This window comes from Enterococcus crotali, from assembly GCF_000633635.1.
In the GTDB taxonomy this organism is placed as follows: Bacteria; Bacillota; Bacilli; order Lactobacillales; family Enterococcaceae; genus Enterococcus_L; species Enterococcus_L crotali.
On the sequence record NZ_AYPQ01000001.1, the window covers coordinates 288,358 to 346,028 of the forward strand.

Annotated in this window: 56 protein-coding genes, 2 pseudogenes and 2 riboswitches (2 of these 60 only partly in view); of the genes and pseudogenes, 50 read left to right on the forward strand and 8 right to left on the reverse strand. The window is 36.4% G+C overall.

What is annotated here, in order from left to right; all coding sequences use genetic code 11:
• The 22 genes and pseudogenes from V192_RS0101380 to V192_RS0101495 all read left to right on the forward strand — a co-directional run.
• Positions 1-278 carry the 3' portion of a BMC domain-containing protein gene (locus V192_RS0101380; RefSeq protein WP_025868608.1) on the forward strand. 19 nt of this gene lie to the left of the window's left edge, so 278 of the gene's 297 nt are visible here — the last part of the coding sequence; the start codon falls outside the window, past its left edge; it ends in the stop codon at positions 276-278.
• A 17-nt stretch (positions 279-295) separates the two neighbouring features.
• Positions 296-616, forward strand: a complete 321-nt coding sequence (locus V192_RS0101385) for a BMC domain-containing protein (RefSeq protein ID WP_025868609.1) — start codon at positions 296-298, stop codon at positions 614-616.
• A gap of 3 nt (positions 617-619) precedes the next feature.
• Complete coding sequence (locus V192_RS0101390; protein WP_025868610.1) at positions 620-2,056, forward strand: aldehyde dehydrogenase family protein; 1,437 nt, start codon at positions 620-622, stop codon at positions 2,054-2,056.
• Positions 2,057-2,080: 24 nt separating this feature from the next.
• Positions 2,081-4,633, forward strand: a complete 2,553-nt coding sequence (gene cutC, locus V192_RS0101395; RefSeq protein ID WP_025868611.1) for a choline trimethylamine-lyase — start codon at positions 2,081-2,083, stop codon at positions 4,631-4,633.
• A gap of 18 nt (positions 4,634-4,651) precedes the next feature.
• Positions 4,652-5,602, forward strand: a complete 951-nt coding sequence (cutD, locus tag V192_RS0101400) for a choline TMA-lyase-activating enzyme (protein ID WP_025868612.1) — start codon at positions 4,652-4,654, stop codon at positions 5,600-5,602.
• Between the two features lie 15 nt (positions 5,603-5,617).
• Positions 5,618-5,962, forward strand: a complete 345-nt coding sequence (locus V192_RS0101405; RefSeq protein WP_025868613.1) for a BMC domain-containing protein — start codon at positions 5,618-5,620, stop codon at positions 5,960-5,962.
• Positions 5,959-6,393 carry a EutP/PduV family microcompartment system protein gene (locus V192_RS0101410; RefSeq protein WP_025868614.1) on the forward strand — a complete coding sequence of 145 codons (435 nt, stop codon included), beginning with the start codon at positions 5,959-5,961 and terminating at the stop codon, positions 6,391-6,393. The genes V192_RS0101405 and V192_RS0101410 overlap by 4 nt, the downstream gene beginning before the upstream one ends.
• A gap of 14 nt (positions 6,394-6,407) precedes the next feature.
• The gene (locus tag V192_RS0101415) at positions 6,408-7,550 is read left to right on the forward strand and encodes a 1-propanol dehydrogenase PduQ (RefSeq protein ID WP_025868615.1); all 1,143 of its coding nucleotides are present in this window, start codon (positions 6,408-6,410) and stop codon (positions 7,548-7,550) included.
• A 244-nt stretch (positions 7,551-7,794) separates the two neighbouring features.
• Positions 7,795-8,112, forward strand: coding sequence for a hypothetical protein (locus tag V192_RS0101425; protein ID WP_025868616.1), 318 nt, complete (start codon positions 7,795-7,797; stop codon positions 8,110-8,112).
• Positions 8,084-8,923, forward strand: coding sequence for an ethanolamine utilization protein EutJ (eutJ, locus tag V192_RS0101430; protein ID WP_025868617.1), 840 nt, complete (start codon positions 8,084-8,086; stop codon positions 8,921-8,923). The genes V192_RS0101425 and eutJ overlap by 29 nt, the downstream gene beginning before the upstream one ends.
• A 12-nt stretch (positions 8,924-8,935) precedes the next feature.
• Entirely contained in the window at positions 8,936-9,229 is a 294-nt protein-coding gene (locus V192_RS0101435; RefSeq protein ID WP_025868618.1) for a BMC domain-containing protein, read from the forward strand.
• Positions 9,223-9,486, forward strand: coding sequence for a EutN/CcmL family microcompartment protein (locus tag V192_RS0101440; RefSeq protein ID WP_025868619.1), 264 nt, complete (start codon positions 9,223-9,225; stop codon positions 9,484-9,486). The genes V192_RS0101435 and V192_RS0101440 overlap by 7 nt, the downstream gene beginning before the upstream one ends.
• A 15-nt stretch (positions 9,487-9,501) precedes the next feature.
• Positions 9,502-10,110, forward strand: a complete 609-nt coding sequence (locus V192_RS0101445) for a cupin domain-containing protein (RefSeq protein ID WP_025868620.1) — start codon at positions 9,502-9,504, stop codon at positions 10,108-10,110.
• 3 nt (positions 10,111-10,113) lie between these two features.
• The gene (locus V192_RS0101450; RefSeq protein ID WP_025868621.1) at positions 10,114-10,647 is read left to right on the forward strand and encodes a BMC domain-containing protein; all 534 of its coding nucleotides are present in this window, start codon (positions 10,114-10,116) and stop codon (positions 10,645-10,647) included.
• A 10-nt stretch (positions 10,648-10,657) separates the two neighbouring features.
• The gene (locus V192_RS0101455) at positions 10,658-12,181 is read left to right on the forward strand and encodes an acetaldehyde dehydrogenase (acetylating) (RefSeq protein WP_025868622.1); all 1,524 of its coding nucleotides are present in this window, start codon (positions 10,658-10,660) and stop codon (positions 12,179-12,181) included.
• Between the two features lie 16 nt (positions 12,182-12,197).
• The gene (locus V192_RS0101460) at positions 12,198-12,860 is read left to right on the forward strand and encodes a phosphate propanoyltransferase (RefSeq protein ID WP_025868623.1); all 663 of its coding nucleotides are present in this window, start codon (positions 12,198-12,200) and stop codon (positions 12,858-12,860) included.
• 20 nt (positions 12,861-12,880) lie between these two features.
• Positions 12,881-13,162, forward strand: coding sequence for an ethanolamine utilization microcompartment protein EutM (gene eutM / locus V192_RS0101465; protein WP_025868624.1), 282 nt, complete (start codon positions 12,881-12,883; stop codon positions 13,160-13,162).
• A gap of 530 nt (positions 13,163-13,692) precedes the next feature.
• Complete coding sequence (locus V192_RS0101470; protein ID WP_025868625.1) at positions 13,693-14,139, forward strand: MarR family winged helix-turn-helix transcriptional regulator; 447 nt, start codon at positions 13,693-13,695, stop codon at positions 14,137-14,139.
• Positions 14,139-16,520, forward strand: coding sequence for an ABC transporter ATP-binding protein (locus V192_RS0101475; protein ID WP_025868626.1), 2,382 nt, complete (start codon positions 14,139-14,141; stop codon positions 16,518-16,520). Before V192_RS0101470 ends, V192_RS0101475 begins: the two co-directional genes overlap by 1 nt.
• Before the next feature lie 15 nt (positions 16,521-16,535).
• The gene (locus V192_RS0101480; protein WP_025868627.1) at positions 16,536-18,377 is read left to right on the forward strand and encodes an ABC transporter ATP-binding protein; all 1,842 of its coding nucleotides are present in this window, start codon (positions 16,536-16,538) and stop codon (positions 18,375-18,377) included.
• 167 nt (positions 18,378-18,544) lie between these two features.
• Positions 18,545-18,712: riboswitch (M-box (ykoK) riboswitch) on the forward strand.
• A gap of 257 nt (positions 18,713-18,969) precedes the next feature.
• A pseudogene (locus tag V192_RS22800) lies at positions 18,970-20,549 on the forward strand (phosphatase PAP2/LCP family protein).
• A 93-nt stretch (positions 20,550-20,642) separates the two neighbouring features.
• A complete protein-coding gene (locus V192_RS0101495) occupies positions 20,643-21,614 on the forward strand; it encodes a diaminopimelate dehydrogenase (protein WP_025868628.1) in 972 nt (323 codons plus the stop codon).
• Positions 21,615-21,852: 238 nt separating this feature from the next.
• Here V192_RS0101495 and nrdI read toward each other — a convergent pair whose 3' ends face one another.
• The gene (nrdI, locus tag V192_RS0101500; protein WP_025868629.1) at positions 21,853-22,302 is read right to left on the reverse strand and encodes a class Ib ribonucleoside-diphosphate reductase assembly flavoprotein NrdI; all 450 of its coding nucleotides are present in this window, start codon (positions 22,300-22,302) and stop codon (positions 21,853-21,855) included.
• A 214-nt stretch (positions 22,303-22,516) separates the two neighbouring features.
• On the opposite strand from nrdI, the gene V192_RS0101505 reads away from it, so the two are divergent.
• The 8 genes and pseudogenes from V192_RS0101505 (at position 22,517) to V192_RS0101545 (ending at position 30,485) form a co-directional block, all read left to right on the forward strand.
• Entirely contained in the window at positions 22,517-22,978 is a 462-nt protein-coding gene (locus V192_RS0101505) for a hypothetical protein (protein WP_025868630.1), read from the forward strand.
• 284 nt (positions 22,979-23,262) lie between these two features.
• Positions 23,263-25,785: a sigma 54-interacting transcriptional regulator gene (locus tag V192_RS0101515; RefSeq protein WP_025868631.1), complete on the forward strand. Its 2,523-nt coding sequence runs from the start codon at positions 23,263-23,265 to the stop codon at positions 25,783-25,785.
• 155 nt (positions 25,786-25,940) lie between these two features.
• Entirely contained in the window at positions 25,941-26,867 is a 927-nt protein-coding gene (locus V192_RS0101520) for a sugar phosphate isomerase/epimerase family protein (RefSeq protein ID WP_025868632.1), read from the forward strand.
• Positions 26,868-26,904: 37 nt separating this feature from the next.
• The gene (locus V192_RS18960; protein WP_025868633.1) at positions 26,905-28,005 is read left to right on the forward strand and encodes a tyrosine-protein phosphatase; all 1,101 of its coding nucleotides are present in this window, start codon (positions 26,905-26,907) and stop codon (positions 28,003-28,005) included.
• Positions 28,006-28,019: 14 nt separating this feature from the next.
• Positions 28,020-28,457, forward strand: coding sequence for a PTS sugar transporter subunit IIA (locus tag V192_RS0101530; protein ID WP_025868634.1), 438 nt, complete (start codon positions 28,020-28,022; stop codon positions 28,455-28,457).
• Positions 28,438-28,907: pseudogene (locus tag V192_RS21080) on the forward strand (PTS sugar transporter subunit IIB). The gene V192_RS0101530 and the pseudogene V192_RS21080 overlap by 20 nt, the downstream one beginning before the upstream one ends.
• A gap of 1 nt (position 28,908) precedes the next feature.
• On the forward strand, positions 28,909-29,685 hold the full coding sequence (locus V192_RS0101540) for a PTS mannose/fructose/sorbose/N-acetylgalactosamine transporter subunit IIC (RefSeq protein ID WP_025868635.1): 777 nt from the start codon (positions 28,909-28,911) through the stop codon (positions 29,683-29,685).
• Positions 29,685-30,485, forward strand: a complete 801-nt coding sequence (locus tag V192_RS0101545; RefSeq protein WP_029948077.1) for a PTS system mannose/fructose/sorbose family transporter subunit IID — start codon at positions 29,685-29,687, stop codon at positions 30,483-30,485. Before V192_RS0101540 ends, V192_RS0101545 begins: the two co-directional genes overlap by 1 nt.
• A 90-nt stretch (positions 30,486-30,575) precedes the next feature.
• Here V192_RS0101545 and V192_RS0101550 read toward each other — a convergent pair whose 3' ends face one another.
• A complete protein-coding gene (locus tag V192_RS0101550) occupies positions 30,576-31,667 on the reverse strand; it encodes a hypothetical protein (RefSeq protein WP_025868637.1) in 1,092 nt (363 codons plus the stop codon).
• A gap of 295 nt (positions 31,668-31,962) precedes the next feature.
• Positions 31,963-32,061: riboswitch (TPP riboswitch) on the forward strand.
• A gap of 53 nt (positions 32,062-32,114) precedes the next feature.
• Between V192_RS0101550 and thiT the strand changes: the two genes are divergently transcribed.
• The 6 genes from thiT to V192_RS0101580 all read left to right on the forward strand — a co-directional run bounded on the left by thiT (position 32,115) and on the right by V192_RS0101580 (position 36,708).
• Positions 32,115-32,717, forward strand: coding sequence for an energy-coupled thiamine transporter ThiT (thiT, locus tag V192_RS0101555; RefSeq protein WP_025868638.1), 603 nt, complete (start codon positions 32,115-32,117; stop codon positions 32,715-32,717).
• Between the two features lie 143 nt (positions 32,718-32,860).
• Positions 32,861-33,403, forward strand: a complete 543-nt coding sequence (locus tag V192_RS0101560; RefSeq protein ID WP_025868639.1) for a sigma-70 family RNA polymerase sigma factor — start codon at positions 32,861-32,863, stop codon at positions 33,401-33,403.
• Positions 33,393-34,304 (forward strand): hypothetical protein, encoded by a 912-nt coding sequence (locus V192_RS0101565; protein WP_025868640.1) that lies wholly within the window; start codon positions 33,393-33,395, stop codon positions 34,302-34,304. Before V192_RS0101560 ends, V192_RS0101565 begins: the two co-directional genes overlap by 11 nt.
• Before the next feature lie 37 nt (positions 34,305-34,341).
• On the forward strand, positions 34,342-35,001 hold the full coding sequence (locus V192_RS0101570) for a hypothetical protein (protein WP_029948079.1): 660 nt from the start codon (positions 34,342-34,344) through the stop codon (positions 34,999-35,001).
• Between the two features lie 136 nt (positions 35,002-35,137).
• Positions 35,138-35,884, forward strand: a complete 747-nt coding sequence (locus V192_RS0101575; protein ID WP_025868642.1) for a hypothetical protein — start codon at positions 35,138-35,140, stop codon at positions 35,882-35,884.
• Between the two features lie 149 nt (positions 35,885-36,033).
• Entirely contained in the window at positions 36,034-36,708 is a 675-nt protein-coding gene (locus V192_RS0101580) for a hypothetical protein (protein ID WP_025868643.1), read from the forward strand.
• A gap of 167 nt (positions 36,709-36,875) precedes the next feature.
• On the opposite strand, the gene V192_RS0101585 is transcribed toward V192_RS0101580, so the two are convergent.
• Positions 36,876-37,577, reverse strand: a complete 702-nt coding sequence (locus V192_RS0101585) for a hypothetical protein (protein ID WP_025868644.1) — start codon at positions 37,575-37,577, stop codon at positions 36,876-36,878.
• Between the two features lie 334 nt (positions 37,578-37,911).
• Positions 37,912-38,310: a VOC family protein gene (locus V192_RS0101590; RefSeq protein WP_025868645.1), complete on the reverse strand. Its 399-nt coding sequence runs from the start codon at positions 38,308-38,310 to the stop codon at positions 37,912-37,914.
• A 191-nt stretch (positions 38,311-38,501) separates the two neighbouring features.
• Between V192_RS0101590 and V192_RS0101595 the strand changes: the two genes are divergently transcribed.
• Entirely contained in the window at positions 38,502-39,692 is a 1,191-nt protein-coding gene (locus tag V192_RS0101595; protein WP_025868646.1) for a glycoside hydrolase family 3 protein, read from the forward strand.
• An 88-nt stretch (positions 39,693-39,780) separates the two neighbouring features.
• Here V192_RS0101595 and V192_RS0101600 read toward each other — a convergent pair whose 3' ends face one another.
• From V192_RS0101600 to V192_RS0101615, 4 genes are all read right to left on the reverse strand, one after another.
• Complete coding sequence (locus tag V192_RS0101600) at positions 39,781-40,632, reverse strand: MurR/RpiR family transcriptional regulator (protein ID WP_025868647.1); 852 nt, start codon at positions 40,630-40,632, stop codon at positions 39,781-39,783.
• A gap of 107 nt (positions 40,633-40,739) precedes the next feature.
• Complete coding sequence (locus V192_RS0101605; protein ID WP_025868648.1) at positions 40,740-41,579, reverse strand: Cof-type HAD-IIB family hydrolase; 840 nt, start codon at positions 41,577-41,579, stop codon at positions 40,740-40,742.
• Between the two features lie 24 nt (positions 41,580-41,603).
• Complete coding sequence (locus tag V192_RS0101610) at positions 41,604-41,987, reverse strand: VOC family protein (protein WP_025868649.1); 384 nt, start codon at positions 41,985-41,987, stop codon at positions 41,604-41,606.
• 215 nt (positions 41,988-42,202) lie between these two features.
• Positions 42,203-42,820, reverse strand: a complete 618-nt coding sequence (locus V192_RS0101615) for a hypothetical protein (RefSeq protein WP_025868650.1) — start codon at positions 42,818-42,820, stop codon at positions 42,203-42,205.
• A 367-nt stretch (positions 42,821-43,187) separates the two neighbouring features.
• Between V192_RS0101615 and V192_RS0101620 the strand changes: the two genes are divergently transcribed.
• The 13 genes from V192_RS0101620 to V192_RS0101680 form a co-directional block, all read left to right on the forward strand.
• Entirely contained in the window at positions 43,188-44,684 is a 1,497-nt protein-coding gene (locus tag V192_RS0101620) for an Lsa family ABC-F type ribosomal protection protein (RefSeq protein WP_025868651.1), read from the forward strand.
• 215 nt (positions 44,685-44,899) lie between these two features.
• Positions 44,900-47,014, forward strand: a complete 2,115-nt coding sequence (locus V192_RS0101625) for a hypothetical protein (RefSeq protein WP_025868652.1) — start codon at positions 44,900-44,902, stop codon at positions 47,012-47,014.
• Positions 47,015-47,272: 258 nt separating this feature from the next.
• Positions 47,273-47,917 carry a pyroglutamyl-peptidase I gene (pcp, locus tag V192_RS0101630; RefSeq protein ID WP_025868653.1) on the forward strand — a complete coding sequence of 215 codons (645 nt, stop codon included), beginning with the start codon at positions 47,273-47,275 and terminating at the stop codon, positions 47,915-47,917.
• Positions 47,918-48,156: 239 nt separating this feature from the next.
• Positions 48,157-49,308, forward strand: coding sequence for a hypothetical protein (locus V192_RS0101635; protein WP_029948080.1), 1,152 nt, complete (start codon positions 48,157-48,159; stop codon positions 49,306-49,308).
• Positions 49,309-49,325: 17 nt separating this feature from the next.
• Complete coding sequence (locus tag V192_RS0101640) at positions 49,326-49,943, forward strand: MptD family putative ECF transporter S component (RefSeq protein WP_025868654.1); 618 nt, start codon at positions 49,326-49,328, stop codon at positions 49,941-49,943.
• Positions 49,918-50,616 (forward strand): energy-coupling factor transporter transmembrane component T, encoded by a 699-nt coding sequence (locus V192_RS0101645; protein WP_025868655.1) that lies wholly within the window; start codon positions 49,918-49,920, stop codon positions 50,614-50,616. The genes V192_RS0101640 and V192_RS0101645 overlap by 26 nt, the downstream gene beginning before the upstream one ends.
• Positions 50,613-52,040 carry an ABC transporter ATP-binding protein gene (locus V192_RS0101650; protein WP_025868656.1) on the forward strand — a complete coding sequence of 476 codons (1,428 nt, stop codon included), beginning with the start codon at positions 50,613-50,615 and terminating at the stop codon, positions 52,038-52,040. The genes V192_RS0101645 and V192_RS0101650 overlap by 4 nt, the downstream gene beginning before the upstream one ends.
• A gap of 12 nt (positions 52,041-52,052) precedes the next feature.
• Positions 52,053-52,388: an antibiotic biosynthesis monooxygenase gene (locus tag V192_RS0101655; RefSeq protein ID WP_025868657.1), complete on the forward strand. Its 336-nt coding sequence runs from the start codon at positions 52,053-52,055 to the stop codon at positions 52,386-52,388.
• Between the two features lie 404 nt (positions 52,389-52,792).
• The gene (locus V192_RS0101660) at positions 52,793-53,926 is read left to right on the forward strand and encodes a tyrosine-type recombinase/integrase (RefSeq protein WP_025868658.1); all 1,134 of its coding nucleotides are present in this window, start codon (positions 52,793-52,795) and stop codon (positions 53,924-53,926) included.
• A gap of 313 nt (positions 53,927-54,239) precedes the next feature.
• Positions 54,240-54,956, forward strand: coding sequence for a winged helix-turn-helix domain-containing protein (locus V192_RS0101665; protein ID WP_025868659.1), 717 nt, complete (start codon positions 54,240-54,242; stop codon positions 54,954-54,956).
• 107 nt (positions 54,957-55,063) lie between these two features.
• A complete protein-coding gene (locus tag V192_RS0101670) occupies positions 55,064-57,079 on the forward strand; it encodes a MucBP domain-containing protein (RefSeq protein WP_025868660.1) in 2,016 nt (671 codons plus the stop codon).
• A 143-nt stretch (positions 57,080-57,222) separates the two neighbouring features.
• Positions 57,223-57,483 (forward strand): hypothetical protein, encoded by a 261-nt coding sequence (locus V192_RS0101675; RefSeq protein ID WP_025868661.1) that lies wholly within the window; start codon positions 57,223-57,225, stop codon positions 57,481-57,483.
• 16 nt (positions 57,484-57,499) lie between these two features.
• A protein-coding gene (locus V192_RS0101680) for an LPXTG cell wall anchor domain-containing protein (protein WP_025868662.1) crosses the window boundary here: on the forward strand, positions 57,500-57,671 show its start. It continues 185 nt past the right edge of the window; 172 of the gene's 357 nt are visible here — the first part of the coding sequence; its start codon is at positions 57,500-57,502; its stop codon lies off the right edge, out of view.

Consider the following 57,671-nt stretch of genomic DNA (forward strand, 5'->3'; position numbering starts at 1 on the left):
AAGCTTTAGGTTTAGTAGAAACAATCGGACTAGTGCCAGCGTTAAAAGCTGCTGATGAAATGTTAAAAGCCGCAAATGTTGAACTGATTTCTTATGAAAACATTGGTTCAACTTTAGTAACGATCATGATCAAAGGAGACATTGCAGCTGTTGAAGCATCTGTTGCAGTTGGCGCTAAGGCCGCTGATGAGATTGGCACATTAACAGCACAAAATGTGATGCCTCGACCAATTTCTTATGTTGGTGATATTGTTTCTGTTCATGATATTGATAAGTAAGATAAGGAGGAAGTTGAGTGAAGACCTATGAAGCAATTGGTGCAATTGAAACATTTGGCTTAGTTTTTGTTTTAGAAGCTTGTGATGCAATGTGCAAAGCTGCAAATGTTGAGTTGGTTGGGTATGAAAATGTCGCATCAGGATATATTTCTGTGATTGTACAAGGAGATGTTGCAGCATGCCAGTCAGCAGTTGAAGCGGGTATTGCAGCTGTCGAGCAGCTAGGTGCAAAAGTTTACAGTTCAGTCGTGATTGCAAGTCCTCATGGCGATTTAAATAAAATGATTGATCGTTATCAATTAAGTAATCTTTTACCTGCTGAGGAGGGAGATGCATAATAGATGCAACATGTAGATAAAGATTTATTATCTATTCAAGAAGCACGGATTTTAATTGAAACGGCACGAGATGCACAACAACTAGTTAAAGAGTATGAGCAAAAAAATCTTGATAAAATTGTAAAACAACTGCTTAAAGAAATTGAAATAGAAATTAGTCGATTTTTAGCAACTGAAATCGAAGAAACCAAGATGGGATGCTATGAAGAGAAACAGTTATTGAGTATTCAGTTTTTGAAAGCGTTATCCGAAGAGCTTGATCAACAGCATTGTGTTGGAAATCTTGTAGAAGATTCAGCGGGGAATGTTTTACAGGTTGGAGTTCCGTTAGGGGTAATTCCAGTTTTATTGCCAGCAGAAAATGTAACATTGAATACTATTTATAGTTTGACGATCGGAATAAAATCGGGTAATGCGATACTGCTGATTCCACATCCTAATGCACAAAAAACAACGTATCAGGTGTTTCAAAAAATCAAAGAAATAAGCGAAATGAATGGCTTGCCTAAAGGATGTTTAGGATGTGTCAGCCACGTCACAGAAAACGGAGTAAAAGAGATATTAGCTAGTCAAGATATTTCAATGATTATAGCCATTGGTAAACAAAACTATATCAACGCAGCCAATTATCAACGGCCAATCATTTATGGTGGAGCAGGTGCAACACCCGTTTTTATTGAACGTTCAGCTGATTTGAAACAAGCTGTAGAAGCAATCATTTATAGCCGTTCCTATGATTGCGGATTATTACCAGCGACTGAACAGTATTTAATTGCAGAAGGAGTCGTAGCCTCCAAGGTCAAGGAACTGTTGCAACAACATGGCGCTCATTTCCTATCGAAAGATGAAGAATCAAATTTACTGGCACTTTTACAGCCAAAGAACAATCAAATAAATCCAACGTGTGTTGGAAAAGATGCGCTATGGTTAGCACAGGCTGCTCAGATAAATGTAGCGCCTACAACGAAAGTATTAGTTTCAGAGCAACAATATATGCATGATGAGGATCCTTTTGCCAATGAGATAAAGTGTCCAGTCTTAGCTTTTTATTTAGAGCCAGATTGGATACATGCTTGTGAAAAATCAATTCGTTTATTAAAAGAAAAAAATAATGGACATACATTGGCGATTCATTCGAAAAACAAGGCAGTTCTGAAAGAATTTGCGTTAAAAAAACCAGTCGGGCGCATGATTGTCAATGCACCAGCGAGCACTGCAAGTCTAGGCTTGGAATCGACTTTACCAGTCTCATTTATCCTTGGTGGTTTTACAACGGGCCGAGGAATTAGTGCTAAAAATATTACCGCAACAGATTTGACTTATATTCGAGAGATTGGGTATCCAGATGACTCGTCAATGAAAAACAAGACTCCTGAGTTGGAGCAAGACCTCGATACAGAAATGTTAAAAAAAATCTTAATAAAAATAATGGAAAACTAATTTGATGTAAAGTGAGGGAATAAAATGGACATTAAAGAATTTTCGGCTAAATTAGCCGAGGCCACTAAAGAGTTAAGTTCAGAAGAACGTACAGCATTAATGAAGATGTTTGCAACTGTTGCAGATGATACAAAAGATACAAAAGATACAAGTATCACAAGCGGCGGGTTCGCTTCAGATAACGAAACGACAATACCTACTGGCATTACGGCTCGTTTAGAAGCGTTAAAAGCAAACTACTTAAAACAAGTACCAACAATCACAACACATCGTGCACGAGTGATCACGAAATTAGCTAAAGAAAATCCAGGAATGCCTAAAGAAATTTTGCGAGGCCAATCATTTAAACGTTGTTGTGAAACAGCACCACTAGTTATTCAGGATAATGAATTGATCGTAGGCGCACCAAATGGAGCCCCGCGTGCTGGAGCTTTCTCACCAGATATCGCTTGGCGCTGGATGGAAGATGAAATTGAAACTATTTCAAATCGCCCACAAGATCCATTCTTTATCTCAGATGAAGACAAAAAAATCATGAGAGAAGAATTATTTCCTTTCTGGCAAGGAAAATCCATTGATGAATATTGTGAAGATCAATTCCGTGAAGCAGGTGTTTGGGAATTGTCAGGTGAGTCATTTGTTTCCGACTGTTCTTATCACCAATTAAATGGCGGTGGTGATTCTAATCCAGGATATGACGTTATCTTAATGAAAAAAGGGATGCTAGACATTCAAAAAGAAGCTAAAGAGCATTTGGAAAAACTTGATTATCAAAATCCTGATGACATTCAAAAAATTTATTTTTACAAATCATTGATCGATACAACGGAAGGTGTCATGATTTATGCACGTCGGATGTCTGAATATGCGGCACAATTAGCGCAAAAAGAAACAAATCCAAAACGCAAAGCCGAACTACAAAAGATTTCTGAGGTAAATGCAAAAGTACCGGCGAATAAACCAGAAACGTTTTGGGAAGCTATTCAAGCAGTTTGGACAATTGAATCATTGCTTGTTGTAGAGGAAAACCAAACAGGGATGTCCATCGGACGTGTCGATCAATATATGTATCCTTACTTCAAAAATGACTTGGATACAGGGAAAATGAACGAATTTGAAGCGTTTGAATTGGCAGGCTGTATGCTGATTAAAATGTCTGAAATGATGTGGATCACAAGCGAAGGCGGCTCTAAGTTCTTTGCGGGGTATCAGCCATTCGTAAACATGTGTGTTGGCGGAGTGACTCGTGAAGGGCACGATGCAACTAACGAATTAACCTATCTATTAATGGATGCCGTTCGTCATGTTAAAGTGTATCAACCATCATTAGCTTGTAGGATTCACAATCGTTCGCCACGTGAATATTTGAAAAAAATAGTGGATGTTGTTCGTGCAGGAATCGGGTTCCCCGCTTGTCACTTTGACGATACACATATCAAAATGATGTTAGCTAAAGGTGTATCGATTGAAGATGCGCGTGATTATTGTTTGATGGGGTGTGTTGAGCCGCAAAAATCAGGTCGCTTATACCAATGGACCTCAACAGCTTATACGCAATGGCCAATTTGTATCGAACTTGTCTTAAATCGAGGTGTTCCATTGTGGTACGGCAAGGAAGTTTGTCCGGATATGGGTGATATCTCTCAATTCAAAACCTATGAACAATTCGAAGAAGCTGTTAAAGGTCAAATCAAGTATGTGACGAAATGGTCATCCGTTGCGACAGTTATTACTCAAAGAGTTCATCGTGACTTAGCACCAAAACCTTTAATGTCATTGATGTATGAAGGCTGTATGGAAAATGGGAAAGATGTTTCTCAAGGTGGAGCTATGTATAATTTTGGACCTGGTGTTGTTTGGTCTGGTTTAGCTACTTATGCAGATTCAATGGCCGCAATCAAAAAACTAGTTTTCGATGATAAAAAATATACGTTAGAAGAGATGAACCGTGCCTTAAAAGCAGATTTTGTCGGCTATGACCAAATTCGTACCGATTGTTTAAATGCACCAAAATATGGGAATGATGATGACTATGCAGATTTAATTGCAGCAGAGTTAATTCACTTTACAGAAGCTGAACACCGTCAATATAAAACCTTATTCTCGGAATTGTGTCATGGCACATTATCAATTTCAAATAACACGCCATTAGGTCAAATGACCGGTGCTTCAGCAAATGGTCGTAAAGCGTGGATTCCGTTGTCAGATGGTATTAGCCCTTCACAAGGCGCAGACTTTAAAGGTCCAACGGCCATTGTCAAATCTATTTCAAAAATGGCAAATGACACGATGAACATGGGAATGGTGCATAACTTTAAGATTATGTCTGGTTTGTTAGATACACCTGAAGGAGAAGAAAGCTTAATTACCTTATTAAAAACGGCAAGTATTCTTGGAAATGGCGAGATGCAGTTCAATTATTTAGATAACGAAACGTTGTTGGAAGCTCAAAGACACCCAGAACAATACCGTGACTTGATTGTTCGAGTAGCAGGGTACAGTGCCTTCTTTGTTGAATTGTGTCAGGATGTTCAAGATGAGATCATTAGCCGGACAATGTTAACTAAGTTTTCATAGATAGTAGGAGATGAAAAAATGAATACTCAAAACATCACGACAATTGAGCGTCAAGCGATGGTTTTTAATGTACAAAAATATAGTTTATACGATGGCCCAGGTATTCGCACAATCGTTTTTTTTAAAGGATGTCCATTGCGATGTCAATGGTGTGCGAATCCAGAAGGGCTTGAGCGGAAATTTGAAGTCATGTATAAAGAAAGCGTCTGTAGTGATTGTCGCGCCTGTGTCGAGGTATGTCCGATGGGTATTCATTACATGGATGAAAATGATCAACATCAAGTACGACGCGATATTGCCTGCAATGGCTGTCGTGCGTGCTCGGATGTATGTCCGATGGCCGCATTAAATATTACTGGTGAGATTAAAACTATTTCTGAATTAATGGCAATCATTCATGAAGATGATGCTTTTTATGAGCAATCCGGCGGTGGTGTCACTTTTAGTGGCGGGGAATGTACCGCTCAACCAGAAGCAGCCTTAGCCTTATTACAAGCTTGTCGTGCAGATGGGATTCATACGGCGATTGAAACATGTGGGCATTCAAGAATGGATCGAATCATGCAAATAGCAGAATATGTCAACTTGTTTTTATTTGATTTAAAGCACATGGACCCTGTCAGACACAATGAATTGACAGGCATTAGTAATGAAAAAATACTAGCAAATCTAAAAGAAATTTTAAAGGCAGGTCATCAAGTTCAGATCCGGATGCCGATGTTAAAAATGATCAATGATAGCCAAAAAGAGATTCAACAAATCATTGACTTTTTATTACCATACAAAGATTATCCCAATTTTCTAGGCATTGATTTATTACCTTATCATAAATTAGGGGTAAATAAATACGGACAACTTGGAATGGAATATCCAGTTGCAGGAGATCCTTCATTATCTGAGACTGATTTAGATCGGATTGAAGGCTGGATTAAAGAATATGAGTTTCCAGTTCGAGTTGTCCGTCATTAGAAAGGGTGTTGTAGGATGGAAGAAAACGCGCCTAGACGAGTAATTGAAGAATCCGTTCCGGGAAAACAAGTGACACTGGCACATGTGATTGCTTCACCAATTTCAGAAGTCTATGAATCATTAGGCATCGAAGCAGAAGGCGCAATAGGAATATTGACCATCTCACCAGTTGAAACAGCGATCATTGCCGCCGATATTGCAGGTAAAAGTGCAGGGATAAGTGTTGGTTTTTTAGACAGGTTTACGGGCTCAGTATTGATCACTGGCGATGTACAAAGTGTGGAAGTTGCTTTAAATGCAGTGGTAAGCGTGTTGAAAGAAAAGTTGACTTATGATGTTGTCTCTGTGAGCAAAACATGAAGAAACGTATTTTGATTATAGGACCCAATATGCAGCATATTCATACAATTGCTGAGGCAATTGAAGAACCTAGTGAACCGATACGTAAGGTTGCGAATATCTTATATACCAGCAACACGATTATCGTTCCAAGCGCTTATTTAGAAAGTCCTTGGATGCACAAACATATTATTTCGATGCAGCAAAAAGCAAGTAAAGTTCTGTTTCTGGTTCCGATTCCCAGTAAAAAGAGAAGCTATCCGCCTAACTTTGCTCATGTGTTCCAAGTGCCAGTGATAGGTGTTGCACTCTATGAAACAAAAGAAACATCAACAATTGAACAAAGAGCTGAGAAAAAAAGATTAGAAGAAATTGGTTGTTCCAAAGAACAATTTTTTCTTCACGTGAATAGCAAAGACGAAATAAAGGAGTTTGTTGAGAAAATTAGGTGAAAGGAGGAACGTATATGCTAAAACAGTTTAAAATGGCAACAAAAATCGTCACAGGTGTGGATGCCTTGTCGACTGTTCAAACGCTTTGCTTTAAAAAAGTACTAATTATTTGTGATCCGTTTATGGAGCAAAACGGAACTGCAGAGAAACTAGCCCAGTTATTACAAGAAAAAAATATTTCTTGTCGTATTTTTTCAGAAATCATTCCTGATCCGACGATCGATGTCGTTACAAACGGTCTGATAGCTGCAACGGATTTAAAACCTGATGGTGTTATTGCTTTAGGTGGTGGTTCGGCCATGGATGCAGCAAAAGTAATTCGTCATATTTATACCATGGTTGAAAAAAACAGCCCAGTCCAGTTGGTTTGTGTGCCAACAACAAGTGGTACAGGGAGTGAAGTCACTTCTTTTGCTGTAATTTCAGATCCGAGCACTCAAAGTAAATATGCGTTAGTAGATGATTGCATGATCCCTGATTTAGCTATTTTGGATCCAGTCTTAACAATAAGTGTACCAAAAAGCGTAACAGCGGATACTGGCATTGACGTATTGACGCATTGCATAGAAGCCTTAGCTTCAACAGCTGCAACGGATTTTACTGATGCGGCGAGTGAAAAGGCAATGAAAATCATTTGGCAAGACTTAATTGCGGTCGTTAAAGATGGGCAAAATTTAGCTCTTCGTGAACGAGTTCATAATGCTTCTTGTTTGGCTGGAATTGCCTTTAGTGAAGCGTCGTTAGGTATTTGTCATAGTTTAGCTCATGCTTTAGGAGGGAAATTTCATATTCCTCATGGTCGTGCTAATGCATTATTATTACCTCATGTGATTAGCTACAATGCTGGTTTAGACTTGGAAAAAGAAATACCTAGTTTAGCTATTTACCAAAGAATTGCAGGTGTTTTAGGATTTCAAGCTGGAACACCTAAAGCCACAGTTCATGCGTTGATCAACGGATTAAATCGGCAATTAAAACAACTAGAAATTGATAATTTAATTACAGATCACGCGATTGATTCAGAAGAATTTTTGGCCGCAATTCCTGAAATGGCCGCAAAAGCAATGGCAGATAAATGTACGATCACAAATCCAAGAAAGCCAACCCTTCAAGAATTAGAACAACTATATAAGAGGTTATTAAGAGGTGGTTATTAATGCATTTTGTGACAGAAAGTGAGCTCAGAACGAATTTTCGGAACGAGGCATTTACACAATTTTGTTTAAATAACCAGCTACGTCTAACACCTGGTGCTAAGCAATTTCTTTTGGACAAAAAATTAAAATTGTACCAGAAGGAGAACTGAAAAAGAAACCTGAAGAAGAGAACCAGCCTTTAACGTCATTAACTGGTTATAAAGAGGTTCTATCAGCAGAACTCTTAGAGGCAGCACTTTTAGCTATGGATCAGCAATTGAGTATAAGCCAAAAAATCATCAATTTAGAAAAAGAACTGATTTCAGCGTTAGAAAATGAGACTGATGATGATGACTTTAGCTCAAAAGAAATAGAAGAATTTCAATTGGAAGCTGTTTATATTTTTAGTTCCCAAGGTTTATTGCTGATCAAGCTAAAGAAAATCTGCGGTATGATTCATTTGCTTCAAGCTGAATATCCACAGTATAACCGAGTTTTAGTCAACGCTAGTCAAAAAATAAATGAACTAAAGAATCAATTAGTAGGAGAAACAAATGAAAAATCAATCAATGAAAGCATGTAATCAATTTGTTGCAGAGTTTGAAAAGGTCATAAAAAAACCAAAAAAGCATCTTTCAAAAACCTACTATACTGGAATTGATTTAGGAACAGCTTGTGTTGTTCTAGCCGTTTTAGATGAAAATTATAAACCGGTAGCAGGTGCTTATCGATACGCGGATGTTGTTCGAGATGGTATGGTCGTTGATTATATAGGGGCCGTTGAACTTGTTCGAGAGCTTAAAGAAGAATTAGAACAAAAGTTAAATACAGATTTGGTTTATGCTGCAGCTTCATTACCTCCTGGAACAGATGAATTGGATGGCGGAGCAATCAAAAACGTTGTACAAAGTGCCGGCTTTGAGTTGACAAACCTGTTAGATGAACCGACAGCTGCTAATCAATTGTTGAAAATAACAGATGGTGCTGTGGTGGATATTGGTGGCGGTACTACCGGGATTTCCATTGTAGAACAAGGTCAAGTCGTTAAAGTAGCTGATGAAGCAACTGGCGGGACACATTTATCTCTGGTAATTGCTGGTGCATACAAATTTACTTTTGAAGCTGCCGAAAAATATAAACGAAATGAGCAGCACCATGATGAGTTGTTAACTGTCTTGAAACCCGTAATTGAGAAAATTTCTTCTATCATTATTCAACAGACAAAAGGTTATAACGTTGAAGGAATCTATTTAGTTGGCGGTACAGCTTGTCTTAAAAATATTGAAACGATCATTGAAAAAACAACGGGAATTCCAACATACAAACCAATAAATCCGATGTTTGTTACGCCACTTGGCATTGCCGTAAGCTGTACCGATCAAGTGTTAGTATAGGGGGGAATCAAAATGGATTGTCGTATTATTAAATCGCCTGGCGAAGGAACTTTGGCTATCTTAAATCGTCGAAGAGGGTCGAAAGATAACTTAGGTGTACCTGATGCTGTAGGACTGGTTCAAGGAAAACTAATAGAAATGGTGTGCGCGGCAGATATCGCTGAAAAAGCGGTAGGTGTGACAGTCGAAGATATTCGGGGAAGTTGCCCACAAAATATGATTTTGTTAGCTATTTTCGGTGATACTGCATCAGTTACTGCAGCGATGGAAGAGATTAAAAAGAAGGAAAATGATCGCTTATGGTAACTGCCAAATTAATGGATACGATCTGGGCAACCCGAAAATCAGAAAAACTAAACGGATTAAAATTAATGCTCGCAGAAGTTTCTGGGGGATCCAGAGATGGTGAACGAATGATTGTCTGTGATGTGATAGGTGCAGGCATTGGCGATCGGGTAATTATTGCCACAGGATCAGCAGCCAGACGTATGCTAGAAGATGATTCCATACCTGTAGATGCCGCAGTAGTAGGAATCATTGATGAAAGTTGTGAATCTGTTTAAAGAAAGTGTGACAAAATGAAAAAGCTAATTTGTGCAAAAGATATCGAAACCCTTCATAGCAACGGAGATCAAGTTATCTTGATCGATAAACAAACGATTATCACACCTTCTGCTAAAGACTTGGCAGACGAGTATCATATGGTATTTAAAAAAGGTGGCTTCCAAAGGATGAATACGTTATCTGATCCACAGGAAATCACCAAAGAATATTTAGTGACCTTATTAAAAAATCTTTTAAATGAAGCTGGAATAACAAGTTTTGAAGAAAAGCCGTTTGAATATGAAGATCATTCAAGTGGATTAAAAATTATCCGAGGATCCACAGTCAAGCTATCTCCTTTGAATGATGGGAATGAAGCTGTACGTTACCAGGAGATTTTAACTTCACAAGCAGAAAATTTTAAGCTAGGGATTTTGGAAATGGATAACAGTCATTTTCTTGAAGAAGACGCTGGGGAGTCCGTAAATTATGTGATGGATGGAAAACTTCAAGTGACTATCGATGAGGCGAGTTTCGAAGTATACAAGGGAGATATTATTTTTATCCCGCAGCATTCTGTTATTAAATGGTCTACTCCAAGCAAAGTCACTATTTTATCAGGTAAATTGAAACGTGGGGGGTAGAAAATGAATCAAGCAATCGGCATGATTGAAACCAAAGGATTATTAGCCTTGATTGAAGCGACAGATACAATGGTAAAATCCTCTGAAGTTCATTGTTTAGGTAAAAAGCAAGTGGGTGGTGGGTTAAATACAGTTGTGATCACGGGAGATGTGGCTGCAGTTGAAACAGCCATACAAGCAGCTATCATAAGTGTTCGGCGTTTAGGAGAAGGACTCTTGACAGCTTCCCATGTCATTCCTCGACCAGCGATTGATGCGCAAGCCTTTGTGGATAATGCTGAAACAGTGGAAGAGACCAAAGAAAATGAGCCAGAAGAAGTTGTTATGGAAACAATCGAAATAACAGAACAGATAGAAACAATTGAAACAGATCCAAAAGAAAAATTACTTCATGAGCTTCAGCAAATGAAAGTTACGGAATTAAGAAAATTGGCCAAAGAGCAACCTAATATTAGCATCCCACAAAAAAATATCCACCGTGCAAACAAAGAAAAATTGATAAAAGCGTTAATTGACATTTTAATAATAAATGAATAGAGGAATACAAATGGAAATGTTCGATAAAGATTTACGTTCTGTTCAAGAAGCACGTGATTTGACGCGTAAAGGAAAAGTTGCCGCAAATCAAATTGCTACTTTTTCAGAAGAACAAATTGATCAAATTTTACAAAATATGAAGAATGCAGCGAGCAAATATGCTGTTGGTTTAGCGGAACGGGCAGTTGAAGAAACTGGTTTTGGTAAGGTCTTGGATAAAACCTATAAAAATCATGCTGCATCACAATTACTATATGAAGAAATCAAAAACGAGAAAACGATTGGCATTATAGCAGAAAATACAGAAAAGGGAACATTTGATGTCGCAGAACCAGTAGGATTAGTTTTAGGGATTATTCCTTCAACTAACCCAACCTCAACAGTCATTTTTAAAGCGATGATTGCGTTAAAATCAAGAAATGCGATTGTGTTTTCACCACATCCAACAGCCGTTAACTGTACCAAAAAAGCAGCAGATTTATTGAATCGTGCCGCAGTAGCAGCGGGCGCACCGGAAGGAATCATTAGTTGTCTGTCCATTCCAACTATGGCAGGAACAAATGAATTATTGCATGCAGAAGAAGTTAGCTTGATTATTGCGACAGGTGGACCTGGAATGGTGAAAGCTGCCTATAGTTCAGGGAAACCAGCTTTAGGTGTGGGCGCAGGTAATTCACCAGCTTACATTGAACGAACGGCAGATGTAAAAGACGCTGTAGCAAAAATCATGGCATCAAAAACATTCGATAATGGAACCATTTGTGCGTCAGAACAATCGATTATCTGTGAAGAAATCAACAAAGAGACTGTTATTCGTGAGTTAAAAGCGCAAGGCGGCTATTTTATGTCAGAAGCCGAAACGGATAAGGTTTGTAAGCTATTATTTAAAAACGGTTATGCAATGAATGCTAAATTTGTTGGACGCAGTGCTACAGTCATCGCAAAAGCTGCTGGTATCACAGTACCCGTAGAGACGAAAGTATTGATTGGTCCACAAGGTGGGGTTGGTGCAGGTTATCCATTGTCGTTTGAAAAATTAACGACAGTTTTAGGTTTTTATGTTGTAAACAATTGGGAAGAAGCATGCGATCTAAGCATTGAACTACTGCAAAATGGCATTGGACATACGATGAGTTTGCATACTAACAGCCGTGATATTGTATTGAAATTTGCAGCTAAACCGGCGTCACGAATTTTAGTGAACACAGGCGGAAGTCAAGGCGGGACAGGGATCAGCACAGGGTTGCCGATTTCATTTACCTTAGGCTGTGGTACCTTTGGCGGTAGCTCTGTTTCAGAAAATGTCGGACCAAAACATTTATTAAACATAAAAAAAGTAGCATATGGCTTAAAAGATGTTACTACTTTAGTACAAGATGACCCAACATTTACCTATGGAAAAATGGGCGTGCAAGAGTTTACAGAAGATTCGACTTCGTCACATCAAACACTTGAAGCGAAAAACGTTAATGATACAGATGTCGAGACACTAGCAAATGTGGTTCGTCAAGTTTTAGCAAGTATGAATAACTGAGAAAGGAGTGATGAAAATGGATAATTATGAAGACTTGCTGGGTAAATTGCTAGAAAAGTTGGCTGAGACAAGCCAAACACAAACAGCAGTGACAACAGGAGTTCGGCGGATTCCAGTAGGTATTTCCAATCGCCATATCCATTTATCTCAAAATGAGGTAGATAAATTATTTGGCTACGGTTATCAATTAACTAAATTAAAAGATCTTTCTCAGCCTGGACAATATGCTTGCAAAGAGACTGTGATGATTTGTGGGCCAAAAGGAGCAATTGAAAAAGTACGTATTTTGGGTCCTACTAGAAAACAAACGCAGGTTGAAATCTTACAAAGTGATTCATTTAAACTTGGAGTTAAAGCGCCATTACGCTTATCAGGAGATCTAGTTGGATCAGGTAGTATAACCTTGATCGGTCCAAAAGGATCTGCAGAAATAAGTGAAGGTGTGGTCGTTGCAAAACGTCATATCCATATGTTGCCGGAAGAAGCTGCCTTATTTGATGTTCGTGATGGAGAAGCTGTAACCATTGAGATTTTAGGCGAACGCGGCGGCTGCTTATCGAATGTCATCATCCGAGCAGTAGAAAACTCTGGCTTAGAGTGTCATATTGATACTGAAGAAGCCAATGCACTTGGGCTAACACCCAATACAGAAATTGTGATCAAAAAAAATAACATATAGAATTTTAGGAGGAAATAATAATGAAATCAGATGCACTAGGAATGATCGAAACAAAAGGATTAATTGGTTCAATCGAGGCGGCAGATGCGATGGTCAAAGCTGCGAATGTATCATTAGTAGGAAAAGAATTAGTTGGCGGTGGAATCGTGACTGTTATGGTACGCGGTGATGTTGGTGCTGTAAAAGCTGCAACAGATGCAGGAGCAGCGGCGGCTCAACGTGTTGGCGAATTATTATCTGTCCATGTAATTCCTCGTCCACATTCAGAAGTTGAAAATATCTTGCCAATCACTCAAGCATAAAAAAATGAAATTCTAAAAAAAGCGAAGCACTGGTGAGGATGGGCCAAAATAAACGGTGGGATCAGAAGCAAACTCTTCAGAAATGAGTGGATGCTTTCTCGCCAAAGGCTCATTGCAGATAAACATTGTTGCACAATACCTACTTGGTCACAAAAAGTTGAAGAGCACCAAGTAGGTACCAATCATCATTAGTTCGTAAAATCATACAGAAGCAATTAAGTGAATTTGTTAAAGCACTCTCAAAAATAGCCCGTTGTGGTGTAGATTTGGTGATTAGAGGTGCAAAAAAATAATCTAGTAACGTTTGGAATACTAACGTTGCTAGATTTTTTGTTTCCCAAAAATACAAGTAACTAATTCGAATTTCAACTATTTTTTTAATATTTCTAAATAAAACCGTATTCATTTATTTTTTTAAACCAATACCATTGACATTAAAAGCTATTTGCGTTAATATCAAACAGCATTAGTTACTAACACTGTTAGCTATTAATGGTAGAAGTAATTATTTTGAAAAAAGGAGGAGTCATATGTCATACGCAGAAGAAGCAGAACAAGAACTGATGCGCCTAATGGTTCAAAATCGGCATAGTGCTTTTAGCCGACTAGAAAAGAGTAATCAAGGTGAAAGTATCGTCATCAAATTTCTTGCGCGATACGGTGAGCCAACTAGTCCCAAGCATCTAGCAGAATCACTGAATCTATCTAGCGCTCGGATTGCAGTCGTTCTTGGCAGTTTAGAAAAAAAGGGTCAAATCGAACGTAAGATGGATCCAGATGATCGTCGTCGAATCAATGTTACGTTAACAGATTGCGGTAAAAAAGCAGCGAAGCTTCAAAAGAAAGAAATGCGCGATAAGATCGTTCGAATTTTTAAGCTAATGGGAGAAACAGACACGAAACAGTTCATCGAGCTAACTGCGAAATTCGTAGACTACTCCCAACAAATTTCCCAGAAAGAGGAAGGTGACCAATAGTGAAGATTTTCAAATATCTTGGCAAATACTGGTATGCGGTCATCGCAGTTCTTGTGCTTTTAGTTGTACAGGCAAATAGTGATTTAAGCTTACCAAAATTAACATCGGGTATTGTCGATGTCGGTATTCAACAAGGAGGGCTTGAATATTCCACACCTGAAAAAATCAGGAAAACATCTCTTCAGGGAATTGAAATGTTCATGACAGACGATGAGAAAAAAACAATTGAAGATAACTATAAACTAACAACTGAGAAAATCGATGGAAAAGAAGTTGAAGTCTATCAATTAAATCTTCAAGACAATATGACAGAAGCCAAATTGGCTGATATTTTTAATTTGCCAATGATGATGCTGGCGACTTCTCAATCAAAAGATTCATCAAGCGGAAATGAAGCCAAAGCAATCATCGATGATTATAAAGCAATTGGCGAAGATGCGGCTAAAGCCAAAAAACTTGGCGAAGAAGCAACAACCTTAGGTGAGCAAGCTAAAGCAGCAGGTGCAGAGGCCGCTTCAGCAACAGATCCGGCAACAGCAATGGAAAAAGGCACGCAAGCACAAGAGTTAGCAGCCCAAGCACAAGAAAAAGGTGAGCAAGCTAAGGCCTTAGCTGATTCAATCAAAACGACAACAGACGCTATGCCAGCGAAAGTTGAAGCTGCTCGTAAAGCGACGAAAAAAGGCTTAGGTGATTTAGGCGCGGATTCAATGAAAACAGTGGGGATTCAATTAACACTGGCTGAATACAAAGCACTAGACATGAATACACAACAAATCCAAACAGATTATATGGTCAAAACCGGAACAAAAATGGTTCTTCTAACACTTGTTTCAGCGGTGGCGGCAATTATTGTTGGATTGATTGCTTCATTAGTAGCAGCATCTGTTGGTCGAAACCTACGTGTCGGTCAATATGAACGAACATTGCAATTTTCGAACACCGAAATGGAGAAATTCTCTCCAGCATCATTGATCACACGTAATACCAATGATATCCAACAAATGCAAATGGGGATCGTAATGATCATGCGTATCGTGTTATATGCACCGATCTTAGGTATTGGCGGGATCTACAATGTCTATCAAACAGGAACAGGCATGGGTTGGATCGTCGGTGTAGCGGTAGCTGCTGTTTTAGTTTTAGTTGGAAGTCTACTATTAACAACGATGCCTAAGTTTAAGGCACTACAAAACTTAGTCGATAGAGTAAACTTAGTTTCTCGTGAAATTATTACTGGTTTACCAGTTATCCGCGCATTTTCTCGTGAAAAATTTGAAGAAAAACGCTTTGATGGTGCCAACACTGATTTAATGAAAACTCAATTATTTGTTAACCGTGCGATGTCGATCATGATGCCAGTCATGATGTTATTGATGAATGGTATTTCAGTTCTGATCGTTTGGGTCGGTGGACATAATATGAATAACGGACAACTCCAAGTTGGGGATATGATGGCATTTATCACGTATACAATGCAAATCGTGATGGCATTCATGATGTTATCAATGGTTTCAATTATCTTACCTCGTGCCAATGTTGCTGCTGGTCGTGTGGAAGAAGTACTTGAAACAGAACCAACAATCAAAGATCCAGAACATCCTAAAGATGATCATGACTTTAAAGGTGAAGTGAAATTTGAAGCAGTAGAATTCCGTTATGGCGATGCTGACGAAGATGTATTACATCACATCAACTTTACGGCCAAACCAGGTCAAACAACAGCCTTGATTGGGTCAACAGGTTCAGGTAAATCTACGATCGTCAACTTGATTCCACGCTTGTTTGATGTAACGGGTGGACGAATCACGATCGATGGCATCGATATTCGTGAAATGAGCTTGCATAAATTACATGAAATCATTGGATTTGTGCCCCAAAAAGGGATCTTATTCTCAGGTGATATCGCCTCAAATATCAAATTTGGGGATGCAAACATTTCAGATGAGCAAATGAGAAAAGCAGCTGAAATTGCTCAAGCAGAAGAATTCATTGATTCAAATGAAAAAGGGTATGACCGAGAAATTTCTCAAGGCGGAACCAATGTCTCTGGTGGACAAAAACAACGTCTATCTATTGCGCGTGCCTTAGCGAAAAATCCTAAAATTTTGATCTTTGATGATTCATTCTCAGCGCTTGATAATAAAACGGACGTGGCGTTACGTAAAGCATTGTCTGAAAACATCAAAGGGGCAACACAAATCATCGTGGCCCAAAAAATCTCTACGATCCTTCATGCGGATAATATTATCGTATTAAACGAAGGTCGAGTAGTCGATCATGGAACACATGATGAATTAATGAAATCATCCACTGTCTATCAAGAAATTGCCCAATCACAATTGAGCAATGCTGAATTAGGCATAGAAGAAGCTGAGTAGGGAGGAGCGAATAGAATGGCAGAACAAACACAAAATCGCCCTCGTGGCGGACGCGGACCTGGAAATGGCGCTCCAGTGGAAAAAGCCAAAGATTTTAAAGGGACACTAAAAAAATTAATCTCCTATATTGGTGCGTATAAAATACCTGTTTTCTTTGTAATGATCTTTGCAATTGCTTCAACAGTCTTCAATATTTGGGGACCTAAAATCTTGTCACAAGCGATCACAGAATTGTTTAATGGCTTGATTAAAAAATATCAAGGGACTGGCGGGATCGATTTTAATAAAATCGGTGGAATCCTACTCTTCATGTTAGGACTCTACTTAGTAGCTTCAGCCTTTGGGATCATTCAAGGCTGGATCATGTCAACGATTTCGCAAAAAATCACCTATCGAATGCGTAAAGAAATTTCAGAAAAAATCAATCGCATGCCGATGAACTATTTTGAAAGCCGTACAACGGGTGAAGTGTTATCACGTATCACAAATGATGTGGATACATTAGGTCAATCACTAAATCAATCCATTACACAGTTGATCACATCAGTATTCACCATCATTGGGGTTATCGTCATGATGCTATCGATTTCTGTGCAAATGACAGGAATTGCTATTTTGATCGTACCGATTTCAATGATCTTGATTTTGATTGTGGTAAAAAATTCTCAAAAATACTTTAAAACACAACAAGAATATCTTGGCGTGATCAATGGTAAAGTAGAAGAAACAATCGGCGGATACAATATCGTACGTCTTTTCAATGATGAAGAAAATTCTCTAACAGAATTTAAAAAGCAAAATGACGTCTTATTCAAATCAGCGTGGAAATCACAATTTCTTTCTGGTTTGATGCAACCGATAATGAACTTTGTTGGAAATCTAGGGTATGTTGCCGTAGCGATCTTTGGTGGGATTTTAGCTTATAATGGCACGATCACGGTCGGAGATATCCAAGCATTCATCCAATACGTTCGTAACTTGACACAACCAATTGCTCAATTGGCGCAAGTATCTAACTTACTTCAATCAATGGCTGCAGCTGCTGAACGTGTCTTCGAATTCCTAGAAGAGGATGAAGAAGCACAAACAGTACCAAACCCAGTTAAAATCGACAAAGCCAAAGGAATGGTTGATTTTGAACATGTTCGTTTTGGATATACACCAGACAAAATCATTATCAATGATTTCAGTTCCCATGTCGATCCAGGTCAAACAGTAGCAATCGTTGGACCAACTGGAGCAGGTAAAACGACTATGGTTAAACTATTGATGCGTTTTTACGATGTAACCTCTGGTGCGATCAAAATCGACGGTCATAATATCAAAGACTTCAATCGTGCAGACTTACGTAAAAATATCGGGATGGTTTTACAAGATACTTGGTTATTTAAAGGAACTATCATGGAAAACCTTCGTTATGGTCGTTTAGATGCAACAGATGAAGAAGTGTATGAAGCAGCCAAAGCAGCTCATGTTCATCACTTTATCCAAACATTACCTGGCGGCTACAACATGGTATTAAATGAAGAATCATCAAATATTTCTCAAGGTCAAAAACAATTATTAACGATTGCTCGTGCTATTTTAGCGGACAAACCGATTTTGATTCTTGATGAAGCAACGTCATCCGTTGATACAAGAACAGAAGGCTTGATTCAAGGTGCCATGAACAACTTAATGGCCGGCCGCACATCTTTTGTTATCGCTCATCGTTTATCAACGATCAAAGATGCAGATAAAATTCTTTATATGCAAGATGGTGATATCAAAGAACAAGGAACACATGAAGAACTACTTGCTGAAGGTGGCTACTATGCGTCACTTTATAACTCTCAGTTTGAAGAGTTAGATGAATAAAATGGCTCTAAAAGAGGCACTTATCAAAAAAATGATGAGTGCTTCTTTTTTTATTCAAAAAATAATAGCCAAAATTTGCTTTATTTAAATTAAGAAAACATAAAGACGCATAAAATAACTTGAAAAAAATTCTTTTCAGCGTTATTCTTTAGAAAAAATAAATAGATAAATAACCTTGTTAGGTGAGGCTCCTATACAAACATAAGCTATTGCGCAGAAACGTCGAAAGACGCCAATGTGTAAAACAGGAATTGTCGAATTAAGGCTTTTCATAAAATAGCTAAGAAGTTTTCTTTACGTTGTATAGTGCTAAAACTCAGACGATGAGATTGATTGAAAGTCAAACGTCCTAGGAAAAAAATGTTTGGCTTTTTTATTTTGGTAAATAGGTTCGCTATTTGCTTCATTTTTAACGTCTTAGTACCTGATTTCGTGTTTTAGGAGTGTAGTTTGACGGAGATAGCCGCTAGAGGCTTCACTTCTATTTCGTTAGAAGGACAATTTCTAGCGGTTATTTTCTTTGTTAGAACTCTTGGAATAATAACAATGAGTGAACAATCATATTGAATATGAGAATGAAGGGATTTATTACATGTATACGTTGAAAGAAAAAAAATTTACTCCAGCTATTTTAAGTATTGTATTACTTTCGGTTTTAACTTTTTTAGTTATGAAAAATGCTTCATGGTTTAGTCAATTCGATGCAGCAATCTATCAAGTGGATTGGAAACCTAATGAATTCATCACCAGTATTGTGGCGACGTTTGCTAAAACGGCAACGATTGTTCCAACGTTTATTATCAGTTTGATCGTTTCGATTGCTTTATGGCGAAACAAGCACAAATTGCTAGCTGTTTGGATGAGCAGTAATGTGTTAGTTGTTAGTGCAATAGGATTTTTGCTTAAAAATGTAGTTGCTCGGACAAGACCTGATGTAGCACAGTTAGTTGAAAAAACGTCCTATAGTTTTCCGAGTGGACATTCTCTTTTAGCAATGTGTTTGGTTTGTTCGATCATTTTGAGCGTCAAAACAATTTACCCTAAAAAATAAAACATTACCGTTTACTAAAAAATACATTGATTGCTTACGTTCTTTTGATCGGTTTGGGTCGGATTTATTTAAGAGTACATTATCCGAGTGATGTGATCGGTGGATTTCTTTTGAGCTACGGATGGGTAAACTTTTCCTATGTTGCTCTTCAAAGAGTATATTTAAATAGAACATTCCCAACATTGGATTCTAAAAAAAGATTTATACAAAAAACGATTTTAGGTTCTCTAACCTTACTTTTACTGATCGTTGCTGGAGCTTCTGTTTATGGCGCTACTGTTTTTAACAACGTTCAAAAAACAGCAGATAAAATGTATCAACCATTAAATCGAAAATCAAAATCTGTAGAGCTGGATAAGAGTGAGCCGGTTAGTTTTTTACTTTTAGGTATTGCTAATGATTCAAAGCGTAAAACAGATTTTCGAGCAAACACAATAATGGTCGTGACAGTTAACAATCAGCTGAAGAAAACAACGATCACCAGTATTCCAAGGGATGCTTATGTTGAAATCATCGGCAAAAATGGTGTCTATGACAAAATCAATCATGCCCACTCATTTGGCGGAGATGAGATGATGATCGAGACGGTCGAACATTATTTAGATATCCCCATTAATCATTACTTTGTGATCAATATGGATGGATTAGCGGCATTGAGCGATGCTGTTGGCGGTGTGACAGTCAATAATGATTTTGAGTTTGATGCAGAAGGGATTCATTATCCAAAAGGTGAGCAGCACTTAGGTGGTTGGGAAACGTTGCAGTATGCACGAATGCGCTATGAAGATCCGTTAGGGGATTACGGCAGACAAAAAAGGCAGCGGGAAGTAACGATCCAACTGACCAAAGAACTAACTTCTGTCAAAAGTGTGCTTCGCTACCAACAACTACTGGATGTAATCGGAGAAAATGGTCAGACAGATATGACTCTTGATCAAATGATGCTGTTGATGAAAAACTATCAGAAAGCCTTAGAAGATATTGAAAGTTATCAAATGCAAGGCGAAGGGTTTACTGGGGATGGTTATACTGGTGAAGAGGGAATTTCCTATCAAAGTATTTCCGATGAAGAGCAACAAAAAGTCATGACAGAATTAAAACACCAGCTTGCTATTCCATAAAACTCTTTTTATGTAGCCATTTTTAAACTTCCAATTGTCAGACCACTTTCTCTTTTGTTATAATTTGATTTATAGAAGTGGAGGAATGTAAGTATGATAAAAGTGGCAATCATCGGGTACGGGAACCTGGGGCGCGGCGTTGAACGTTCGCTAAAACAACATAAAGACATGGAATTAGTGGGGATTTTTACAAGAAGAACTCCTGAAACTGTTCAAACAGAAGGAGCTCAAGCTTATACAATGGATCAGCTCAAAGACAAAAAAGGTGAAATCGATGTCTGTATTTTGTGCGGTGGCTCTGCAACCGACTTACCGACACAAACACCAGAATGGGCGCATCTATTTAATACTATCGATAGTTTTGATACACATGCTAACATTCCAGCGCATTTTGCTACAGTGGACCAAGTAGCAAAAGAAAATCAAACGACTTCAATAATCTCAACGGGATGGGATCCAGGTTTGTTTAGCTTAAATCGATTGTATGCACAAAGTATTTTACCAGTTGGTGAGACGTATACATTTTGGGGAAAAGGCGTTAGTCAGGGACATTCGGATGCATTAAGACGAATCAATGGCGTGGCAGATGCAGTACAATATACGATTCCAAACAACGAAGTGATTGAAAAACTTAAAGCAGGAGAACAGCTTGAGTTGACAACGCGTGACAAACATTTTAGAGAATGCTTTGTCGTGTTGGATGAGGATGCAAATCCAGAAAAAATTCGAGAAGAAATTGTTTCGATGCCGAATTATTTCGCTGATTATGAGACAGAGGTTCATTTTATCTCTCAGAAAGAATTAGATCAAAATCATCAAGCGATGCCTCATGGTGGAACGGTTCTACACACCGGAATAACACATGAGCATACTAAACAAGTAATTGAGTATAATTTACAATTAGAAAGTAACCCAGAATTTACTGCAAGTGTGTTAGTTGCCTACGCTAGAGCTTGTGTTCGGTTAGCTAAGGAAAAACATTTTGGGGCATATACTGTTTTAGATATTCCACCTAAATATTTATCTGACCGGACAGATGAAGAGTTAAGAAAAGAATTATTGTAGTTAGCTCTGGAGGATGGGATAGAAGAGATTGTTCGTGCTTCCACATGAGTGGGATATGACTCAAAGAGTTATGTCTTACTCATTTTTTTATGATCGAAAGCTGAATCCAAGAGATTTGAGGAGTTATAGCATCAATACAATCAAATTGCCACAGAAAGAATGAGGTTGTGCGCTTATTTTTACTGAAAAATTATTTAGGTTTCAGGGGAAGTTTCAATAACCAAAAACACCAACCATATTAAACTGAGGTTGGTGGATTTGCTATTGTTTCAGCCATTATAGCAAAAACACGCTCTAAGTCTTCCTGCGTTCCACGAAGTTCATAGTCGGCCAAAAACGGGATCCTAAATTTTTGTGCATACTGTTTGGCGGTCAAACAATATTGATGGTTAAAATTTTTGTTGCCACTGCCGACAACACCTAGGCAATAACGATAATTTCCATGGTAGTCTAAATACTCGCGCATTGTTTCGGTCAATATTTCTGTATCGCCATTGTCAACGCCATTCCCACCATCTAAGTATGTTGGAACAAATGTAAAAAAAGGTGCATGCTCATCTTCAAAAGCAGAGTTTTCGTGGATTTCTTTAAGAGTGATTTGTACATTAAACGTATCAGCAGCATAAGCCGCTAAACGTTTCACGAAGGAACGTGTGTTACCAGAGATTGAAATATATAGAATGTTCATTTAAAAAACCTCCTCGTAAAATAAAAGCACAACAGCGCTAAGCAAGTCCACAAATTTATAAAGTGTTTGCACGTATATAATAGTACACCCTAACCCTAACGATTGAAAAGTAAATTCTTGTATTTTGTGAAGAATATCATTTAGTCTTTATTATTTGTCACTACTATCCTATTCGCCTATAATATTCCTATATAAAAAGAAAAGAGGCGCAAAAATGTCTTATAAAGTTGATTTCAAAACGGTTTCAATAATTGGGTTTGAAACGTCTCCAGTAGCAGAAGCATTAGCTGGATTACGTGCGAATGAAGCTCGTTATTATTGGAATAAATATAAACATGAATTTGTAACTGTGCCAGCTAGTGATGATCCTGAAACCTTAGCGTGGATTGAAAAGATCTTGGCCGAACGTGATATGCAGTTTCCCTATAAAGCATTAGAAGTTTCAAGTTTTGAAGTAGATGGTATTAAGATGGCCTATGTTTTTTATGAAAATGGTTTGGCTGTTAATGTGATGTATACTCTTGAAGAAGGTGGGAAACGAGCGGTTGGGTTTAAATTATCTGATGGGATGGAGATTCCAGCTGAATTTGAAGGGAAATTTAAATTTGCTCGTCAAAAATCAAAACTGGCGGGAACGATTCGCGGCTCCTTTTTTGTGATCAAAGGAGAATATTAGTTTTTGATTTTTCCAGTATGATAAGCAGGTATTAGCACAGATTGAATAAAGAAATTTTTGAACGTAAAGCCTAAAGAAAAACTCGGATAGTTTTCTTTAGGCTTATTTTTGTAAATAGGTTTTTACATTAAAAATCAGAGAAGTAAAAACAATAGTTACATTTTGTGGAATAAAATGGATATAATTGAAAGGAAATGAAAAAAGGTGTTGAATGAGAAAACGCTTACTGCTATCATGAAGATATTTAGAGGAGAAAAGGAAGAAAAAATGATGGAGGGAATAAGATGCGTTCAATAGATAATTTCTTTTTAAACATAAAAGAAACATTGCTACATAAATCTGAAATGACGACACAAGAGGTTGAACAATTAACTGGAATGAAAAGGAGTATAGTAAGTCTTTATCTGAATCAGCTAGTTTCTGATCATTTACTTAACAAAACAAATACAAGACCGGTGAAATTTTATTTACCGCATTCGTCTGAATCTGCTTTTATTGATTTTATTGGTTTTGATGGGAGCATAAAAAAACAAATCGATCAATGTAAATCATCAGTTACTTATCCGCCGAATGGGTTACCAGTCTTACTTCACGGAAGCAGTGGTGTAGGAAAAAGCTATTTAGCCAAGTTGATCCATCGCTATGCACAAGAAAAAAAAGAAATTTCGGCAGATGCACCTTTTGTTGTTCTTAATTGTGCTGATTATGCGAATAATAAAGAGTTACTTTCATCCTTACTTTTTGGTTATGTTAAAGGGGCCTTTTCTGGTGCACAGAGTGATAAAGAAGGGTTGATTCATGAAGCTGAAGGTGGTTACTTGTTTCTAGATGAAGTGCACAATCTTTCTGCAGAAAATCAAGAAAAGCTGTTTTTACTCATTGATGAAAAGAAATATCGTCCTTTAGGTGTAAACGGGCAATGGAAACAGTCTACTGTACGCTTAATCATGGCAACGACGGAGGATCCAGAATCTTCACTATTAGTGACATTTAAAAGAAGAATTCCCTTTGAAGTTTTTTTACCTGATTTTAAAGATCGAACATTCGCTGAGAAAGAAAACTTGGTTTTTAGTTTTTTTAAACAAGAAAGCATCCATTTGGATTGCTCTTTGAGTGTTGGAGAAAGTTACATTTCAACGTTGATTGAAGCCGATTTCAAAGGGAATATTGGGGAAATAAGAAATAAAATTCGAGCAGATTGTGCTGAAGCCTACAATAAAGGACAAGCCAAAGGAATTCTTGAAATTGGTTTCCCACCGGTTATTTCACTAGATAAGGAATCTGCAGCAGGAACATTTAGTCACCAGGATAAAGCTAGTTCTTTAGAAGCATTTGCTTTTATAGAGTATACAGAAGCGGCGAACGTAGCGGAAATGTTGGTGAATGATCTTCATCTAAAATGGGTGATGGACAATTATAGCTTGGATTTTTTACTAGTTGTTAATGATGTAGAGCGTTTTTTTAGGAAGCAGCCCGAAATAGCAGATTACCTGAATCGCTATGGTATCAAAATCGATGATCAATTGGTGACGAAGCTTATTCTATTTTCCCTACTTATTCATTATGATCCTTTTATTGAACGGGTTAAGATCAAGGATATCGTTGAGGCACAGTACAATTTCCATAAATATTTTAGGTTAGCAAAAGGTCTGCTTACGTTGCTTTTTTTGAGTGACGGGCTCATTCATGAGAATGAAATAGCGCTATTAGCGGCTTACTTATTAAACGTTTTGCCAATAAAATCAAAGATCAATGCTTTAGTGATCATGCATGGAAAAAAGAATGCCTTCTCATTAGCACGCGCTGCGAATCAATTGGTTGGAGATTTTGTTTTTGAAAGTTTTGATATGCCGATCGATATGTCAATCAAAGAAATAATCAATGAAGTGAACGTCTTTATTAAACAATACAACACGACAGATGGTTTAGTATTACTCGTGGATATGGGATCACTTGAACAGATGTACAAAAAAATTCAGGGAAATGTTACAGGAGATTTGTTGATTATGAATAACGTATCAACGGCTCTGGCACTGGATGTTGGATTAAGGCTTTCCCAAAACCAAAGAATTGGGCAACTCGAACAACTATTATTAGATGATTTCGGGGTCTCAAAACAATATTATGCAGGTGTATCACAGCAAACTAATTTATTGATATCTTGTATTTCTGGAGAAGGAATCGCACTAAAAATTCGTGATATTATTGATAAGTATACTCGTAGTGAGGAAATTGAGTTATTATCAATGGACTTTACCAAATTAAATGAACTTTTAAAAAAAGATCAAAAAGTAATGTTTAAAGACACAATTGCGATTCTTTCAACCTCGAATATTGATGATTCGATTGTCCCAGTTATTAATATCGAAAGTATTATAAATGGTGCGGACAATTTAAGCATCCTTGCTCCATTTTTCAAAACGACAGAAAGCATCAAAAAATGCACCAACGAAATCATCAAGCTGTTTACATTGGAAGGGGCTACTGATCGTTTAAGTTTTTTGAATCCAACGATGGTTATTAATGAAGTTGAAGAAGTAATTGAAAGTTATGAAAGCTTTTATAAAATTGAAATCAACAATTTTATGCGGATTAATTTATTTTTACATTTATCAACAATGATCGAACGAATTCTGACAGGGGATGGCATTGATTCGTCAGATGTGCCAGTAGAAAATATGTCAGAGTATCATGCTTTTAAAGAAATCTCTCTCCATTTTTTTAGCAAAATTGAAAATAAATATAAATTAACTTTACCAGATGGTGAAATTAAAATGATTTATTTGATTTTGAGAGAACAAATTTAGTTGTGTTAAGAAAAAAGCTAGTGTTAAAGAATTTTTTAACACTAGCTTTTTTCTGAAATCCTTTGATTAAAGGATTTCAAGCTAATTGCTCTTTGATTTTTTTGGCATACAACTTGCTTTATATAAAAATGAACGAAAAAGGAGGAGAAATAATAATGAACTATGCAACTAGATTAAATTCGTTTTTTCCAAGCTGTAACAATGAGTTAGAAAATGTTTTTGAAGCATTGAAAGGAATCGGCATCACCCATGTTGATTTGAACTATCCTGAGCATGTTAGAAATTATTCGCCAGAGGATATGAGCGTGTTGCTGAAGAAATATGATTTATCCGCGAATGGTGTTGCTTTAAGATTTAGAGATGAATTCAAGAATGGTGAATTGGGCAATGCAGATCAAGCGATATCAGATAAGGCGTTAAAATTATGTTTTGAGGCGGTTGATTATTGTAAAGCGATTGGAGGAAAGGTTGTAACAATTTGGCTTGGATTTGATGGATTCGATTATTCCTTCCAAATTGATTATGTCAAAGTCTGGAATCAAATCAGAGAGTGTTTTATAAAAATTGCAGATCACGATCCAGAGATAAAAATCAGTGTGGAATATAAACCATTTCAACCTCGTGCTTACGCGTTTGTTGATAGCTTTGGTACGACACTTTCAATGATCAAAGAAGTAAATCGTGAGAACTTTGGGGCAACACTAGATTACTGTCATATGTTGATGAAACATGAAAATCCAGCATTTGGTGCTAGTATTTTAGGCAGTCAAGGGAAGCTCTATGGGATGCATTTAAATGATGGGTATGGCTTGAATGATGATGGGTTGATGGTTGGTACGAGTAGTCTAATGAAGACTTTAGAGTTACTTTACTATATGAAGCTGTATGAGTTTGATTCTGCGATTTATTTTGATACCTTCCCAGTTATTGAAGATGCGTCTGAAGAGTGTCGTTTTAATTTAGAACTAACTGAAAAATTGTTTTCATTAATTGAAGAAATTGGTATGGAAAAAATTGGTGAAATTATTGCTTCAAATGATGGCGTTGCGGCGAATCGTCTGTTATTAGCTATTTTAAAGTAATAAAAATTAGAAGAACAGAGAAAAAGGAGGAGCAAAAATGGTAGATAAAAAGGACATACCAGAAAAATTTGCACAGCCCTATACAATAGAAGGTGTTTCATTAGAACGTGTTGATGATTGTGTGCATATTCATTTTTCCAATCCCAAACGAGAATTGATCGAAATCTTTTATAGTAATCATCCAGTTGAACGGGCAACATTCAAACTGTTGATTGAAGGGAAAACTGAAGCGTTTGACACGCTATTACCCCGAAGCCAAGGACCTTATTACTTTTTTGCAATAATTAAGGGACAGCATACACCAATATTTGGAGAACGAATCTTACCACTTACGGGCACGATCAATTTACGAGATCTTGGTGGCTATACGATAGATCAAGGACAGCGTGTTAAATGGGGGCAATTGTACCGTTCCGACCACTTAACTAAGTTGACTGAAGAAGATATCATTATTTTAGAACGAATCGGTATCAAAACAGTTATCGACTTGAGATCTGATCATGAAAAAACGGTGTATCCCAATCAAAAGATTCCTACTGTTGAGTACCTTTTGAATTGCAACCCAGAATCACACTTTGCTGAATTAGCTGGTAATGCGATTAACTTGGAGGCTGAAAATAAAAAGTTGATTGACGATATTGAAAATGGGGACGTTGATGCTTCTGTTGTGAATGGTTCAGGTCTTGTTTCAATTAGAAGCTACGAAAGTTTTGTAGAGGATCAAAAAAGTCAGAAAGCTTTTGGCGAGATGGTAAAATGGCTAGCTGATCCAAAAAGTATTGCAAGCATCCATCATTGCCGTGGTGGGAAAGATCGGACTGGTTTTGGTTCGATGCTTATCTTAGCTCTTTTAGGAGTGAACGAGGAGCAAATCATGAAGGATTACTTGATAACTAAAACTGTAAGGGAAGAGCGGAACTTGATTAAGTTGAGACAATATCAAATGTTAACGGATAATCAGGATTACTTAGATTATTTAATGGCATTGATCGATACTCGCAAAGATTATTTAACCGCAGCTATGACTAAAATCAAGGAAGAATATGGCGGCATAGTCAATTATGCTACCAATTATTTAGGCGTATCACTAGTAGAAATCGCTCAAATGAAGAAATTATATTTGGAACCGATTGATTAGAAAGGAGTTTTTTTATGGAGAAAAATGCGGTATTACTTGCCAGTCATGGTCAGTTTGCACAATATGCACTTGAAAGTGCCCAAATGATTATGGGACCACAGGAGAATTGCGATTTTTTAACAATTTCGGTTGATGATACGCTAGATTATTCAAAAAAACAGATCAAAGATAAAGTTAGAAAATTAAATACAGAAAAAGGGTTGCTGATTATTGTTGATGTATTTGGAGGAACGCCTTCCAATATTTCCAGTGAAGTATTATTACAGAGTGAAAATGTACTTGTTGTAACAGGCTTAAATTTACCATTACTGCTAAATACTTTTTTGAATCAAAACAAAGCTCTTGAAGAGATTGAAGAGATATTAGCTGCTTCATACCATGAAGGCTATATAAATATTAAAGAAATGATGAAACAAAAGGAGGACGAATACGATGTCAGTGAAGGTTTGTAGAATTGATGACCGCTTGATTCATGGTCAAGTTGTAACGAGTTGGTTAAATACATTTAAAGTTGAACAGATTGTAATCGTTAGTAATGAAACAGCAGGAAATGATACACAACGATCTATTTTAAAAATGAGTACGCCGCCAAATGTGATCACTCATATTTTTACAACAGATCAATTTTAACAATTGCCAAAAAGGGACCAATCAAAAAATCCACATTATTATTATCAGATTCTGTTTTTGATATTGAAACAATCATTGACGGCGGCTTTGAAATCAATGATTTAAATGTAGGTGGTTTGAGGTTGAATGAACAGCGTGAACGTGTTTCTAAGCAAGTGTCTGTTACGAAAGAAGAAAGAGAGTGCTTTAAACGTCTGATTGATAAAGGCGTCAATGTCGAAATTCGGATGGTTCCATCGGATACTTCATTAAATATGAAGGGGGAGATTTAAGATGCAAATTTTTCTGGTAAGTGTTTGGGCTTTTATTTGCAGTGTAGACGATTCATCGACTCAAATGATTCGTCGCCCTTTAATGATTTGCACCGTTGTTGGTTTGATTATGGGGGATCTTTCTCAAGGCTTGTTGATCGGTGCAACGTTAGAAGTGATGTGGATGGGAATCGGAAATGTTGGCGCGTATACAGCACCCGATGTTGTGAGTGGCTCAGTAATTAGTTGTGCACTTAGCATTGCTAGTGGTGGAGGCGTTGCTACAGCTGTTACGCTAGCTGTGCCAACGTCAATCTTGGCGCAACAATTGATTATCGTTGTTTCAACAGTGATGGTCGCACTAAATCCATACGCAGCGAAATTAGCAGATCAAGGAGATGTGAAAGGAACCAACAAATTAATTATCTTACCAACGTTAGCAATTGGGTTAGTTAGAGCAGTACCAACGTTTTTAGCCATGCAATTTGGCAGTGGGATCATTGAGAAAGTTGTTGCAATGTTACCAGAAGTTGTTATGACAGGTCTTGGAACTGCTGGGAAGATCATACCCGCTGTCGGAATTGCAGTGTTAATGAATGTCATGATCAAAGATGGCAAAATGTGGATTTTTCTTTTATTAGGTTGGGTATTGACCTCGTATTTAAAGTTAGACGTTTTGCCAGTAACTATAATTTCTCTGGCTTTTGCTTTTCTGTTTGATTTAGCTTCTAGTCAAGGTCAAGTAGTGACTCAACATTCTATTTCTGCTGAAGATGATATTGAGGGGATTGAATTATAATGGCTAAAATTACAAATAAAGATTTAAATCAAATGATTCTAAGAAATAATGCAGCTCGACTAACATTTAACTACGAGTCATTACAGACGATCGGGATCATGCGAGCGATAGCACCCGCTTTAGGAAAAATTTATGAAGGCGATCCAGAAGGGCTTAAACGTGCGATGCATCGACATTTGATTTTCTGTAATTCCCACGCGTTCGGAAATGCTTTTATATTGGGAATATCAACAGCTATGGAAGAGACAACGACAGAAGATGAAAAAGAATCGATCACAGCTCTAAAAACTGGATTGATGGGTCCTTTAGCTGCTCTTGGGGATAGTTTAGTCAAGTTTGTCTTTGTACCTATTTTCGGAAGTATTGGTGCCGCTTTAGCATTTAATGGCAATATTTTAGGCCCCATTTTAATGTTTGTCTTATATAATATTATTAACTGGGGCGGTCGGATTTATGGTGTGAAAATAGGCTATTTTAAGGGATTAGATTTTATTGAGAAGAATAATGAAACCAATATTTTAGCGCGAATCACGAGTATGGCAAATGTGGTTGGACTGATGGTGATTGGTTCATTGATCGCCACAACGGTTAAAGTAAGTAGTCCTTTAGAAATTGTCGCTGGCGAAAACACGATTGTCTTACAAGAAATGATTGACAGCGTTATGCCCAACCTATTGGCCTTTTTATTGACTGTCTTTGTTTATAGATGGCTTAAAAAGACTGAAGGGAAACATACCGCTGCAACGATAATTTTTCTATTGGTTGCCACCGTGATTGCCACTTATTTTGGGATTTTATAAGATTAGCTAGCAACATGTTTCTACAACGAAAAGTGCTTCGAACTATTTTATCTGAATAGTTCGAAGCATTTTTTATTGTAATACATAGGTTTAACCCTCACTATTTTTTAAAATGAGCTCTTGTAACCAGTGATTCAATTTTAGCTCCGCTTTAGCATCACCAGGATTCGGTGCTTTGGCAACCAAATTTTTTCCAGTTTTTAAACATTCTAAAGCAGCCTGATCATCATTTTCTACGAAATAATAGTAAGCTGCTTCTATACGCTTGTTGCCCATCAAAGATTGTTTTAAGCTCATCCTCACCTTTTTATCTGACCATAATTGAGCTAGACGTGGATCTTCTGGTTTCGTAATGGATAAGGCAAAAATCAATTCTTTTTTAAGTTCAATTTGATATAAAGAAATCAGCTCGTCTAGGCGCGACCACAAGGATTCTAATTGCTCGTTTAGCTGATTCCAGTTCTGTTCTTCAAGAAATCGAGCTACTTTTAGAAATTCTTGGGAGTCATTGAAATAAGTCTGCTTTTGTTTGCCTGAAATCAAGTCAAAAAATGATTTTGGTAGTTCAAGATAGCTGATACCTTGATTTAATTGATAGTTTACCTCGAATTGCATGTATAGTAAGTATTGTTGTTCTTCACTGGAAGCAGCTACTTTTAAACTCATTCCATCATTAAATCCCATCGGAACAGCATTTGTGACGGCTGTAAAAAGGCCCACAATGATAAAAGCGGTACCTATTAGTGAATGAAATCCCAATAAGACCCAAATGATCCCACAAGTAATTACATTCGCTAAAACCCCTCCTAATAAATAGAGACGAAACGGAAATTTCCCTTGTACATAGGCTGGAGGAGCCATCAAACATTGCCCAAGCGTACCAGGAACCTTGAAACGTCTAAACACGATCTTCCCATCCGTTTGCCAAACCCACATAAATGAAAAAATACGATAACTGACCATTTGATAACCAGTCATTTTCCCAAAAATACCGTGTCCAGCTTCATGAATAATAATATGAAGGATATAAGAAAGGACCAGCGCAAAAAATAGAATAACAATGTCTAATCCTGAAAAATGGAGATTATTTTTTCCAATTAGATATCCGCCAAAATAGCCACCTGCACCTCCTAATCCCAACGATATCAAAGATAAACCAACTTTTTTACCCTTTTTCTTCATTTTACACCTCTTATCTTGTTTCATTTATCTTACCGTATAAAAGGTTAGGAAACCAGATAATTTTCGGAAAGAATGATTTAGTTAGAAAAAGATTTTTTCAAATCTCAAAGCTAGGCTGTACAGAAGTGTCTAATCCCACCGTTTATCCGCTTATGTGAGTTTATCACCTAGTATGATTACTTGATCCACTAGAATAGGCCTAAATAGACAGACTTGTGTCTTTACTTTTAAAGGATGCCATGTTACTCTTTTAATGTTATCGCATAAGTAGATAACAACCAAAAATTAAATAGAACCCATCACAAAGGGGAGCCATGGCTGAGAATGAGTAATAACTCTAAACCCTTCGAACCTGTTCGTTAGTACGAGCGTAGGAATTGTGATGGAGTAAATAGCAACTTTTACTCCTCCTTTGTGACTCGGTCGTTCTATAAGGAGGATTTTTTTATGCAAAGAAAAGCAGAATTACAAATTTGGATCGAAGGAACGATCGTTGCGGCACTCGCGATGGTTTTGTCTTTTATTCCAACCAGCATTGGCAGTAGTTTTTCGATTTCATTAGGTATGATTCCAATCACGCTTTTTGCATTGAGAAGAGGAACGAAAGCTGGCTTTTTTTCAGCTTTTATCTGGGGATTGTTGCATTTTCCGTTGGCTCAAGTTTATTATTTAATGCCTGCACAAGTGATCATTGAATATATTTTAGCATTCGGTTTTGCAGGTTTTGCTGGTGTATACAGCAATCAGCTGCAACAAGCAATCACCAATAAAGAATATGGAAAAAGTAGTCGAATTATTATCTATGCTTCATTTTTTGGCGTGCTGATGCGCTATTTTTGGCATTTTGTTGCAGGGGTTATTTTTTGGGGAAGTTTTGCGATGTGGGGAATGAATCCGTGGTTGTTTTCATTTGTCATGAATGGCTTAAGCGGGATTGCGACTGCACTTGCAACTTCCATTATTTTGCTGTTGCTTTTTAAAATCAATCCCAAACTATTTATTCCAGCAAATCTGTCACGATTTAGTCATCAAAATAATGAAATGAAATAATGTAGTACAATATATTGTTATTGAAAGAATCTGAGCTAAAACTCAATCAGTTTTAGCTCAGATTTTTTGTTTTGTGAATAAATAATGAATTTATTGAAACCTAACCCTAAGTTTTTACACTATTGGAGTGAAGAGGTGAGAAAATGGGGAAGTTTAGTTTTTCAGAGCTTTCATTGATCAAAAAAGCAATCAAAGGCGATAGTAATGCTTTAGGGAAAGTGTTGCGTAAAAATCATATGTATCTGTACAAAATGGCTTACATTTATATTGGGAATAAAGAAGATGCGCTTGATATTATGCAGGAAGCAACGATTCAGTCGATACAATCGATTCATACATTGAAAGAGCCTGGTTATTTTTTGACTTGGTTTTGTACGATCATGGCTAGGCAAGCAAGCAAGTTGATCAATCAAAAGGTTCAGATTCGTGAATTGCAAAATAATCCAGAATTTACAGAATCAATGGATCTTTCAAAAAATAAAAATCAATCCATCGATGTGCTGGATGCTGTGATGGCACTAGAAGACAGGTACCGTTTGGTCTTGCAGTTGTTTTATTACCAAGATTTTTCAGTCAAGGAAATCAGCGAACTATTAACAATACCGGAAGGAACAGTTAAAACAAATTTAAAACGTGGGAGAGAAGCGCTAAAGACAATATTAGGGGAGGATTACCATGTCAGATAACGAGAAAAAGATTTTACAAAAAGCGATGGAGAAAATTGATGTACCCAGAGAAGATGCACTTGCTGCACTAGACATCGATTCTGATCAAAGAAAAAATAAGCACCGTACATTTCACTATAAATGGGGTGAAATCTTCTTATCCAGTGTTGTTGTTATAAGCTTACTTTTTATCGGAACGTTGATGTGGCCAAAAACGAAAGAAAACAGTGAACCTAGTAGTTCAGCTGCAACTACGGAAACGAAAAATGTGCCAACAACTATTCTACAAGCGACTAAGTATTGGAAAGTTGGAAATGAAGAAAAGTATTATCGTTTTAGCGATGACGAAGTTCGTATAATAATAAATTATTTCACTTGGTCTGCACCAAAATACACGTTTAAAGACGATCAGTTGGATATTTTTGAAGAAGTAATTAACGATAATGCTGAGCTTGTATCTGAGCTTCATTCCTATCAAGTGAAAATGGAAGGCGCAAACTTGATCTTAGAACCTAAATTACCTGGGGTAAAACGACTAGTGTTAGAACCTCACAACGAAGAAATTTTTCCATATACAGAAGAATCAATCAAGAAACTTAAACCAGCTATTGAACCGGATTTAACAGCATATTCTTCATGGACGTCAATCATCAAAGGCAATAATGGGGTTAATAGTACTGTAAGCTTTGACGGATTTCTTCGTAAAGAAATAATCGACGGTGAAGATAGAGGGCTGACGATGACCTATGAAATAAATGGAAATCACATTTTAGTCGATTATGGCGGTTATCAAGTCACTTCAGACATGTACTGGGACGGAGAAAACATTGTATTCTGGACAGTATCCAATTCCCTACCCAAATCAGAAGATAGGAAAGATTATCCGGAGGAAGGTGTCTGCCTTCTCATACCGAACAAATAAGTTTGCTTAAAACAAAAAATATGAAAGGCTGAATAAAATGAAAAATAAAAGTAAGGTTGGGTTTATTAACTTAGTAATAGGAGTGATTTGTTGTGCAGTGATCGGCTATTTTTCATATGAATTTATTCAGACAACTCAAGAAGTACAAGCAGATGATTCAGGTGGAGCAAAGGCCAATAAAATTTCAGAGGGGCCAACAGAATTACCAGATGAAGTCAAACGAGAAGTGAATATGGCCGAATATCAAGAAAATAGCTTAGTTCGACCGATTCAGATCGAACATGGAACACAAGTAACGAAAGAGGACTTGATGAAATATAACTGGGTTAGGGTCGATGAGGAGTATGAGATGCAAACACCGGTTGAACAGGTGCATATTTTTACAGAAAAAAAGCGAAAAATCATTACATTTGATAAGGAGTCAGGAAAAGCATTAAATGAAATGAACCGTGCAACAGGAGAAGAGCTACCGCCAGGAGAAGATCCTTATATAATCGGTTATACAATGACGGATAATGAATTTCGTGAAGAGGTTAAGCTACATGACCAAATTCTCAGCACAACATCAAAAGTCTACTGGGACGGTAATAAAGTTATCTTCACTCCCTTTGATGAATATGACCATAAAGAAGAAAGAAAAACGATTTTTCAACCAGTAGAATTTGTTGAAGAGAATGAATATAGTAAAGATAAATAAAAGGCTATTAGAAACAGAAAAAAAATAGTTCATAAGAATGATGGAAAACAAGGCGAATAGCGATTTGTTTCCATCATCTTTTTTTATGCTCAGCCTGTATGTTACAATAAAAGTAAAAAAAGGAACAGAAGCTTAAATGAAAAGAACAGGTTATTGGTTATATTCAATATGGTTAGTGAGTGTCGTATTTTTTATGTTTAGCGATAGAGGATATGCTGAGTCTTATGTTGAAGATCCATCTGAAATACTCAACCAAGAAACAAAGAACTATGTTACCAAATTAAACAACGAAAAATTCTCGACCTTGGAAGCTAGTCCAGAGTATGGTGTAGCGATCACACGAGATGTAGAGCCTTCAGGCAATAAAATCGATGTACATATAGAAAATAAATTTAGGAATTTTGATTTTAAAAATAGTGAAGCACCAGCAAACATGGTGGTTGTTTTTGTTTTGGATCAAGACGAAATCTGGTTTGCCCATGGAGAGAAACTTGCTTCGTTGTTTGATCCCTTAAATGAAAATAAATCATTGAAACGGCAATTATTAACACTGCTCAGTACAGAAAAATATGACGAGGCGGTCATCAAGGTATCCGATTATGTCTATCAATATGTAGAAAAAGCATATACAGAAAAAGGCTTGACGGCTATTTCTAAAGAAAGTGACCAGATCAAAGAAAAAAACAAAAAAAGACAAGCCAACAAGCAAATTTTTTGGATGGTATCGGCAGCCATACTTCTTGTCTTAGCAGGTATTGGGTATAATATGTATTTGACATTCAAGAAAAATGGGCTGAACAGGCAATTTATGCGCATAAGGTACTGCCAGCTAGATTACTGGAAGATGAGCAGTTCAATCAAAAAGACTTTGAACACTGGTTAGAAAACAATAGTAAAATCTATAATAGATATGTCAATAAAAATGAAGCCATCAGAGCAGTAAAATACTACTGCCTATATAACTTTTTTCCTAAAAAAATCAATCAGATCAACTCAATTACAGATCAACAAAAACAATTATTGAAGCAGGCATTGCTCAATCGAGACATCGGTGATTCTTTTTTTCACAACTATTTTTCCGATGAACAGTTTACTTTTCTAATGTTTCATACAATGATCGCTGATGCTCAACAAGTCTCAGAAGCTTATACAGAAAACCTTCTTAGTTATCTAAACAAGTTTATCTCTGACTTGACGATTGACGACCAGATTCTAGAAGAAAAGCAGTCACTGATCCCAACATATAAACTGACTTTGTATGAAGAAGCCAAAAATAGGATTTGGGAAAAGCACATTGAAGCAGACTATTTAGCAAAAAACATGCTTGAAAACCAAAGTTATGAAAAACTGTTAACTGAATTGCCTGAAGAAATCGAAAAGATTGTTTCAAGCTGTTTCAAAGTAGCTGTTTTTAAAGTGGATTTACAACAAGTTTATGAGCTGGAACCGATTTACAAAGAGATTATCGAAAATGATTTTTCAGATGAAGATGTCTCAGAAGTTATGTTCAGTATTAGAGTAGGGTACAAAACAGATCAAACATCCATTCTTAAACTGAAGGCGATCGTAAAATCAGTAATCATCAATATGCAAGATACGATCAGAGATAGAAATAGACGTGAGACTACAATAGTGAGATTCGACTTTGAGGGAAGAGACGTGAAAACCATTCTTCGTCCTAAAAGTAAAAATCGTTTTTTTGATTGAAATAAGTGTTACATGAACAAAGAGATCGTGATGAAAGCCGCTCAGGCATGAGCACTAAGGAGAGCTTCATCAATACGTTATCTTATTCAAGTTTAGTGGCTGGCTGAAGAGACTGATGTTGTCACATGGTTTTTGCGGCTACGGTATGATGTTGATACAGATTCTATTTAATTGATCTTACTGAGTCTGTCTAACTCTTGGATTTCATTGCCCATTTTTGCCATTAAGTCAATAGCTAAGCGGTCCAATGAGCGATCTAATTCTTCTAACAGTTCAGAATATTTGGTCATCCTCTGCTTGAATTCACTAGTGTTCCATTCATTTAAACGCATTTCTACATGGTATAAATGCTCGGTACTTTGATCAAACAATGAAACAATCATAGAAATAGTTGGCGTATAGTCCTGAAAATAAATACTCAACAATTCAATATCATGAATCAATTTCTCTGTTTCATTGCGATTTTTAATCAGTTTTTCAACTAGTATTTCTGGATGAGGATCTGTATGGTGGTAATGAACGCGGCGAATCGATTCTTCATTTTTATAGATACAAGTGTTCAACTTGCTATAAAGATTTTCGATTTTTTGAAATAACAATTCTCGATATAAAAATTCAGCTTGGATTGAGCGATCTTTTTTTGCGTTCATCTCAATCTCTTCCCGTAATGTTTCGTTTTGCCTTTTATTTTCGCTGAATGCTAGAAGAACAGCCCCAATGATTCCAAAAAAGGAACCAATAAAATTATATATACCATCAACAGTCAATTCTGGTGAGATAGTTTGCTTAATGATAGGAATGAAAACCAACAAAATACCGATCATAATTGTTATACATAGCATTAAATGATTGCGGATAAATTTTTTCATCAAATTTTCCTCCTTAAAAAAATGGCTCTCATAATAAATGTTAGCCTCAGCTTCGTTAAAATAACTTGAAGTAAGGGAATCTAAATTATACCGTATAATCCTGTTTTTCAAAAGAATAGTGACTAACAGATGATAAGCGTTTTTTCATTGAAATCAGTAGGAAAAAACAATTTTGATACTATAGACAAACATTGATTTTATGGGGGAATTATTGCAGTAACTACAAAAAATCACAGCTAATCTTGAACTCAAGGATCAAAATTAGCTGTGGTTATTTTGTAAAAATAAGCTCTTTAGGCTGTTTGCAGTTACCAATTAAAGGAGCAGGGACACGTTACATATTCATCCAAGTTGGCTCCAAAGAGTTACCATCTGGATCTAGCACTTCAAGCCCAAACATTTGATCTTCAGGTATCCCCATATCCACTTTGTAAAAATCCCCGCCATTTGCTTTTGCAATGTCACCAAATTTTTTCACTGCATCAGCGCTTTCCAGACTGAATGAGACTAAAACGCCACTAGTTGTTTTGGTATCAGCAATCTGCTTTTCCTTAATAAACTTGCTATAAAAATCATGATTCAACAACATGATCCAAAAGTTATCATCCCAAACCATTGAACTTGTTTGCTCATTTGAGAATTCTACATTCTTTTTAAAACCTAATTTTTCATAAAACTCAGTAGAACGTTTTACATCAGTGACTGGAAAATTTACAAAAACCATTGTTGCCATAAAGATCCAACCTTCTCTCTTGTTTTATTTATTACGAGTAGAGCATCTCATGTGTCGATTTTTTTGTCAAAAATATAGGATGCAAACAGGTGAAAAAAATTGACTGATAGGATACAACCTAATTATAATATAATGACACTGTTAAACTGACATCAGTGATGTAAGGGGGAAGTACAATTAATAATAAAACAATGATAACGACTGCATTCGCTGTATTACTACTGATTTTTGGTATTAGTTTTGGTGTTATGTGGTTAGTGAATAAAAGTGATAACGTACAGACAAAGCAAACAGAAGAAACCAAAACAACGGGAACAAGCGAGGGAGAAAAAGAAAAAACTACACAAAGTAATCATCAAGCAGACTCAATAAATCAAGAAAAGACAATCAAGGATTTAATTGCTTCAATGAGCCTAGAAGAAAAGGTTGGACAATTATTTTTAGCCCGAGTCCCAATTGACGGACAGCAAGAGAGCATTCAAAACAATCATTTAGGTGGGTATCTTTTATTTGGACGAGATATTGAAGGAGAGACGCCAACGAGTTTAAAGGAGAAAATAGCTTCTTATCAATCGGTGAGCAAATTGCCGCTTTTTATTGCATCAGATGAAGAAGGTGGAACTGTTTCACGTTTAAGTGGAGGAAATGATTTAGTTCCTGAAACATTTAAAGCACCAATGGAGATTTATCAAGCAGCAGGATTGCCTGGTATCCGATCCGACATCCAACAAAAATCAGAAATTCTTCGCTCTTATGGCATTCAAGGAGGACTATTTCCAGATGCCGATGTTGCCACTGATCCAGAGGCATTTATATACGATCGAACGTTAGGTTTAGATGCCGAAAAAACGAGTGAGTATATTAAGACAAGTGTGGAGGAGTTAAAAAAGCAAAAAATCGCTTCAACATTAAAACATTTTCCAGGGTATGGCGATAATCGTGACTCTCATTTAGAGATTGTTTATGATACTAGAAGTTTAGAAGAATTACGACAAAATGATTTTTTACCATTCAAAGCTGGTATTGCGGCTGGGACAGACAGTATTATGGTCTCTCATAATATTGTCACAAGCATTGATGACAGTTCACCAGCCTCAATTTCTAAGCCCGTGCACGATTTGTTGCGCAATGAATTAGGCTTTCAAGGTGTAATCATGACAGATGATATGGATATGGCGGGATTAGCTGATTTTATCTCTCAAGAAGAGGCTGGACTAGCTGCTTTGATGGCGGGCAATGATTTGATATTGTCTTCTTCATTTCAAGAGCAAATCCCATATGTCTTACAAGGGATCGAGCAAGGAACTTACTCTGAAGCAAGCTTGGATCAATCTGTTTACCGCGTATTAAAAATGAAAAGTGACTTAGGATTATTAAAATAAGGATAAGTAAAGAGATCGAGACAAAAGCGTTCACTTCCGAGAAATAAGAGGGAACTGCTTTTGTCTCTTGCTCTATTTTCAACAGAAGCTAGATCAACTTGGGGTTCATTTTTTGATAATTGTCTAATTTATAAGCTAGATTTTTTTCATAGTTCAGATTAAAATAGCTAAGATATAACCGATCAAAGAGATACATCAAGGACATCCTTGTTGAGAAGGAGGAAATTTTGTTGTAATGATTTTCTAGTGATGGGAATAATAAAATACCATCAACTTTTTCATTTAAAAGTAAGCTATTCTTTGAAGTGATCAACAGAATGCGACTATTATTTTTCCTTAAAATCTCTAGAATTTTTTTTACACTAGAACCGCGGCCTTCATAAGATACGACAATCGCCAAATGATCCAAAGTGCTATTTGCAGCGGATAAATTTTGTCTATAATCATCGATGGGCACATTGATTTGTCGACCGATCTCCTGCATTTGAAATTGGAAATTTTGAGCAAAGTAGATGTTCGCTGATGAGGCATAAACATCGATAAACGTAGCTGTCTCGAGTAACTTGTTTGTAAGAGCCATCATTTCAACTGTGTTTACGTCGATCGTTGATTGAACCGTTTGCTCATAGACTGTTTTTAGCTTGTTGGTCATAGCATAATGATTATCTTCAGCAGAAATTGGGTAATCAATATCGATGATTTGTTCGGCTGTGTGCTCGTTTAAATAATTGACTAAGGCTAATTTAAGATCATTTAAACCATCTAGATCAAGTTTATTGATCAAACGGTAAATCGTCGAAATTGAGACGAAAGAATGTTCAGCTAATTCTTTCGGAGAAAAATGAATTACTTTTTCTGGAAAGGCCAGAATATATTCGACAAGCGCTTTTTCACTTGTGGTAAGTCTATCCAAATTTTTTAATTTGAGCATTAAATTCATTACACAAAACACCTTTCAGTTTGTATAAATGAATTATACCTGATTCTTGTTGATTATGTGAGAAATAAAAAATAGATCAGGTTTTTTACCTAATCTATTTTTTACAATTAAAGTAGCTCAGCTAATGCTTTAGCGATTCCTTCTTCGTTATTAGAAGCAGTGATTTTATTCGCTGCATTTTTTAATTCAGTGACAGCATTCCCCATCGCAATACCCATTCCCGCATAGTTGATCAAGGAAAGATCATTATGACCATCACCAAATGAAATAATATGTTCCGGATGGATTCCTAATGGCTTTAATGTTTGTTCTAGGGCATTTGCTTTATCGATTCCTTGATCGGTAAATTCAAAATACATTGGTGCAGAAAACATTCCGCTGACAGAGTTTTCGAATGGTGCAAGGATATTTTGCCAATGTTCCTGTAAATACTCAGGTTGAGCAGCGACTAAAATTTTGTGCAACGGAAAATCTACAAAGGCCGCTAGATCAGTTTTTTCGCATAATTGAAAGTTCCCGCCGCGTGATTCATATTCAATAATATTGAATAGCCCATCAGAAGAACCTAAATCCAGCATACCATCAAAAACATTATTGACGTACATATACCCGTCTTTTGCAATCATCGGTTTCACGTCAAATTGTTTTAGGTGTTCTAAAATTGATTTACTACTCTCAATAGAAAGTGGTTGACTGAATAACTCTTTTTGCGAACTGACATCTAAAACATGAGCACCATTATAAGAAACAATCATGCCGTTATATTGATCCATTTTCAAGTCTTCAACATATTTTAACATGCCAGGAGTTGGTCTCCCAGAAGCCAGAATCACTTTGATGCCGTTTTGTTGAGCTGTAATCAAGGTTTCCTTTGTTTGCTCCGTCATTTTCTTTTCATCATTCAAAAGTGTTCCGTCAATATCTAAAACAATTGCTTTTACATCCATGTCATTTTCCTCCATCTATTGATTTTAAATCGTTAATTCTAAACGGTTTCCTTCAGGATCAGCGACAACAGACTCGTAATATCCATCACCTGTTGTACGGGCAGGACTTAATAATTCATACCCTTCCATGACTAAAATAGCTGTAAGGTTATCAACATTTTCCGCACTGCCTAAAGAAATGGCCAGATGTGCAAATCCTAGTATTTCATTTCCTGAATGGCGGTTTATCACATCATCTCTTGACATAATCTCCAGTCTGGCACCATCTGTAAAAGTTAAGAAGTAGGAACGAAAGCTGGTCTTTTTATTGTGGTACAGTTCAGAAGCAGCAGCATTAAAATAAGTTTCGTAAAATGTGCGCATATTTTCTAAATCATTGACCCATAAGCCAATATGTTCAATTTTCATTGTAAACTCTCCTTTTGCTGTAAAGACAGCGACTATTTATTTGATCTAATTCAATTAGATGTCTATTCATAGTATAAAGGATAAAAATAACTAAATGCAGTGGACGGGTCAGATTGAAAGTTATTTTTCAAAAAAATGACTCATTGATCATAAAATGTGAAAACTTTTGTTCAAACTGCGCGATAACTAGGGAATGAGTGTAAAAAATGATTGAATCAGATTTGGTTTACGACTGCATTTAATGTATCCAGAATAGTGAAAATGGGTTGTTGGAGGTCGTCAATCTGTTTGTTTGAAACGATTGCCATGGAAAATTGCATTAAATAAATATCTCCTGTGAACAGCCTATTATTTTCTTGTAAATAATCGATCAATGTCCTTTGATACGCCTCTTTTTGATCCCTCATGATCAGATCAAACGCATTTGGAACAATAAAAATGTCATAATCAGTTGTTCGTTTTTGCTCTGAGTAGACTGTTTCGACCTTTTTCATGCTTTGTTCAACCGTTTTCGGATTTGAAAAAATCAGCTTTTTTTTGTTAGAATTAGCTACAATATGAGCAACTAAAGGATCCTCTACACGGAGAATCGGCACCTCTTTGATGAAGTCTTGTTGAAGCAGATTTGAATACATCGTACAGGTAATGATCACGTTTGTAACATCTTCTGTGACTTTTTCTTCAATAAATTCTGTTATATTTTCGGTTGTAAAGTTTTCCAAAAAATCTGTCAACACATAATGCGCTAAGTGAATATCCTGATGGTTTTGAAATACTTGTATTAGATAGGGGATATTTGAAGCATGGGCATGAATGCAGATCATTTTTTTCAAGTCAGTTCCTCCTGTAGTTAGCGATAATTGTCATATTATAGCATATACTACTTTGTACGATTTATTTGTGTATTCAAAGATTGTAAGAATGATTGTTGACAAGCATCAATTGTGCGTGATATAGTAAATGCAATAAAAAACGAAGTGAGGGATCCGTGCGTTGAAAAATTAAGTCAATTTGTTGAAGCTGCATTCAGACTGTAACTTGAAGGAACAAGAACATCAAGGGAGCAGTGTGCAGATTTTCAGGATTGGCTTTGATTTTTCAGTGTACGGGTCTTTTTGTATACCCGTTATCGGACTGCCAACCTGAAAAGTGTAAAGGGATAATAAAATTTCCTTTAGCTTTTTTTAATGAGGTGAGACGATGTCAAAAATTGAAATTAAACAATTAACATTTGGGTATGATACTCAAGGAACATTATTATTTGATCAAGCGAATTTAAACTTTGATACTCAGTGGAAATTAGGGTTGATCGGCAGAAATGGCCGTGGCAAAACAACGCTGCTTAAGATTTTACAGAATCAATTGGCTTATAGTGGTCAAATCAGTCATCAATTGGAGTTTCTCTATTTTCCCCAACCTATCAAAGACAAGCATCAGCTAACGTATTATGTATTACAAGAAATCAGTGATTTTGATCAGTGGGAAATTGAACGAGAGCTAAATCTTTTACAAGTTGATCCGGAAATTTTATGGCGAGAATTTGCGACGCTTTCTGGTGGGGAACAAACCAAAGTGCTGCTAGCGTTACTATTTATCGATGAGCATTATTTTCCTTTGATCGATGAACCGACGAATCATTTAGATATCAATGGACGCAAGCAAGTAGCTGAGTATTTAAGAAAGAAAAGACAAGGCTTTATTGTAGTCAGTCATGATCGCTCGTTTGTAGATGAAGTGGTGGATCATGTCTTGTCTATTGAAAAAAGCCAATTAGAACTTTATCAAGGCAATTTTTCTGTTTATGAGGAACAAAAGAAAATCAAAGACACATTTGAATTAGCCCAAAATGAAAAACTAAAAAAAGAAGTCAGTCGGTTAAAAAAAACAGCAGCTGAAAAAGCTGAATGGTCCCGTTCTAAGGAACAAGATAAGTACGGTAAAACATCAGAAAAAGGCAGCGGAGCAATTTATGATACAGGTTTTATCGGTGCAAGAGCCGCTCGTACCATGAAGCGTGCTAAGACAATTGAACAAAGAATGGACACTCAAGTAGCAGAAAAAGCCAGCTTGTTAAAGGATATCGAGTACATCGATCCACTAACAATGAACTATCAACCAGGACATCATAAAAGACTATTCACGATAGAAAAACTGACATTAGCTTATCAAGAGCAAGCTTTATTTAAAGAAATCTCCTTTGAAATGAGTCAGGGACAGCGAATTGCGCTCGTAGGAGCTAACGGTTCTGGAAAATCCTCGATCATTAAATTTTTATTAGGCCAATTTACTGGAGAGAGCAACGGAGAAATACTAAGGCCAAAGAATTTGAAAATCAGTTATGTTCGTCAAAATTATGAAGATAATCGAGGAACATTACTAGAGTTTTCAGAAGAACACGGGCTGGATCATCAAGAATTTCTCAATAATTTGCATAAATTAGGAATGGAAAGAGAAGTTTTCTTAAACCGAATCGAGCAAATGAGTATGGGACAGCGTAAAAAAGTTGAGCTGGCAAAATCTTTAGCACAGCCAGCCGAATTATACATTTGGGATGAGCCTTTAAATTATCTTGACGTATTTAATCAAGAGCAGTTAGAGCAATTGATCCATTCGGTAAAACCAACGATGATCGTGGTGGAGCATGATCAAGCATTCCTAGAAAAAATTGCTACGCAAGTCATTACTTTAAGAAAATGAACATAATGAATAAGCACGGATCATTGGACTAAGAATCTTGATCTGTGCTTATTTGCTGGGACGAAGCCGCGTCTCAGTACTTTCGAGTATTGTTTTTCCCGCATATCTTTGCCATAATATAATAGTAGGAAAGTCGTTATTGGTTTTCACGAATAAGGCGAATGAAGTATGTCTGCGCTACTATTTTTTGAGGGAATGAGAAAGTGGGTTGTGTTATGAATTGTTGGGAAACGCTGGGGTTAGAACCGACTTCAGATAAAAAAAAGGTCAAGCAAGCTTATGCAGCAAAGTTAAAAACGATCGATGTAGATCAAGAACCATTAGCCTTTCAAAAATTAAAAGAAGCGTTTGATTCGGCTATCTTTTTAACAGGAACGATTATTGAAAGTAATCAACCAACTGGAGTGGCTTCATCCTCAGATGAAAAAAAGCAAGAAGCTGAATCTGAAACGAATCCAAGACAATTGGAAGAAAATAAAGCTATATTTTCAGAAAATGAAACGACCGAACTTGAGAGCAAACAGTTGGATGACTTAGGACAAGAAGCAGGTGTCGATAATAATGAGATTATACAAGTCCAAAAAGCACAACAAAAAAATGCTGTTGAACGTTTTAATGAGGAATTAATAATAGTCTATGAAGGAATGGACTTTTTTTCAGATATAAAAAAATGGACACCGCTATTTTCTAATGAGCTAGAATGGTCTATTGATGAACATAACGCAATAAATAATGTGATGCAGCAATTTTTGCTAGCTAATTATCGCGTATTAGCAAGAACAGTTATTGATTATATAGGGTCTGTGTTTGATTTTGATTCATTTGTAAAAGATTATAAATCCGGTGACTATTTTTGCTATAGTTGGGCTGAAATCAAAAATGTACCGAACTTTTCCTTTGATCATTATCAAGAGATACCAAAAGAAGAACGGTTGACCTATTTTACGAATCGCTACAACCTGTTTCAACTTCTAGAAAACAGTATTCCAGATCAAAATACTTGGATGGAGTCTTTAGATTTGTGTAGAATGCTGACGACCAATGACGTTGATGTGATCAACTTGCAAATTTCTTTTCTGCTGATGACGGATTTTAGAATGGAACAAGAGGAAACGGTCACTCATTTCACTACTTTGCTTGAAACAGCGAGATCATTAAAGATTAATAAAACGAGTGAATTTTTTAGTGTTTATTATGAGTGGGCCAAAAATGAAGGTTCTACGAATGCTGTGTTGATATTTGATAAAAGTGAAGTGACAATTCCATCTGCAACACTTGATTTGTTGTTGGGGTACGTCTATTTTCGTTTAAATCGTTATTCAAGTGTGAGAGAACATTGGGTAGGATTAGCTCGAATGAACCCTGATTTGTTTAGACCAAAAGAACTGGCTATGTTAGCGTCAACAGAACCTGTAAAGGTGCCTCAAAAGAAAGAGAAAAGTGCTGGTCAATATCTATGGCTCGTTTTTGTTCTAATTTTAGCTTTCTTTAAAATCGGCGGAGTGATTTCAAGATCTAATGAGAGACATTCGTCATTGGACACACAAGATATTCAAAATATGTTTAGTGAAGAGAGACAGTTATATAAAAATGTTATAAACAAAATGTCAGATCTTAAAGAAAGTGAAAATCTATACGATCAGTTTCTCTATTATTTTTATATCGACCGTGAAGATGAAGAGAGAGCGAGCTTCATAGAAAAAAATCTAGTAGGTCAAGCCAAAGAAATGGCTGAAAACCTGACTGTTTCACAATTACAGGAGGTTGTCATCAAGTCTAGGTATGATTTTCAGGCTTCACCCGATAATGTTGCTGACTACGGTTTTGTGACGGCATTGACGTTACTTGAAGAGGATGATCCGTTTATTATTTTGCAAGAAGATGAAGACGAACGAATTTCTAATGTCTTTGGAAAGGGCTGGGAGGTATTGCCAGAAGAGCAATTTGATGCGTTATGGGCAGAAATTCAAGTCCGACCGATGATGTCGCAAAAATTCTTTGTTGTTTATTATTTATTATCAGATGAACGCAAGGAAAATCTAAAAGCAAATCCAGAGTATAGCACAGAAAACGTCAAGAAATTATTGGAAAAAAATAGTTCAATGGCTACGGCAACAGAGTTTGAATCGGGCACTTGGCAAATCAGCCAAGACGAAGAGGATAAATTATATACAATCATCAATGACGAGGATGGTGAGCATCAGTTTGTTTTATCGTACGATGATTATGGTCGGTTAGAGCACATTTATGGAGATCAATGGGAAAAGCTTGATGATGAGAAGAAAAAAATAATCTATACGAATGCTGAAGAAACAATCGGTGTTTATTGATAGGGGAAGAAAGAGTATGTGTCATTCCTTCGTTTGCTTCGTAGAAATTTTCTTTTAAAAGTTTAAAAAAGTTACGACTGGGATGGCTTAACGCTCGGTCGTAACTTTCTTTATATCTAATTGAATAATATAGTAACATTAAAAAAATAAAATCTTGTGTATAATAAAGAAAAAAGTATAAGTAGTAGTGAGCGTTCGTATTTTTTTTAGGTGTATTGATCATTATTGTTAGTTTGGCAAAGAGAGAGGAGAGTTATAATGAAAGTGTTGATTACAGGTTTTGATCCATTTGGCGGCGATGCCATTAATCCGGCCTATGAAGCTGTTAAGATGATTCCAGATGAAGTGGCAGGAGCTCAAGTAGTCAAATTAGAAATACCAACTGTTTTTAAAGAAAGTGGCGAACTATTAAAAGCCGTAATAAAAGAGCTTGAACCAGATATAGTGATTTGTGTAGGACAAGCAGGAGGGCGTAGCGCTGTGTCTTTAGAGCAGGTAGCAATCAATTTGGCTGAAGCGAGGATTCCGGATAATAACGGAGAGCAACCAATTGGGGAAAAATTGGAAGAAACGGGAGAAACGGCTTATTTTACCTCATTACCAATCAAAGCAATGATGAAAAATATTCAAGCACATGGTTTGCCAGCATACATCTCGTATACAGCTGGAACCTTTGTCTGTAATGCGATCATGTATCGTTTGTTATACATGATCAATAATGAATTTACCGATGTCAAAGGAGGCTTTATTCATGTTCCATTCGAATCCGCGCAAGTAATCGATCGTTTCGTAGAGACACCTTCAATGCCGCTTGAAACAATTGCTCAATCATTGATCTATGCGATTGAAGCAGCAGTTAAGACAGAAATTGACATTGAAGAAAATACTGGCACCACACATTAGAACAGTTATTGTGAAGATAGACCAAAAACAGCAGCTGAAAGGATCACTTCTTAGAGTATTCTTTTTGTTGGATCGTATACTTGTATTTGAGTATCAAGAAATATAATGGAAGGAACCCTGACCATCTATTTTTTGGGTTATTGAATCGATGGAAAATTAAAAGAGTTCATTTTACTGATAATGATTCTCATTATCATTTTGTTATGATATACTAACCCAATAGAGAAAGGAGTGATTCAATGAATATCGTAACAATCGCTGGAGTTTCAATTTTTTATGATACGCTCCAAACTGAGCGATGCCCAATAATGCTTACTGAGCAAGTATACATTGAGGATAAAAAGTTGCCACGTTATTTTATCGGTGACACAACGATGACTTTTTTTGATTTTTATCATGCTGATAGCCCAGATTTTCAAGAAATGGATTATCAATTATCAGAGCAATTCAAACAAATTATCGGCAGATTTCCTCATACAAATCAACAAAAAATTATGCTAAATGAAGGCGGCAGCTATAGTATTAAGCACGTTCCCATATACATCTTAGTAAAAGATATTCTGTTAGCTGAAATTATGCCTGAGACCTATCAAGCATTCAGAAAGAATCTACAAGGTATCCAATCATTGACTCCTGTCTATGAAGAGGAATTTGCTGAATTTAGCGGCTATAAAAGAAAACGTCTATGCTTAGATGGTACATATGGTTCCAGAGAACTACTTGAAAGCAGCCAAGAAAGAAATGTTCAAAGGGTTCAAGACAAGTTAGAATATGTGAATGAGATGTATTATTTTGCTCATTATAACTATGCAGGGATGGTACAATTTTTACCTGAACTTGAGATCAACACCTATGATCAATTTCATGAAGCCTATGGCAAGTACATTTACAGTTTTACGGCGACAAAAAATGGGCAAACAATTCCGCTTTTATGGCCGGATTACTTATACCACAAACCAGAAAATCACTTAGAGTTTGGACTTTTAGCGCATACTGAACAAGCAAGATACCAGGTATTTGATCAATGGGAAAAAGGGGAAGAAGTAAGGATAGAGATTCTTGCTGATGGTTTTGAAGATGTTCGTTTTACTACTCAGCTAAAACAGCCGATGAGTGCTACACCAAAACTATCTAAATCAGAATATACGTATGGAGAAATGATTCGTCTATCGATTGACTTGGGTTTAATCGACGAATTGAAAAAGCAAGTTCCTTCATTTGAAGTGTTCAAAACCAAAAAAATTTCTGAGAATGGTTATTCATTACATTATGAGCTGACAGAAGAACAGCTGCTACTGCCTAGTGAACAATTTGAAAAGGCTGGTCGTTATCAGCTTAAGATCATAAGTGAACGATATGGTCAGTTATTATTTTTATTTACAATAAAGTAAGAGGGGTTAGTAGAAAAATGAACAAGTTAAAAATTCAAGATTTTATTTCAATTGGGATCTACACAGCCATTTATTTTTTAGTTGTAACAATTGCAATGCTTATTTTAAGGTTTACGATCCCAGCCTTTAATTCAGTGCTTATTCCTAGTGCGACAGCACTTTTTGCAGGGATCGTTTATTTGCTAGTGATCCACCGCATCCCTCGTTTTGGGGCAATTACGATCATGGGGAGTGTAATGGGCTTGTTTTTTCTAGTATCAGGCCATTTTCCATTATCATTTTTGCCGAATATTCTTTGCGCAGTAGCTGCTGATTGGATTCAATATCATACCAAACTATCCGTTAAAGCTCGTACAATGATTAGTTATACGGTGTTTAGCTTCGGTTTGATGGGCCCTGTACTACCATTGTGGTTTATGAAAAATGCGTACATTGATTCACTAATAGCTCGTGGAAAAGATGCTGTTTATATTGATAAAGTCTTTGCACCAATTACCACCACAACATTCTATGTTTGTGTTACAGCGGTGATTGTTTGTAGTATTTTAGGGATAGTTGTCGGTCAAAAAATTTATGACAAGCACTTTGATAAAGCTAAAGGAAAAAATTATGGAAAAAACATACGTAACGTTTGATCCCAGAAGTAAACTATGTACGATTTTATTTGCCAGCTTTTTATTGATGTTTCCTTTACCATTCAAAGCAGAAGTATTGTTTGTGACGTTGTTGTATGTTCTGTTTATCTTGAATGGCAGTTTAAAAAAAGGAACGATTTTTTATGGCATTTTCTGGCTACTTGTGTTAGGTGATTATTTGCTCTTTCCTTATATAGACAATGGACTGGCGGCGTTCTTTGATTTTCTCTTTGTAGGAAATCGTCGTATGCTACCAACGATCATGGCTGCGACTTTTGCGATGAATCGGACGAAAATTAGCGAGTGGATCGCTGCTTTAAAGAAATGTCACGTCCCTTTTGCTCTAATTATCCCATTAACTGTATTGTTTCGTTTTTTTCCTACACTTTTTCAGGATTTTAAAAGTATTCGCAATGCAATGAAATATCGTGGAATTGCGCTTTCGACTGCTGAGTTGTTTCTCCACCCGTTTCAAACAATGGAATACATCATTGTCCCCATATTAATGTCAGCGGAAAATACTTCATTGGATTTATCTTCAGCAGCACTCGTTCGTGGCTTAGCGAATCCTAAAACGCATACCAGCGTTTATGAGATACGGTTGAAAATTCAAGATTATGTATTGATCAGTCTTTTGGTCTTGGGTGGAATTGTTGGGAGGATGATGGGATGATTGATTTACATGATGTGTCGTTTGCTTATGAGGATCAAGAAACGATCATTCAAAAGGTGGAATTAGAAGTTAAAGCTGGTGAGTTTATTGTTTTATGCGGCAAAAGTGGCTGTGGTAAATCAACGTTATTGAGAATTTTAAATGGTTTGATTCCGGAATTGTATACAGGTGATTTGACAGGAGTAGGATCTGTTTTAGGACAAAATATGCTAACAAAAGAGTTTAATGAATACGTAAAGAATATTGGAGTCGTCTTTCAAAATCCTAAGACTCAGTTTTTTACCAGTGATGTTTATTCTGAATTAGCTTTTGCAATGGAAAATTACGGAATATCAAGGGAAGAGATGCTCAAGCGGATCGATGAGATCACAAGTTTGTTTTCTTTGGAAACATTTTTAGAACGAAGTATGTTTCATTTGTCTGGTGGACAAAAGCAATTGATCGCCTTTGCTTCTGCAAGCATGTTGAAACATCAGCTGTTTTTATTAGATGAACCGTCAAGTAACCTAGACGAAGTGACGATAGAACAGCTAAAAACTTATTTACAGGTATTAAAAGAACAAGGAATGACCATCATTGTTTCTGAGCATCGTTTACATTACTTGACTGATCTTGCAGATCGCTATTTATTAATGGACAATGGAACGATCATTGAAAGCTACACAAGTCAAGAAATGAGAGCGAAATCTGCTTTAGAGATCAATAACATGGGCTTAAGATCTCTTGAACAGACACGCTTAGTGAAAGAACTTGAACCCACTCGATCTTCAGAGCAGTTGACTGTAGTATGTGAAGAGCTTGAATTTCATTATCGGAGACAACCATCTATACTAAAAATTCCTTCACTTAAATTGACTAGCTCTGCTATTACTGGGATTGTTGGTCATAATGGTGCGGGTAAATCTACGTTTTCTAGAATTTTATCAGGTTTGATGAAGCCTAAGCAAGGAACGATTAAGTTAAATCAGCATGTAATGAGTGCAAAACAACTTATTAACGAGAGTTTTGTTGTAATGCAGGATGTCAATCTGCAATTGTTTTTTGAAACAGTAGAAAAAGAGATCAGCTTGAATGCAAAAAATACCCAAGAATTTGATAAAATTGTGGATATGCTCAATCTGGAATCACTTTTACTGCGACATCCCCAAACGTTGTCTGGTGGTGAAAAGCAACGAGTCGCAATTGCCAGCGCTTTATTATCAGGGAAGAAAATCATTATTTTTGATGAGCCGACAAGCGGGCTAGATTTGTTGCATATGGAAGAAGTCAGTCATACGATTCGCTGGCTACACAAGGAAGGGATTTTAGTTTTGGTGATTACTCATGACAAAGAGTTTCTCAGTCGAACTTGTCAGCGAGTGCTTCATTTTGAGCAAGGTCAAATCATTGATGATTACTTTATTAAAACAGAATATACAGAATAATGGAGGGAAAATATGTACATTGTAACCAATACAATTCAAACAGAGACAGCACAGTCACAAAGAATCATTCAGCAGTTTACAGCTGGACATACCAAAGAAAGCATGGAAAAAGTTGATGGTTTTTTAAACTTTCAATTGATGCAACGGACATTGCCAGATGATCCAGAAGTAACAGAGCTGGTAGTTTTAAGTCGTTGGACTTCAAAAGAGCATCAAAAAAATTGGGTAAAAAGTCAATCATTTAAGCAGATGCATCAAAGAAAAGAGCCTAAGGAGGACACTGCTAAAGAAAAGAAACGTCCAGGCATCATTTCAAGCACAATCGCTGAATACGAAGTATTAACATAAAAAAAGTTTCTGCTTGCTAAAATGCGGCAGAAACTTTTTTTATGTTTATTTACTATTTAATCTATATAGTAGTAATGATATGTATAGGATTTAAATAAACAAAATAAAAGAATTTTTGATGTTAAAGTAAGTTGAAAACTTCCTCATTGTTGTACAAAGAAGAAGATTGAATGCTTTTACTAACTAAGTAACAGTCTAATTGGAAAAACATAAGAAGTCAACAGTGTTTTATTGCGTTATTTCTCATTTTTTTTTTATAAAATGAAAAAAATTGAGAATTTCCTTTAAAAAAGGAATTTTCTTAATTAAATCTCTTCTTTTTCACAGCAAAATCTATTTTTATAGGAGCTTTTTATTAGCCGTCAAAAAAATGGTCAAATAAATAGATAAAGGAATGAGATAAAATGTCTAAAAAAGGAGAAAATATTTACAAACGAAAAGATGGTAGATGGGAAGGGCGTTATATAAAAGGAAGAAATAAAAGTGGTTCAATAAAATATGGCTATGTATACGCTAAGAAATACAGTGAGGTTAAAACAAAATTGATTGTTGTAAAAGCGGATCTAATTGGCAGCGGAAACAAAGAATATAAGGAAGAATTATTGGAAGTTTGGTGTGATTTTTGGTTGGTGAATGAAGTAAAAAGTCTAGTAAAAAGTTCTACGTATGCGCAATATCATTGGTTGTGTAATAACTACATAGTTCCCTTTTTTAAGAATAACTATCTACATAATATAACAGACGATCATATTCAGAATTTTATTATTACACTGGAGAAACGAAACTTGGCTTCTGGAACTATCAGGAATATTTTCGCCTTGTTAAGGAAAATGCTGATTGCTGCAGAGAATAACCAGCTTCTGTTTGGAAGTCCCTATAAAAAAATTCGATTACCACATAAAAAAAATAATTCTGTTGTTGCCTTATCAAGAACAGATCAACGAAAGCTAGAGGCTATTGCCTTCAATGAAAAAGGTTGTTCCCCAATCATTTTATCGCTGTACCTTGGGCTTAGAATTGGAGAAATCAGTGGACTAAAATGGTCGGATATTGATTTTAATAAAGAAGTTGTTTATATAAAACGAACAGTTTCACGAGTAAAAACATCTTTTGAAGCAGGAAATAAAACAAATATAATTATAAGTACTCCGAAGACCGAGCAATCTTCTAGAGTAGTACCATTGTCAAAAAAAATAGTATATTACTTGTTAAATAAGAAAGAATATAGCCAAAGCGACTATGTTGTGACTTGTAAAAATAACTTAGCGGAGCCCAGAGTGATTCGCTATCGCTTCAAAAGTGCTATTAAGAAAGCAGCGATTTCTGATACGCACTTCCACATTCTTCGCCATACTTTCGCAACGAGATGTATTGAGATGGGAACGGATATAACTAGTTTAAGTAAGTTGTTAGGACATACATCAGTTAAAATGACATTAGATATTTATACAGATTCGATGCTAGAAAGTCGAAAAGAAATTGTTCAAAGGTTAGACCAATTAATGCTGGATGAATTTGAAACTATATCAGTGAGCTAAGAATTATTTTTTTGACTAGTACCAACGCCATAACTTCAAAAGTTATGCGTTGGTACTTTTATATTACATTCATTCTATTAAAAAATTTTACGCCGTCATTGAACCGTCAACTACTATTTTTATGCTAGTAAAAACAATGCTTACAGGACTTTTTCTTCTTTGTACAACAATGAGGAAACTTTTTTGTCATGTAATGATCATCGTTTAATTGAGTATAGCATGATAAGAAAGTTAAAAAAAACATTATGATTATTATATTATTTTTGTAAGAAATGACATTATATAAAAATAAATATAAAAGAAAGGACAGTATATGTATAATATCGGCGTTGCTTCATTTTCAGGGGCACTTTCTAACGATTACTTAGATAAAATCAATGAAATTGGGCAGATAAAATTAATACACGAAGATAATATCCAGCAAGTCAACCAAGAAATAGACTGTGTCATTATTCCAGATAATAGCAGCGATGACAATACAATGAGTTTGACTTTGAAAAATATCATAGAAATTAAAGCTGTAACGAATAAATTAGTCTGGGTCTTAACAAATGAGATGAATAGCATTAAAAATATAGTTTTTTTGAAATTAGGTGTAGATGGTATTTTCCCTATAAATGATTTCCCAGAAGAATTTTTATTAGTAATAAAGAATGCATTACATCGTCAACAAAGTGATCGTCCTCATCCTAGCCAACAAGATATACACACAATTTGGGAACAAGAAGATAATCAATTAGGTTCTCATAAAATTGAACTTTACCCTAGCAATTTAAGTGTGGCTATCAATGGACACAAAGAAGTAAGCCTAACGAGACTTGAGTATCGGGCTTTTGAAATTTTATACAAAAAAAGAAATAAAGCCGTAACATATAAGGAAATCTATGAGTTTGTCTGGAAGTCAGAATTAGATAAAAAGCAATATCGCGTTGCCAACATCATCTTTCATTTGAGAAAAAAAATAGAAGCGAGCTCAGAGGATGCTAACATCATAAAAACAGTTCGTTCAGTAGGTTACCGTCTCAGTTAGTAGTCATTATAAGAAAAAAATTGTGTGAATAACACGATAAAGAAGCATTTCTTGCTCACGTTTAGGACCGTGAGCAAGAAATCTAGGTTTAGAAAGGAGTTGAAAAAATGAAAATAGGGAAGAAAGTATTCACTTTCGGTGCAATTGGAATATTACTGGTATTTGGCAGTCTCTTTTTTATGAATCAGTCTTCAATAAAAGCTTCTGAAACACCAACTAGTAACATTCGTTTGGAACAAACAGAAAAACAAATTCAAGAATCTTTAGATAATGAAGTATATTTTTCCTTAAACGTAAAATCTACAAAAAAAGATCAATTGATTTTACTAGAATACTCGGATGAAGTTACTTTTGATAAAGAGAAAATTCTTGAGATGAACAAAGAAAAAATCTCCCTTGTTCAAATCGATGATGAGAAAAATCAGCTAGAATTAACTCTTAACCAAGAGTCAAAACAAGCCGTGCTATACTTTCAAGCAATGACTAGTCCAAACGTTAAACAGGTCATTCAAGCCTCATCAGAACAAGAGCGCTCAAATGAATTAATCATAGGAAAAGAAGACATAAAATCTGTTGAATCCTCCTCAGTCCGGCCAGATGAAAACTTGCAAGCTCGTGCCAGTCTAGCAACACCTTATGCAGAGGAATGGACGGAGATATTCACGGCGGAAGAAGCTTCAATAATAGCGGGTGAAGGAAAAGAGTTACGCTATGGCTTTGGCCCAACAGACGCAATCGGCAAGACAAGTATTTCTGGTAATAAACAAAAGCAATTTGCTATTCCTAATGTAACATTTATGGATAACGATAAACGAGTTCAGCATATTTACCATACTCAAAATCCTATGAGTAAACCAGAAGATGCAGGACAATCATTATGGACAAGTTACGGTTTGATTTATGCTTTCGGTAGTAATACAAGTCCTAGCATATTTAATACAGGGAGCCATGTTACTAGTGAAGGTTATAAATACTACAAACGTATCTTACCAAATGACATGACCGTGTATAAACTAGTTTATAACACAGAATTTAGCACCAAAAAATTACGGGTAGAAATTTTAATGACTGGTAAGACAACGGGGACTGTAAATGTTGAATACACGGTGACAAATATCGGCACAGAACGTGAAGCCAATTTCATTGTTGGTTCGATGATTGATACTGAGTTGAATAAGAATGATAAAGTGCCAATTTATGCGATTGGAGATAATAAAGGTGTGTATATCCAAGATGCTGGAGAAAATGGCTACAAACTTCAGTACTTATTTTCAGGTGGACCAGATTACGTACAAAACTGGACCGGAAAACACTGGATTCAAGGGACAAATACACAGCCTAGAGATTACTTCTTAAGTCAGTTTTTTAATTATGATGATTCAGGTTTTACAACCTTAGATTCACATGGTTATGAAGCAGAAAATTATCCAGCAGATCAGTTGGTTTATGTAACGTCTGATATTAGAAAGATGGATACTGCCATCTTTATGAAAAATCAACCAACATCACTTGGAATCGATGAAAGCACCAAAATGACTTACGATGTAACTATCGGTCTTCCTGGAAATCCACCAGAAGTTTTTATCGATCAAGCTGATCAAGAGCTGATCCAAGGAAATGATTTTGAGGTTACAGGACAATGGCGGGATTCCGAGAGTCCTCTTGTAGATCTATATTACACGCTTAACGATGGGACAGCAGTAAAATTTGGAGATAAAGTTCCCAATGATATGACTAATCCTGGTAAAAAAATCAATTGGTCGTTCACGTTACCAAAATCTGCTTTGAGCCTTGGTAAACAAGTAATCAAAGTTTATGCCGTAGATAGTGAGGGACATACTTCAGAAGAGAAAGTTCTAAACTTGACAATCAAAGCAGGGGAAGCTGATTTAACTGTTCATTTTATTGATGAAGAAAACAATGTGATTCATCCAAAAATTGTCCTAACGAGAAAAGTTGGTAGTAAAGTTGATTTGACAAAAGAAGCAGATGTGCTGAAAGCCGTGAATGATCAACTAGAAAAAAAATATGAGATTCTTAGCTCACCAGTACCAGAGAATGCAATTGAGATTGTTGAAGGCGGTCGAGAGGTGACGTATCAATTAAAGGGCGAATTGTATTAGTTTCCGCCCCCACTGAAATTGATTTTGGAACGCAAATCGTTAAGGCTGAGGAAAGTGTTATAGAAGAACCTGTTCGAATTGATGGTGCCTTAGTCATTCAAGATAGTAGAGCGACAAAAAAACCTTGGAAGCTACAAGCACGTATGAAACAAGAATTGACAAATAGTAATCAAGAAATTGTAACGAATGCTGTTCGCTATATATACAGCGGCAATGAAGTTACATTGAATGCTGGAATGCAAGATGTTGCTGTAGGTACAAATAAGGATGGAGCACCTAATAAAGTGAGTGACAAGTGGTCTGCTTCAGGAGATGGCTTCAAATTAAAAACAGAAGTTGGTGCTGTCAAAGAATCTGGTATCTATGTAGGAATTATAGAATGGGAATTACTTGAAGGACCATAAAAGGAGAGGGAAGAATATGAATAGAAAAAAAATACGACTCAGCATTCTGACCATCTCTATTTTAGGTCTCATGATTTTTTGGAAGCCGGTGGTGATTTATGCCGCTGATGGTGGTCAAGTTGGCCATGAAGCGGTGATTGAATTTTATCTAGAGGATGAAAAAAAAGAACCACCGACAAGTACTTCAG

Coding starts and splice junctions, on each gene's coding strand:
- V192_RS0101390 (WP_025868610.1), top strand. CDS start 620: ATGCAACATGTAGATAAAGATTTATTATCTATTCAAGAAGCACGGATT.
- cutC (WP_025868611.1), top strand. CDS start 2,081: ATGGACATTAAAGAATTTTCGGCTAAATTAGCCGAGGCCACTAAAGAG.
- cutD (WP_025868612.1), top strand. CDS start 4,652: ATGAATACTCAAAACATCACGACAATTGAGCGTCAAGCGATGGTTTTT.
- V192_RS0101405 (WP_025868613.1), top strand. CDS start 5,618: ATGGAAGAAAACGCGCCTAGACGAGTAATTGAAGAATCCGTTCCGGGA.
- V192_RS0101410 (WP_025868614.1), top strand. CDS start 5,959: ATGAAGAAACGTATTTTGATTATAGGACCCAATATGCAGCATATTCAT.
- V192_RS0101415 (WP_025868615.1), top strand. CDS start 6,408: ATGCTAAAACAGTTTAAAATGGCAACAAAAATCGTCACAGGTGTGGAT.
- V192_RS0101425 (WP_025868616.1), top strand. CDS start 7,795: ATGGATCAGCAATTGAGTATAAGCCAAAAAATCATCAATTTAGAAAAA.
- eutJ (WP_025868617.1), top strand. CDS start 8,084: ATGAAAAATCAATCAATGAAAGCATGTAATCAATTTGTTGCAGAGTTT.
- V192_RS0101435 (WP_025868618.1), top strand. CDS start 8,936: ATGGATTGTCGTATTATTAAATCGCCTGGCGAAGGAACTTTGGCTATC.
- V192_RS0101440 (WP_025868619.1), top strand. CDS start 9,223: ATGGTAACTGCCAAATTAATGGATACGATCTGGGCAACCCGAAAATCA.
- V192_RS0101445 (WP_025868620.1), top strand. CDS start 9,502: ATGAAAAAGCTAATTTGTGCAAAAGATATCGAAACCCTTCATAGCAAC.
- V192_RS0101450 (WP_025868621.1), top strand. CDS start 10,114: ATGAATCAAGCAATCGGCATGATTGAAACCAAAGGATTATTAGCCTTG.
- V192_RS0101455 (WP_025868622.1), top strand. CDS start 10,658: ATGGAAATGTTCGATAAAGATTTACGTTCTGTTCAAGAAGCACGTGAT.
- V192_RS0101460 (WP_025868623.1), top strand. CDS start 12,198: ATGGATAATTATGAAGACTTGCTGGGTAAATTGCTAGAAAAGTTGGCT.
- eutM (WP_025868624.1), top strand. CDS start 12,881: ATGAAATCAGATGCACTAGGAATGATCGAAACAAAAGGATTAATTGGT.
- V192_RS0101470 (WP_025868625.1), top strand. CDS start 13,693: ATGTCATACGCAGAAGAAGCAGAACAAGAACTGATGCGCCTAATGGTT.
- V192_RS0101480 (WP_025868627.1), top strand. CDS start 16,536: ATGGCAGAACAAACACAAAATCGCCCTCGTGGCGGACGCGGACCTGGA.
- V192_RS0101495 (WP_025868628.1), top strand. CDS start 20,643: ATGATAAAAGTGGCAATCATCGGGTACGGGAACCTGGGGCGCGGCGTT.
- nrdI (WP_025868629.1), bottom strand. CDS start 22,302: ATGAACATTCTATATATTTCAATCTCTGGTAACACACGTTCCTTCGTG.
- V192_RS0101505 (WP_025868630.1), top strand. CDS start 22,517: ATGTCTTATAAAGTTGATTTCAAAACGGTTTCAATAATTGGGTTTGAA.
- V192_RS0101515 (WP_025868631.1), top strand. CDS start 23,263: ATGCGTTCAATAGATAATTTCTTTTTAAACATAAAAGAAACATTGCTA.
- V192_RS0101520 (WP_025868632.1), top strand. CDS start 25,941: ATGAACTATGCAACTAGATTAAATTCGTTTTTTCCAAGCTGTAACAAT.
- V192_RS18960 (WP_025868633.1), top strand. CDS start 26,905: ATGGTAGATAAAAAGGACATACCAGAAAAATTTGCACAGCCCTATACA.
- V192_RS0101530 (WP_025868634.1), top strand. CDS start 28,020: ATGGAGAAAAATGCGGTATTACTTGCCAGTCATGGTCAGTTTGCACAA.
- V192_RS0101540 (WP_025868635.1), top strand. CDS start 28,909: ATGCAAATTTTTCTGGTAAGTGTTTGGGCTTTTATTTGCAGTGTAGAC.
- V192_RS0101545 (WP_029948077.1), top strand. CDS start 29,685: ATGGCTAAAATTACAAATAAAGATTTAAATCAAATGATTCTAAGAAAT.
- V192_RS0101550 (WP_025868637.1), bottom strand. CDS start 31,667: ATGAAGAAAAAGGGTAAAAAAGTTGGTTTATCTTTGATATCGTTGGGA.
- thiT (WP_025868638.1), top strand. CDS start 32,115: ATGCAAAGAAAAGCAGAATTACAAATTTGGATCGAAGGAACGATCGTT.
- V192_RS0101560 (WP_025868639.1), top strand. CDS start 32,861: ATGGGGAAGTTTAGTTTTTCAGAGCTTTCATTGATCAAAAAAGCAATC.
- V192_RS0101565 (WP_025868640.1), top strand. CDS start 33,393: ATGTCAGATAACGAGAAAAAGATTTTACAAAAAGCGATGGAGAAAATT.
- V192_RS0101570 (WP_029948079.1), top strand. CDS start 34,342: ATGAAAAATAAAAGTAAGGTTGGGTTTATTAACTTAGTAATAGGAGTG.
- V192_RS0101575 (WP_025868642.1), top strand. CDS start 35,138: ATGAAAAGAACAGGTTATTGGTTATATTCAATATGGTTAGTGAGTGTC.
- V192_RS0101585 (WP_025868644.1), bottom strand. CDS start 37,577: ATGAAAAAATTTATCCGCAATCATTTAATGCTATGTATAACAATTATG.
- V192_RS0101590 (WP_025868645.1), bottom strand. CDS start 38,310: ATGGCAACAATGGTTTTTGTAAATTTTCCAGTCACTGATGTAAAACGT.
- V192_RS0101595 (WP_025868646.1), top strand. CDS start 38,502: ATGATAACGACTGCATTCGCTGTATTACTACTGATTTTTGGTATTAGT.
- V192_RS0101600 (WP_025868647.1), bottom strand. CDS start 40,632: ATGAATTTAATGCTCAAATTAAAAAATTTGGATAGACTTACCACAAGT.
- V192_RS0101605 (WP_025868648.1), bottom strand. CDS start 41,579: ATGGATGTAAAAGCAATTGTTTTAGATATTGACGGAACACTTTTGAAT.
- V192_RS0101610 (WP_025868649.1), bottom strand. CDS start 41,987: ATGAAAATTGAACATATTGGCTTATGGGTCAATGATTTAGAAAATATG.
- V192_RS0101620 (WP_025868651.1), top strand. CDS start 43,188: ATGTCAAAAATTGAAATTAAACAATTAACATTTGGGTATGATACTCAA.
- V192_RS0101625 (WP_025868652.1), top strand. CDS start 44,900: ATGAATTGTTGGGAAACGCTGGGGTTAGAACCGACTTCAGATAAAAAA.
- pcp (WP_025868653.1), top strand. CDS start 47,273: ATGAAAGTGTTGATTACAGGTTTTGATCCATTTGGCGGCGATGCCATT.
- V192_RS0101635 (WP_029948080.1), top strand. CDS start 48,157: ATGAATATCGTAACAATCGCTGGAGTTTCAATTTTTTATGATACGCTC.
- V192_RS0101640 (WP_025868654.1), top strand. CDS start 49,326: ATGAACAAGTTAAAAATTCAAGATTTTATTTCAATTGGGATCTACACA.
- V192_RS0101645 (WP_025868655.1), top strand. CDS start 49,918: ATGGAAAAAACATACGTAACGTTTGATCCCAGAAGTAAACTATGTACG.
- V192_RS0101650 (WP_025868656.1), top strand. CDS start 50,613: ATGATTGATTTACATGATGTGTCGTTTGCTTATGAGGATCAAGAAACG.
- V192_RS0101655 (WP_025868657.1), top strand. CDS start 52,053: ATGTACATTGTAACCAATACAATTCAAACAGAGACAGCACAGTCACAA.
- V192_RS0101660 (WP_025868658.1), top strand. CDS start 52,793: ATGTCTAAAAAAGGAGAAAATATTTACAAACGAAAAGATGGTAGATGG.
- V192_RS0101665 (WP_025868659.1), top strand. CDS start 54,240: ATGTATAATATCGGCGTTGCTTCATTTTCAGGGGCACTTTCTAACGAT.
- V192_RS0101670 (WP_025868660.1), top strand. CDS start 55,064: ATGAAAATAGGGAAGAAAGTATTCACTTTCGGTGCAATTGGAATATTA.
- V192_RS0101675 (WP_025868661.1), top strand. CDS start 57,223: ATGAAACAAGAATTGACAAATAGTAATCAAGAAATTGTAACGAATGCT.